The sequence below is a fragment of the Kitasatospora sp. NPDC001175 genome, assembly GCF_053598215.1.
Genome location: NZ_JBSFJU010000001.1, coordinates 1 through 56273 on the forward strand (window position 1 = coordinate 1; position 56273 = coordinate 56273).

47 protein-coding genes, 1 rRNA gene and 1 pseudogene (1 of these 49 running past the window's edge) are annotated in these 56273 nt (G+C 71.6%); 17 read left to right on the forward strand and 32 right to left on the reverse strand.

The genetic code is table 11. The annotated features are described in order from the left end of the window. Both ACWDAK_RS00005 and ACWDAK_RS00010 read right to left on the reverse strand, forming a co-directional pair. Positions 1-427 (reverse strand): 16S ribosomal RNA (locus tag ACWDAK_RS00005); the annotation flags it as partial. Between the two features lie 592 nt (positions 428-1019). After that, a complete protein-coding gene (locus ACWDAK_RS00010; RefSeq protein WP_427392870.1) occupies positions 1020-2024 on the reverse strand; it encodes a stage II sporulation protein M in 1005 nt (334 codons plus the stop codon). Between the two features lie 331 nt (positions 2025-2355). On the opposite strand from ACWDAK_RS00010, the gene ACWDAK_RS00015 reads away from it, so the two are divergent. Next, entirely contained in the window at positions 2356-3309 is a 954-nt protein-coding gene (locus ACWDAK_RS00015; RefSeq protein ID WP_427392869.1) for an RDD family protein, read from the forward strand. A 45-nt stretch (positions 3310-3354) separates the two neighbouring features. Here the strand turns inward: ACWDAK_RS00015 and ACWDAK_RS00020 are convergent, their stop codons facing one another. The 7 genes from ACWDAK_RS00020 to ACWDAK_RS00050 form a co-directional block, all read right to left on the reverse strand. Then, positions 3355-3993, reverse strand: a complete 639-nt coding sequence (locus ACWDAK_RS00020; protein WP_427392868.1) for a hypothetical protein — start codon at positions 3991-3993, stop codon at positions 3355-3357. Positions 3994-4089: 96 nt separating this feature from the next. Continuing rightward, positions 4090-5538 carry an adenosylhomocysteinase gene (ahcY, locus tag ACWDAK_RS00025; RefSeq protein WP_344638002.1) on the reverse strand — a complete coding sequence of 483 codons (1449 nt, stop codon included), beginning with the start codon at positions 5536-5538 and terminating at the stop codon, positions 4090-4092. 258 nt (positions 5539-5796) lie between these two features. Further along, a complete protein-coding gene (locus tag ACWDAK_RS00030) occupies positions 5797-6780 on the reverse strand; it encodes a cation diffusion facilitator family transporter (RefSeq protein ID WP_344638003.1) in 984 nt (327 codons plus the stop codon). A gap of 102 nt (positions 6781-6882) precedes the next feature. Further along, positions 6883-8103: an SIS domain-containing protein gene (locus tag ACWDAK_RS00035; RefSeq protein ID WP_344638004.1), complete on the reverse strand. Its 1221-nt coding sequence runs from the start codon at positions 8101-8103 to the stop codon at positions 6883-6885. Between the two features lie 90 nt (positions 8104-8193). Further along, a complete protein-coding gene (locus ACWDAK_RS00040; RefSeq protein WP_427392867.1) occupies positions 8194-8376 on the reverse strand; it encodes a Trm112 family protein in 183 nt (60 codons plus the stop codon). Between the two features lie 118 nt (positions 8377-8494). Next, a complete protein-coding gene (locus tag ACWDAK_RS00045; RefSeq protein WP_344638006.1) occupies positions 8495-9880 on the reverse strand; it encodes a phosphomannomutase/phosphoglucomutase in 1386 nt (461 codons plus the stop codon). A 100-nt stretch (positions 9881-9980) separates the two neighbouring features. Beyond that, on the reverse strand, positions 9981-10448 hold the full coding sequence (locus tag ACWDAK_RS00050) for a DUF3499 domain-containing protein (protein ID WP_427392866.1): 468 nt from the start codon (positions 10446-10448) through the stop codon (positions 9981-9983). Between the two features lie 145 nt (positions 10449-10593). Between ACWDAK_RS00050 and ACWDAK_RS00055 the strand changes: the two genes are divergently transcribed. After that, positions 10594-10941: a metallopeptidase family protein gene (locus ACWDAK_RS00055; protein ID WP_425557699.1), complete on the forward strand. Its 348-nt coding sequence runs from the start codon at positions 10594-10596 to the stop codon at positions 10939-10941. Positions 10942-10988: 47 nt separating this feature from the next. Here ACWDAK_RS00055 and ACWDAK_RS00060 read toward each other — a convergent pair whose 3' ends face one another. From ACWDAK_RS00060 to ACWDAK_RS00070, 3 genes are all read right to left on the reverse strand, one after another. Further along, positions 10989-12701, reverse strand: coding sequence for a DUF5719 family protein (locus ACWDAK_RS00060; RefSeq protein WP_344638009.1), 1713 nt, complete (start codon positions 12699-12701; stop codon positions 10989-10991). Between the two features lie 9 nt (positions 12702-12710). Continuing rightward, positions 12711-16559, reverse strand: a complete 3849-nt coding sequence (locus ACWDAK_RS00065) for a glycosyltransferase (RefSeq protein WP_425557710.1) — start codon at positions 16557-16559, stop codon at positions 12711-12713. Between the two features lie 336 nt (positions 16560-16895). Further along, the gene (locus tag ACWDAK_RS00070; RefSeq protein ID WP_280696109.1) at positions 16896-17168 is read right to left on the reverse strand and encodes a WhiB family transcriptional regulator; all 273 of its coding nucleotides are present in this window, start codon (positions 17166-17168) and stop codon (positions 16896-16898) included. A gap of 681 nt (positions 17169-17849) precedes the next feature. Between ACWDAK_RS00070 and ACWDAK_RS00075 the strand changes: the two genes are divergently transcribed. The 3 genes from ACWDAK_RS00075 (at position 17850) to ACWDAK_RS00085 (ending at position 20869) form a co-directional block, all read left to right on the forward strand. Continuing rightward, positions 17850-18482, forward strand: coding sequence for a cysteine dioxygenase (locus ACWDAK_RS00075; protein WP_344638011.1), 633 nt, complete (start codon positions 17850-17852; stop codon positions 18480-18482). 108 nt (positions 18483-18590) lie between these two features. After that, the gene (gene cofD / locus ACWDAK_RS00080) at positions 18591-19583 is read left to right on the forward strand and encodes a 2-phospho-L-lactate transferase (RefSeq protein WP_344638012.1); all 993 of its coding nucleotides are present in this window, start codon (positions 18591-18593) and stop codon (positions 19581-19583) included. Next, the gene (locus tag ACWDAK_RS00085) at positions 19580-20869 is read left to right on the forward strand and encodes a coenzyme F420-0:L-glutamate ligase (RefSeq protein WP_344638013.1); all 1290 of its coding nucleotides are present in this window, start codon (positions 19580-19582) and stop codon (positions 20867-20869) included. The genes cofD and ACWDAK_RS00085 overlap by 4 nt, the downstream gene beginning before the upstream one ends. Before the next feature lie 32 nt (positions 20870-20901). Here ACWDAK_RS00085 and ACWDAK_RS00090 read toward each other — a convergent pair whose 3' ends face one another. Continuing rightward, complete coding sequence (locus tag ACWDAK_RS00090) at positions 20902-21810, reverse strand: DNA-3-methyladenine glycosylase family protein (protein WP_427392865.1); 909 nt, start codon at positions 21808-21810, stop codon at positions 20902-20904. A 98-nt stretch (positions 21811-21908) separates the two neighbouring features. Beyond that, the gene (locus ACWDAK_RS00095; RefSeq protein ID WP_344638015.1) at positions 21909-23078 is read right to left on the reverse strand and encodes a peptidoglycan recognition protein family protein; all 1170 of its coding nucleotides are present in this window, start codon (positions 23076-23078) and stop codon (positions 21909-21911) included. Positions 23079-23180: 102 nt separating this feature from the next. Here ACWDAK_RS00095 and ACWDAK_RS00100 point away from each other — a divergent pair, with 102 nt between their 5' ends. The 3 genes from ACWDAK_RS00100 to ACWDAK_RS00110 all read left to right on the forward strand — a co-directional run bounded on the left by ACWDAK_RS00100 (position 23181) and on the right by ACWDAK_RS00110 (position 27300). Further along, positions 23181-23972, forward strand: coding sequence for a TIGR03089 family protein (locus ACWDAK_RS00100; protein WP_427392864.1), 792 nt, complete (start codon positions 23181-23183; stop codon positions 23970-23972). Positions 23973-24009: 37 nt separating this feature from the next. Next, on the forward strand, positions 24010-25449 hold the full coding sequence (locus tag ACWDAK_RS00105; RefSeq protein WP_427392863.1) for an LCP family protein: 1440 nt from the start codon (positions 24010-24012) through the stop codon (positions 25447-25449). A 198-nt stretch (positions 25450-25647) separates the two neighbouring features. After that, positions 25648-27300, forward strand: a complete 1653-nt coding sequence (locus ACWDAK_RS00110) for an LCP family protein (protein WP_344638018.1) — start codon at positions 25648-25650, stop codon at positions 27298-27300. A gap of 21 nt (positions 27301-27321) precedes the next feature. Here ACWDAK_RS00110 and ACWDAK_RS00115 read toward each other — a convergent pair whose 3' ends face one another. Together ACWDAK_RS00115 and ACWDAK_RS00120 are read right to left on the reverse strand one after the other, a co-directional pair. Then, positions 27322-27933 carry an acyltransferase gene (locus tag ACWDAK_RS00115; RefSeq protein ID WP_344638019.1) on the reverse strand — a complete coding sequence of 204 codons (612 nt, stop codon included), beginning with the start codon at positions 27931-27933 and terminating at the stop codon, positions 27322-27324. Positions 27934-28065: 132 nt separating this feature from the next. Continuing rightward, a complete protein-coding gene (locus tag ACWDAK_RS00120) occupies positions 28066-29109 on the reverse strand; it encodes a glycosyltransferase family 2 protein (RefSeq protein ID WP_427392862.1) in 1044 nt (347 codons plus the stop codon). 175 nt (positions 29110-29284) lie between these two features. On the opposite strand from ACWDAK_RS00120, the gene ACWDAK_RS00125 reads away from it, so the two are divergent. Then, positions 29285-30910 (forward strand): LCP family protein, encoded by a 1626-nt coding sequence (locus ACWDAK_RS00125; RefSeq protein WP_427392861.1) that lies wholly within the window; start codon positions 29285-29287, stop codon positions 30908-30910. A gap of 204 nt (positions 30911-31114) precedes the next feature. Here ACWDAK_RS00125 and ACWDAK_RS00130 read toward each other — a convergent pair whose 3' ends face one another. From ACWDAK_RS00130 to ACWDAK_RS00145, 4 genes and pseudogenes are all read right to left on the reverse strand, one after another. Next, entirely contained in the window at positions 31115-33679 is a 2565-nt protein-coding gene (locus ACWDAK_RS00130; RefSeq protein ID WP_427392860.1) for an ABC transporter permease, read from the reverse strand. Positions 33680-33692: 13 nt separating this feature from the next. Continuing rightward, positions 33693-34481 (reverse strand): ABC transporter ATP-binding protein, encoded by a 789-nt coding sequence (locus ACWDAK_RS00135; protein ID WP_427392859.1) that lies wholly within the window; start codon positions 34479-34481, stop codon positions 33693-33695. 296 nt (positions 34482-34777) lie between these two features. Continuing rightward, a pseudogene (locus tag ACWDAK_RS00140) lies at positions 34778-35116 on the reverse strand (NAD(P)H-dependent oxidoreductase); the annotation flags it as partial. A gap of 78 nt (positions 35117-35194) precedes the next feature. Further along, entirely contained in the window at positions 35195-35281 is an 87-nt protein-coding gene (locus tag ACWDAK_RS00145; RefSeq protein WP_425557711.1) for a putative leader peptide, read from the reverse strand. Between the two features lie 163 nt (positions 35282-35444). Between ACWDAK_RS00145 and ACWDAK_RS00150 the strand changes: the two genes are divergently transcribed. Next, positions 35445-36776 (forward strand): LCP family protein, encoded by a 1332-nt coding sequence (locus ACWDAK_RS00150; RefSeq protein WP_344638024.1) that lies wholly within the window; start codon positions 35445-35447, stop codon positions 36774-36776. Between the two features lie 690 nt (positions 36777-37466). Beyond that, positions 37467-38843, forward strand: coding sequence for an MFS transporter (locus ACWDAK_RS00155; protein WP_427392858.1), 1377 nt, complete (start codon positions 37467-37469; stop codon positions 38841-38843). 487 nt (positions 38844-39330) lie between these two features. Here the strand turns inward: ACWDAK_RS00155 and ACWDAK_RS00160 are convergent, their stop codons facing one another. From ACWDAK_RS00160 to ACWDAK_RS00170, 3 genes are all read right to left on the reverse strand, one after another. Then, positions 39331-39558 carry a hypothetical protein gene (locus tag ACWDAK_RS00160; RefSeq protein WP_344638026.1) on the reverse strand — a complete coding sequence of 76 codons (228 nt, stop codon included), beginning with the start codon at positions 39556-39558 and terminating at the stop codon, positions 39331-39333. A 34-nt stretch (positions 39559-39592) separates the two neighbouring features. Further along, the gene (locus ACWDAK_RS00165; protein ID WP_344638027.1) at positions 39593-40093 is read right to left on the reverse strand and encodes a glycine-rich domain-containing protein; all 501 of its coding nucleotides are present in this window, start codon (positions 40091-40093) and stop codon (positions 39593-39595) included. A gap of 772 nt (positions 40094-40865) precedes the next feature. Beyond that, positions 40866-41108, reverse strand: coding sequence for a hypothetical protein (locus ACWDAK_RS00170; protein WP_427392857.1), 243 nt, complete (start codon positions 41106-41108; stop codon positions 40866-40868). A gap of 156 nt (positions 41109-41264) precedes the next feature. Between ACWDAK_RS00170 and ACWDAK_RS00175 the strand changes: the two genes are divergently transcribed. Beyond that, entirely contained in the window at positions 41265-42020 is a 756-nt protein-coding gene (locus tag ACWDAK_RS00175) for a helix-turn-helix domain-containing protein (RefSeq protein ID WP_344638029.1), read from the forward strand. Between the two features lie 207 nt (positions 42021-42227). Here ACWDAK_RS00175 and ACWDAK_RS00180 read toward each other — a convergent pair whose 3' ends face one another. Next, positions 42228-43571 (reverse strand): DUF3987 domain-containing protein, encoded by a 1344-nt coding sequence (locus tag ACWDAK_RS00180; protein ID WP_344638030.1) that lies wholly within the window; start codon positions 43569-43571, stop codon positions 42228-42230. 126 nt (positions 43572-43697) lie between these two features. After that, positions 43698-43895: a hypothetical protein gene (locus ACWDAK_RS00185; RefSeq protein WP_425557701.1), complete on the reverse strand. Its 198-nt coding sequence runs from the start codon at positions 43893-43895 to the stop codon at positions 43698-43700. A 133-nt stretch (positions 43896-44028) separates the two neighbouring features. Between ACWDAK_RS00185 and ACWDAK_RS00190 the strand changes: the two genes are divergently transcribed. After that, on the forward strand, positions 44029-44250 hold the full coding sequence (locus ACWDAK_RS00190; RefSeq protein WP_425557702.1) for a site-specific integrase: 222 nt from the start codon (positions 44029-44031) through the stop codon (positions 44248-44250). A 201-nt stretch (positions 44251-44451) separates the two neighbouring features. On the opposite strand, the gene ACWDAK_RS00195 is transcribed toward ACWDAK_RS00190, so the two are convergent. Together ACWDAK_RS00195 and ACWDAK_RS00200 are read right to left on the reverse strand one after the other, a co-directional pair. Further along, positions 44452-45615 (reverse strand): acyl-CoA dehydrogenase family protein, encoded by a 1164-nt coding sequence (locus tag ACWDAK_RS00195; protein WP_344638031.1) that lies wholly within the window; start codon positions 45613-45615, stop codon positions 44452-44454. A gap of 113 nt (positions 45616-45728) precedes the next feature. Beyond that, entirely contained in the window at positions 45729-46880 is a 1152-nt protein-coding gene (locus ACWDAK_RS00200; RefSeq protein WP_344638032.1) for an LCP family protein, read from the reverse strand. Between the two features lie 224 nt (positions 46881-47104). On the opposite strand from ACWDAK_RS00200, the gene ACWDAK_RS00205 reads away from it, so the two are divergent. Further along, entirely contained in the window at positions 47105-48448 is a 1344-nt protein-coding gene (locus tag ACWDAK_RS00205) for a UDP-glucose dehydrogenase family protein (protein ID WP_344638033.1), read from the forward strand. A gap of 56 nt (positions 48449-48504) precedes the next feature. Next, a complete protein-coding gene (locus ACWDAK_RS00210; protein WP_344638126.1) occupies positions 48505-48912 on the forward strand; it encodes a CoA-binding protein in 408 nt (135 codons plus the stop codon). Between the two features lie 39 nt (positions 48913-48951). Here the strand turns inward: ACWDAK_RS00210 and ACWDAK_RS00215 are convergent, their stop codons facing one another. Both ACWDAK_RS00215 and ACWDAK_RS00220 read right to left on the reverse strand, forming a co-directional pair. Continuing rightward, positions 48952-49773 (reverse strand): MerR family transcriptional regulator, encoded by an 822-nt coding sequence (locus tag ACWDAK_RS00215; RefSeq protein WP_427392856.1) that lies wholly within the window; start codon positions 49771-49773, stop codon positions 48952-48954. 78 nt (positions 49774-49851) lie between these two features. Beyond that, positions 49852-51042: a dipeptidase gene (locus tag ACWDAK_RS00220; protein WP_344638035.1), complete on the reverse strand. Its 1191-nt coding sequence runs from the start codon at positions 51040-51042 to the stop codon at positions 49852-49854. A 299-nt stretch (positions 51043-51341) separates the two neighbouring features. Between ACWDAK_RS00220 and ACWDAK_RS00225 the strand changes: the two genes are divergently transcribed. Beyond that, positions 51342-52859: a gluzincin family metallopeptidase gene (locus tag ACWDAK_RS00225; RefSeq protein ID WP_344638036.1), complete on the forward strand. Its 1518-nt coding sequence runs from the start codon at positions 51342-51344 to the stop codon at positions 52857-52859. Positions 52860-52951: 92 nt separating this feature from the next. Here ACWDAK_RS00225 and purE read toward each other — a convergent pair whose 3' ends face one another. Both purE and ACWDAK_RS00235 read right to left on the reverse strand, forming a co-directional pair. Beyond that, positions 52952-53485, reverse strand: a complete 534-nt coding sequence (gene purE / locus ACWDAK_RS00230; RefSeq protein ID WP_344638037.1) for a 5-(carboxyamino)imidazole ribonucleotide mutase — start codon at positions 53483-53485, stop codon at positions 52952-52954. Beyond that, a complete protein-coding gene (locus ACWDAK_RS00235) occupies positions 53482-54621 on the reverse strand; it encodes a 5-(carboxyamino)imidazole ribonucleotide synthase (protein ID WP_427392876.1) in 1140 nt (379 codons plus the stop codon). Before ACWDAK_RS00235 ends, purE begins: the two co-directional genes overlap by 4 nt. Positions 54622-54872: 251 nt before the next feature. Between ACWDAK_RS00235 and ACWDAK_RS00240 the strand changes: the two genes are divergently transcribed. Next, entirely contained in the window at positions 54873-55394 is a 522-nt protein-coding gene (locus ACWDAK_RS00240) for a GtrA family protein (RefSeq protein WP_344638038.1), read from the forward strand. Positions 55395-55463: 69 nt separating this feature from the next. On the opposite strand, the gene ACWDAK_RS00245 is transcribed toward ACWDAK_RS00240, so the two are convergent. Continuing rightward, on the reverse strand, positions 55464-56273 hold the 3' portion of the coding sequence (locus ACWDAK_RS00245; RefSeq protein ID WP_344638039.1) for an ATP-binding protein. Its footprint extends 432 nt past the window's final position; 810 of the gene's 1242 nt are visible here — the last part of the coding sequence; the start codon falls outside the window, past its right edge — the gene reads right to left on this strand; it ends in the stop codon at positions 55464-55466.

Genomic DNA, 56273 nt, shown 5'->3' on the forward strand with positions numbered 1-56273 from the left:
AGGTTTACAACCCGAAGGCCGTCATCCCTCACGCGGCGTCGCTGCATCAGGCTTTCGCCCATTGTGCAATATTCCCCACTGCTGCCTCCCGTAGGAGTCTGGGCCGTGTCTCAGTCCCAGTGTGGCCGGTCGCCCTCTCAGGCCGGCTACCCGTCGTCGCCTTGGTAGGCCATTACCCCACCAACAAGCTGATAGGCCGCGGGATCATCCTGCACCGCCGGAGCTTTCCACCAACCCCCATGCAGAGGAAGGTCATATCCGGTATTAGACCTCGTTTCCAAGGCTTGTCCCAGAGTGCAGGGCAGATTTCCCACGTGTTACTCACCCGTTCGCCACTGATCCACCCCGAAGGGCTTCACCGTTCGACTTGCATGTGTTAAGCACGCCGCCAGCGTTCGTCCTGAGCCAGGATCAAACTCTCCGTGAATGATTACTCGGCCATGCTTAATTAAAAGCGGCCGGTTCACACTCGCGTTGAGCGGCACGGCAACCACCGGAATAAGGCGGCCCCGCGCACTGCGTCCTCGCTGTGTATTTCAAAAGGAATCTCCAACCACGAACCACAAGGATCCGAGGCCGGGGATGTCAACATATCTGGCGTTGACTTTTGGCACGCTGTTGAGTTCTCAAGGAACGGACGCTTCCTTCGGACCGCCTTCCAGCGGACCCTCCGGGCGCTTCGTTCTTTCGTGTTTCCAGTTTATCAGATGTTTTCCGCTCCGTTTACCGGAGTTTCGCTTCTCTGAATTCCCACTGGGGGGAGTTCCTTTGACTTCGCAGTGAAGCCTATCAAAAGCTTCGGACTGCTCAGTCTCGAGTGTTTTCGCCTGGCCGGGCACTCCGTACGTGGACGGTGCACTGCCTCGACTTGGCTGTGTCGTAGACACTAGCGCTTGAGACTCGTCTTGTCCAGCCCGTGTCTCAACCGTTCAAACCTACTAGCCCGTCAACACCACGTCAATGGCTTGCCGGGGTGATCATGAGACTACCAGGTCAGAGGGGTGACCGGCACATCGCGCTCAGGCGGCCACCGGGTGAAGGTCCGCCCGGTCCGCCTCCTCGACGTCGCCGAGCTCGCCGCGGACCGCGCCGCGCTTGCCCAGGACGAGCGCGTAGATCAGGAATAGCACCTCGGCCAGTACCCCGATGCCGATCCGGGCCCAGGTCGGCAGGCCGGACGGCGTGACGAAGGCTTCCAGGATGCCGCTGGTGAACAACACCGCCGCCAGGCCGAGGGCCATGCCGACGGTGGCACGGCCCTCTTCGGCGAGAGCGGTGGACCTGGGACGGGTACCGGGGTCGATCACGGTCCAGCCGAGGCGCATGCCCATTCCGGCCGCGATGAAGACGGCGGTCAGTTCGAGCAGGCCGTGCGGGAGCAGCAGGCCGAGGAAGAAGTCGAGCCGGCCGGCGGAGGCCATCAGTCCGAGGGCCACGCCGAGGTTGAGGACGTTCTGGAAGAGCACCCACAGCACGGGGATGCCCAGGACGACTCCGAACACCAGGCAGGTGGCGGCGATCCACGCGTTGTTGGTCCACACCTGCAGGGCGAACGAGCTGGCGGGGCGGTCGGAGTAGTAGGTCTCGTACTGGCCACCGGGCCTGGTCATGTCGTGGATCTGCTCGGGGGCGGCGAGACTGTCCCGGACCTCCGGGTGGGCGGCGATCCACCAGCCGATGAGGGCTGAGGCCAGCAGGGAGATCACTGCGATCGGGAGCCACCAGCGGCGTGACCGGTAGAGGGCAGCCGGGAAGCTCACGGCGAAGTAGCGGCTGGCGTCCCGCCAGGACGAGTACCGGCTGCCGGTCACCGCGTTGCGGCCCCGGGCGACCAAGGTGGTGAGCCGGCCCTCCAGGGTCGGGTCGGGTGCGGCGGCCTGAACCTGGGCGAGGTGGCTGGTGGCCCGCTGGTAGAGGATGACGAGTTCGTCGGCCTCCTCGCCGCTGAGTCTGCGCTGCTTGCTGAGGACCTCGAGACGGTGCCACTCCGCCTGGTGGGAAGCGACGAAGACGTCCAGGTCCATGCGGCTCACTCCGGGGCAGAGGCGGTGTCGGGAAACAGCGGGCGGCGGGAGACAGCGGGACGGGCGCGTGCCCGCCGGGGCCGGGCCCTGTCCGGCTTAGCTTGCCAGAGGGCGTACGCCCGTACGTATCGGATACCGGCCGGGTACGGGTCCGGTCTACCGGGGCGCAGCGGGTCACCGTATGTTTGCCGCTGGAGATCGCGGGGGCACCGGACGGCGGGGTGCGCGCGGTGTACGGGTACCCGGCGCTCGGGTGCCCGGTGCGCGGGGCACCCGGAGGTACCCGCGGGCCGGAGCGGGTAGGCGTCGAGGAAGAAACGGGCGGGGTGTAGTGAGCAACCTTGTGACGGGCGAGGCGGTCGTCCTCGGGCTGCGGGCGGCGAAGCTGCCGAGCCGGGCGCTGGCGATCGCGCTGGATCTGCTCGTGGAGGTGGTCGCGCTCGTCGTCGCCGTGATCGCGGTGGCCGCCCTGACGCCTGATCTCGACGTGGCGGCGGGGGCCGCGATCTCGCTCGGGTTGACGGTGTTCTTCCTGGTCGGGCTACCCGTCCTGGTCGAGACGCTGTCGCGCGGGCGGTCGCTGGGCAAGCTCGTCATGGGTCTTCGGGTGGTGCGCAGCGACGGGGGGCCGGTGCGGTTCCGGCACTCGCTGGTGCGCGGGCTGGTGGGGTTCGCCGAGATCGTGATCTTCACCGGTGTCCCGGCGGTGATCACCTCGCTCGTCGACTCCCAGGGCCGGCGGCTCGGCGACATCTTCTCGGGCAGCCTGGTGGTCCGCGAGCGGGTTCCCGGCGCGGGCCGGGGGCGCGGGATGCTGCCCGCGCTGCCGCCGGAGCTGATGCAATCGCTGGGTGGCGAGCTCGTCGCGCTGGACCTCTCGGCGGTGCCGGACGCGCTGTGGCTGGCCATCCGGCAGTACCTCGCACGGCTGGGCGAACTCGATCCTGCGGTGGCACTGGGCATGGCCCAGCGGCTGGCCGGGGACCTGGTCTCCTACACCGGGCACCCGGCGCCGTCCGGGGTTCACCCGGCGGGGTACCTGGGGGCTGTACTGACGGAGCGGCAGCGGCGCGAGTGGGCCCGGGTGACCGGCGCGTACGGGGCAGGCGCACCGCCGCAGGCGCCGTACCAGGCCCCGCAGCCGCCGGCCCAGCCGGAGTTCGCGCAGCCCGCCGGGCCCGTACAACCGCAGCAGGCCCCGCGGCCCGCGGCGCCCGAGCCCGCCCGGCCACCGCAGCAGTCCCAGCCCCCGCACTCGGCCGGCGGCTTCGCACCACCCTCCTGAGCGGGCTGCCTTCCCGAGTGGGGAGCCCGGCTCGGGCCGGACGGCTCAGCTCGAGTAGCCGGCGGCGGGCCAGGGGTTCGGCGGGGACTCCAGTTCCTCCAGCTCGATGCCGGCCGCCGAGAGCACCACGTCCCCGGCGAGGTGCACGATCTGCTGTTCGCCGGTCTCCAGGTCGGCGACCTGGTACTGCTCCACCTGCAGTGGCCCGCTGTCGGTCGGGTGGGTCTCGACGGACTCCAACAGCCAGCCCTGGTCCAGGGTGCGCGGGGCGAGCACGGGTTCGGTGAAGGCCACCAGCCGTACCCGCGCGCTCGCGCCCGGGTCGAGTCGGAGCAGCCGGGCCGTGGCGACCAGGAACGCCGGGGAGCTGCCGGTGAAGGCGTGCGCCCGGTCGTGGCCCTCCACCGCCTGCTCGCCCGCGGGGTCGGCGGCGTCCGCCCTCACCCAGGTGACGCCGTTCACCGCTCCCCCGCGCACCTGCCAGCCGCCGGCCCTCAGTTCGAGGCGGAGCGGACGGCTGCGGGAGTCCAGGGTGAGGTCGGTGGTGCCGATGACCGCCCCGTCGGGGCCGTACGTCTTGGACACGTAGCGCCATCCGGCCGGGCCGGGGGCGCAGCTGAAGCGCTCCTCGCCCAGCAGGAGGTGGTCGTGTGTGTCGTGCAGCGAGTACCGGCCGTTGGGCATGGTCCGAAGCCTACGTCGGCGGGGCGCCGCTCCGGCAAGCGGTACGGCCGGTGCACCACGAGGGTGCACCGGCCGTACGGTCGGGATCGGGTCGGCTCAGTAGCGGTACTGCTCGGCCTTGTACGGGCCCTCGACCGCGACGCCGATGTAGTCGGCCTGCTCCTGGGTCAGCATGGTGAGCTTGACCCCCAGCGCGTCCAGGTGCAGCCGGGCGACCTTCTCGTCCAGGTGCTTGGGCAGCACGTACACGCCGATCGGGTACTGCGAGGTCTTGGTGAACAGCTCGATCTGCGCGATGGTCTGGTTCGCGAACGAGTTGGACATCACGAACGACGGGTGGCCGGTCGCGTTGCCCAGGTTCAGCAGGCGGCCCTCGGAGAGCACGATGATCGTCTTGCCGTCGGCCTTGCGCCACTCGTGGACCTGCGGCTTGACCTCGGTCTTCACCACACCCGGCAGCTTCGCCAGCCCGGCCATGTCGATCTCGTTGTCGAAGTGGCCGATGTTGCCGACGATGGCCTGGTGCTTCATCCGCTCCATGTGGGAGGCCAGGATGATGTCCTTGTTGCCGGTGGTGGTGATGAAGATGTCGGCGGTCTCGACCACCTCGTCCAGGGTGGTGACCTGGTAACCGTCCATCGCCGCCTGCAGCGCGCAGATCGGGTCGATCTCGGTGACGATGACGCGGGCGCCCTGGCCGCGCAGCGACTCCGCGCAGCCCTTGCCCACGTCGCCGTAGCCGCAGACGACCGCGACCTTGCCGCCGATCAGCACGTCGGTGGCCCGGTTGATGCCGTCGATCAGCGAGTGGCGGCAGCCGTACTTGTTGTCGAACTTCGACTTGGTGACCGAGTCGTTGACGTTGATCGCCGGGAACAGCAGCTTGCCGTCCCGGTGCATCTCGTACAGGCGGTGGACACCGGTGGTGGTCTCCTCGGTCACACCCTTGATCGTCGCGGCGATCTCGGTCCACTTGGACGGCGAGTCGGCCAGGGTGCGGTTCAGCAGCTCCAGGATGATCCGGAACTCGTCGTTGTCGGCGGTGGACGGGTCCGGAGCCTCGCCCGCCTTCTCGAACTCGACGCCCTTGTGGATCAGCAGGGTGGCGTCACCGCCGTCGTCCAGGATCATGTTCGGGGTCTGGCCGTCCGGCCAGGTCAGCGCCTGCTCAGTGCACCACCAGTACTCCTCCAGCGTCTCGCCCTTCCAGGCGAAGACCGGCACACCCTGCGGGTTCTCGGGGGTGCCCTCCGGGCCCACCGCGACGGCGGCGGCCGCGTGGTCCTGGGTGGAGAAGATGTTGCAGGAGCACCAGCGGACCTCGGCACCCAGCGCCGTCAGGGTCTCGATCAGCACCGCCGTCTGCACCGTCATGTGCAGCGAACCGGTGATCCGCGCGCCGGCCAGCGGCTGCGAGGCGGCGTACTCCTCGCGGATGGCCATCAGACCGGGCATCTCGTGCTCGGCCAGCTGGATCTCCTTGCGGCCGAACGGCGCCAGGGAGAGGTCGGCGACCTTGAAGTCACCGGTGATGTTCGACGACATGCGTCAGCTCCTCGCTGCGTGGGATTGCGCGTGGTCTGGTTTCGGGTGTGCTCGGCTGCAGAGTGCCCGACGGCTCGGCGCTCTGCTGCGGCACAATCCGTCGGAGGACCTCTCTCCCTCGACCGGTACGCACGGTACGACGACCGCGCCACCGAATCGACCGCCATCAGCAGCGACGTTTGGCTCTGGTGACGAATCTACACCGAGGGGCAGCGCGCACGGCCCGGTACGGCCGGTTTCGGCCGGTGGGCGCCCGGCTCACTCCTCGGGCCGGTGCTGCGGGCCCGGGCCACCGGGAGTGGCCTCCGGATCGGGGCCGGCCGCGGCCTTCTCGGCGCTGAAGACGTCCGGTTCCAGGTAGATCGCACGGGCGATCGGCACGGCCCGGCGGACCCTGGCCTCGGCGGCGTCGATGGCCTCGGCGACGCGGGCGGCGCTGTCCCCGGCGTTGACCCCGATCTTCGCGGCGACCAGCAGTTCCTCCGGCCCCAGGTGCAGGGTGCGCATGTGGATCACGCTGGTCACCGAGTCGTGGTCGACCAGTGCGTCGCGGATCCGCCCGACCACCGCGCTGTCGGCGGACTCGCCGATCAGCAGCGACTTGGTCTCCAGTGCCAGCACCGCGGCGATCCCCACCAGCAGCACACCGATGGCCAGGGTGCCGACGCCGTCCCAGATCCCGTTCCCGGTGAGGACGGTGAGGCCGACGCCGAACAGGGCGAGCACCAGGCCGACCAGCGCGCCGGTGTCCTCCAGCAGCACGACGGGCAGCTCGGGGGCCTTGGCCCGGCGGATGTACTCGGGCCAGCTCTGCGCCCCCTTGGCCGTGCCGGCCTCCCGGTAGGCGGTGCGGAAGGACCAGCCCTCCATCAGAATGGCGAACACCAGTACCCCGACGGCCCAGGGCCAGCTCTCCAGCTCGTGCGGCTCCCTGATCTTCCGGTAGCCCTCGTAGCAGGCGAACAGACCGCCGGCGCTGAACAGCACGATCGCGACCAGGAAGCCGTAGACGTACCGCTCGCGCCCGTAGCCGAAGGGGTGCTCCTGGTCCGCCGCCCGGGCAGCCCGTCTGCCGCCGACCAGCAGCAGTACCTGGTTGCCCGAGTCGGCCACCGAGTGGACGCCCTCGGCGAGCATGGACGAGGACCCGGTGAAGGCGAAGGCGGTGAACTTGCCCGCCGCGATCGCCAGGTTGGCGGACAGCGCCGCGACCAGTGCCTTGGTACCGCCTTCGGTGCTCATGCCCGGTTCCGGTCTCCCCACGGCCGGGCGTCCCGGCCCTCGCTCGGTCTGGTGAGCGCACACAGTATCCCGAAGCCCGTCAGGAACCGGCCGGAAAACGCCTCAGCCCGAGGTGGCCAGTCCCAGGTAGACGGCGGCGAAGTCGGTCAGCGCGACCAGCTCGGCCAGTGCCTGCAGCGGATCGGGGCGGTCGCTGGTGTACTCGGTGAGCCGCACCTCGTGCGCCTCGGCGAGCCGGTGCGCACGCTGCACGCTGTGCACGGCCGGCCGTGCCTCCTCGGCCCGCTCGCCGTTCTCCTCCGGGGTCCGGCGCAGCAGCAGCACCTGGAGTTGGAGCGGGTCGGGTTCCTCCACCCGGTCGCGGAAGAAGTCGTCCGGGTCGGCGGAGGCGGAGGCCAACTGGCCGACGAACATGCCCCGGTGGGCCGTGATCGCCCCGGGCAGCAGTCCGGTGAGCGCCGGCCGGCCGGCCCGTTCGGCCAGCATCGCGGCGAAGCGCTCGGCGACCGCGCCGGCCACCGGGCCCTCGGCCCAGACCAGCGGGACGGTGTCACTGAGCTGGGCGGCCAGCTCCTTGGCCGGGTTGAGGTAGAGGGCGGCGTCCGGGCGGCAGCGCACCGCGGTCTCGTCCAGCCGGTCGGCCGTGGCCTCCAGCGAACCGGGGGGCAGCTGGGTGACCCCGATCTTCTCGGTCAGGGCGAGCAGCGGCGCGAGCAGTGCCCAGAGCGCGCCCGGCTCCTCGGCGGGGAGGTCCGGCTCGTTCCCGCCCGGGCGCACCTCGTCCTGCGCCACCCCGATCAGGTTGAGCGGGACGTAGGGCAGCGGCAGGCCGCGCACCTGGAGGGCGGCCCCGGCCAGCGGGCTGCCCTCGGGGGCGATCACCACGATGGCGCAGCCGCGCGCGTACGCCTGCTCGGCGAGGCCGATCAGGCCCTGCTCGTTCCCCTGCGCGGAGGCCAGCACCACCAGGTCGAAGTGGCCCGTCCAGCCCGGCAGTTGCCAGACCAGGCCGGCGGTGAAGGCGGCGGGGCCGAACTCGCCGCGCTCGGCCGGCGCGGCGTCCGAGGGGGCCAGCGGGAGGATCTGGCAGCCGGTGACGGCCAGCGCGTCCAGTGCTCTGCCCGCCGCCAGGGCGCTGCCGTGGCCGGCCACCACGACGGTGCGCGGGCGGCCGTCCGGCCGCAAGCCGGTGAGACCGGCCGCGTCGGCCTGCCGCAGCGCGGTACGGACCCGAGCGCCGGCCTGGGCCAGAGCGAGGAGGGCGTGGTCGCGGTCGGCGCGCTGGAGGGCGGCCGGGTCGTCGAGCAGGCTGTCGTCGAACATGCGGCTGGCCTCCCAGTGGGCCTCAGGACCGGCCGGCAGTACGCGGCGCCGCGGACCCCGTCGCCGGTCGGTCGTGCATCGGACGGAGTGTCAGGAGGGGCGCCGGGCCTCGTCCACCAGCAGCACCGGGATGCCCTCGCGGACCGGGTAGACCAGACCGCAGGTCTCGCCGGTGCAGCGCAGCTCGTGCTCCTCGCCCTCGCCGGACTCGGTGAGCGCCGAGTGGCACTCGGGGCAGACCAGGATCTCCAGCAGGAAGGACGGCAGGCTCATGGGCGTTCGGCTCCTCGGGAAACTCGGTCGTGCGGGGGGCGGACGGCAGAGCGCCCCGGCCGGTAGCAACCCTACCGGCCGGGGCGCCCGCGGGGTCACAGCCCCGCTCGATCGGCTGTCAGCCGCGGACGACGGCGAGCACCGCGTCCCGGACCTCGGCCATCTTCGCCGGGTCCTTGGCCTCCACGTTGAGGCGCAGCAGCGGCTCGGTGTTGGACGGGCGGAGGTTGAACCACCAGTCGGCCCCGGCGACGGTCAGCCCGTCGAGCTCGTCCAGGGTGACGCCCTCCTGGTCCGCGTAGGCCGCCCGGACGGCCGCGGTCGCGGCGGCCTGGTCCTCGACGGTGGAGTTGATCTCGCCGGAGGCCGCGTACCGGTCGTACTCGGCGGTCAGCTCGGAGAGGGTGCCCGGCTGCCCGCCGAGGGCGGCCAGCACGTGCAGCGCGGCGAGCATGCCGGTGTCCGCCCGCCAGAAGTCGCGGAAGTAGTAATGCGCCGAGTGCTCACCGCCGAAGACCGCGTCGGTGGCCGCCATCTCCTGCTTGATGAAGGAGTGGCCGACCCGGGTGCGGACCGGCTCGGCGCCGAGCTCGCGGACCACCTCGGGCACGGTCCACGAGGTGATCAGGTTGTGGATGATCACCGGCTGCTGCTCGCCCGCCGCCCGGGCGCGGGCGATCTCGCGGGCGGCGACCAGCGCGGTGATCGCGGACGGGGAGACCGGCTCGCCACGCTCGTCGATCACGAAGCAGCGGTCGGCGTCGCCGTCGAAGGCCAGGCCCAGGTCGGCGCCGACCTCGACCACCTTGGCCTGCAGGTCGACCAGGTTCTTCGGGTCGAGCGGGTTGGCCTCGTGGTTGGGGAAGGTGCCGTCCAGCTCGAAGTAGAGCGGGACCAGGTCGAGCGGCAGCCCGTCGAACACGGTCGGCACGGTGTGTCCGCCCATGCCGTTGCCGGCGTCCACGACCACCTTGAGCGGCCGGATCCCGGCCAGGTCGACCAGCGACAGCAGGTGGTCGGCGTAGCCGCGCAGGGTGTCCCGGGTAGTCAGGGTGCCCTCGGCCGCCTCGGCCGGCGGGATCTCCACGGTGCCGTCGGCGGCGGTCCAGGACTCCACCAGCTCGCGGATCTCGGCCAGTCCGGTGTCCTGACCCACCGGGGCGGCACCCGCCCGGCACATCTTGATCCCGTTGTACTGGGCCGGGTTGTGCGAGGCCGTGAACATCGCGCCGGGCAGGTCCATCGCGCCGGACGCGTAGTACAGCTGGTCCGTCGAGCACAGGCCGATCTCGACCACGTCCGCCCCGTAGGAGGCCGCGCCCTCGGCGAAGGCCCGGGACAGCGCCGGCGAGGAGGGCCGCATGTCGTGGCCGACCACCACGGCCGAGGCGCCCGTCACCCGTACGAAGGCCGCGCCGAACGCGCGCGACAGCGACTCGTCCCACTGATCCGGCACCACACCCCGGACGTCGTACGCCTTCACCAACTGCGTCAGGTCACGCACAACCGCTCCACCAGAATGTCGGGGGTACTAGAACGTACCGCAGCGTACCGGGCCCAGATGGGGGCCAGGTGAACACGGCGGGGACTGGGGCTGGATCCCGTCAGTTGTCCGGGGAACGAAGCACCCTCAGGTGTCCGCGGCGGCCGACCTCGGTCGAGTCGGCCTCGGGGCCGCGGCCCTGCCGGGGGGTGCGCTCCTGCGGCCTGGCGGCCTCGCGGACGGCGTTGGCCAGCGCCTCCAGGTCGTCGCTGGTACGGCGCAGCCGCCCGGCGTCGGCGGCGAGGCGGACCACCTCCCAGCCGCGCGGGGCGGTGAGGCGCTCGGCGTGCTCGGCGCACAGGTCGTAGCAGTGCGGCTCGGCGTAGGTGGCGAGCGGGCCGAGGACGGCGGTGGAGTCCGCGTAGACGTACGTCAGCGTCGCGACGGCCGGTCGGCCGCACGCGGTCCGCGAACAACGACGTACAGAGCTCACGAGGGTGGACGGTACAGCACTCCCGACCGGGCCGCGAAGACCCTCCCCCTGCCGAGTCTCGTGTGTCGCCGACGCGAGCCTGCCGGTGTGGTCCATTTCCGGGCGTGAGAGGACTACGCTCGGTACTGATATGGACAGCTCCGCACCCCGTTCACCGGTAGAGCCGACCGGCCCGTCACGGCGCTCAGGGCACCGCGACCGGCACGGCCGTGGCCTGCGCGGGCCGCTGGCACCGCCTCAGGTGCCCATCTCGCTGACCCGATCCGAGCTGTTCGACGACTACGTGCGCGAGTCGGTGGAACGGCTGGAACGGCGCTGGCCGCAGCTGGTGGACGTGGAGTTCGCCGTCCAGGAGGTGCCGCTGCCCGAGCCGGGCGCACCGGAGCCGGACGGTGTGCCGCTCGGCCGGCTGATCCCGGCCAAGCAGGGGCGCAAGAGCCGGATCGTGGTGTACCGGCGGCCGGTGGAGATCCGGGCCAAGGGGCGGGACGAACGGGCGGCCCTGGTGCACGAGATCCTCATCGAGCAGGTCGCCGACCTGCTCGGGCTCTCCCCGGACGCCATCGACCCGCGCTACGACGAGGACTGAGCCCGAAAGGCCCTCCCGGGGTGGGGAGGGCCTTTCGGTGGAGCCGCTCAGGGGCGGTTGAGGACTCCCGGGTCCTGGGCCGCGTGCGGGACCTGGACGATGCTGTGGTCGTCGGTGAGCGACTGGACGGTGAACATCGGGACGTCCTTGGTGTTCACCGCGAGCATGCGGGCGGCCACCACCGGGCCTCCGGAGACGGTCTCCACGGTGAGGCCGAAGACGCCGTTCAGGCCACCGGGCTCGGGCGCCGGCAGGGAGACCGTCGCGCCGGCCGCGATCTGGACCTCCTTGCTCGCCGGGGTGCCCCCGCCGCTGCCCGCCGAGGCGGTCACCCGCACGGTGGCCGCGTCACCGGTCGAGGTGAGGTAGAGCGTGGACGCACCGGCCCGGTTGTCCGCGATGCTCGCCCGCTTGCCGACCGGGGCGCTGTTGGCGATCCAGGCGGCGTCGGACTTGCCGTTCTGGGTGCGGTCGATCCGCAGTCCGGCCACCACCGGCGTCGGGTGGGCGGGGTCGCTCGGGCTCAGCCGCAGTGCCCCGACCTCGTTCCGGGTGACGTTGCCCAGGTCGACGGCGGCGATCATGCCCGCCTTGACGTGGATGGTCTCGTGCCCGGCCGGCGTGAACCAGCCGTTCTTGCCGGAGACCTGGATCTTCAGGTCGGCGTCGTCCGCCCCGGGCGCGGCGACCACCAGCCGGGTCGAGGCGGCGTCGGCGGGCAGGCCGGGCAGCACCTGGGTGGGCGCGGGAGCGCCGGCCGTGGGTACGTAGTCGGCGCCCTTGCCCTCGTCGATGGCGTGCAGCGCGGCGCCCACCCGGCCGCTGCGGGCGACCACCTCGACCGCGAGATCGGTCACCTGGTCCTTGACCAGCGAGGAGAGCCGCAGCGACTGGGTGCTGCCGGGGGCGACGGTGAGCCCGGTCGCGGCGTCCACGTCGATCTGGCCCTTGTCGCCGAAGAACTTGACGTCCACCACGGCGGGGGCGGTGTCGGCGTTGACCAGGTTGACGTAGTCGGTCCGGGAGCTCGCGGTGCTCGCACCGGCGAACCAGAAGTCGGTGCCCGACGGGCCGCAGCGCAGGCCGGAGAGGCCCGCCGTACGGGCGTCGGTGACAGTGGTGGTCTGGCTGACGGTGAAACCCGGTGCGTAGGCGCCGGTCGCCACGGCGGCGGTGCCGGGCGGGGTGTCCCCGGAGGCCGCGGCACCGGTCGCCGGGACACCCGCCTTGCTCAGCGAGAGCCGGGCCCCGCCGGGCGCGGCGGAGGCGGCGGAGGCGGCGGCAGCCGAGGAGGACGGGCTCGCCGAGGGGGAGCCGGACGGCGCGGCCGGGGCGGAGGCCGAGTCCGACGGCGCGCCGGACTGGCCGGCGACGTCGGTCAGCGTGGCGCTGCCACCGCTCGCCGCGGCGCCCGCCGGGGTGAACATGGTCAGATCGGTGTTGCCGGTGACGCCCTGGAGCGGGGCCGGGCAGACCACCGCGGTCCGCTCCACCTGCGCCGAGGTCGTGCGGCCGGCGTTCCCGAGGCTGCCCGGGGCGGCCGGCGAGCGCAGCTCGGCGATCCCGAACACCGCGGCGAGCACGGCGGCCGCCGCGAGCAGCGAGACGCCGGTGCGCGGGCCGCCGGCGGCGGACGGCCGGGGCCCGGCGGGCTTGGCCGCCACCGGCTCGGCAGCGTCCCCGAGGTCGTCGAAGGACTTGCCGCGCTTGTCGAAGGACGGCTTCTTCAGGCTGGGGGCCTTGAGGCTGGGCTTCTTCATGAGCTCGGGTCAGCTCCCCGTTCCGTTGTGGTGCGGGTGACCGCCGGTGCCGTAGGGGCTGTTGGGGTCGTAGTAGGTCTCGGCCTGCTGCTGCCCGGGCGCCCATGCCTGCTGCTGCGGCTCGGCCTCCGGGTAGCCCTGGTAGGGCTGCTCGTAGCCGTACTGGCCGCCGTACGGGTCCTGGTAGGGCTGTTGCCCGTACTGCGGCTGCGCGGCGGGCTGGTCGGGGTACGGCTGCCCGTACTGGGTGTCCGCCGGCTGGGCGTACTGGTCCCAGGGGTAGGGATCGGCCTGGCTGTACGGGTCGGCCTGCTGGTACTGGTCCTGGAACTGGTCCGGCTGGAACTGCTCCTGGGCGTACTGGTCCGGGTCGGCCAAGGCGGCGGGCGCCGGCTCGCCGGTCGGCTGGGCCGGAACGGCCGTGGTGTACACGCCCGCCTCCGGCTCCCCGCCCTCGCCCTCGCCGCGCTCGGCGAGGCGGCGGGCCCGGCGGCTGCCGGGGGCCGGGGGCGCCGCCTGCGCGGCGGCCAGCGCCTGGGCGGCGACCACCTCGTCGGGCAGGTCGTCGTCGTTGTGGTTGCGGCGGCCGGGCAGGGCCAGCACCAGGACGGTGACGCCGAGCAGCAGCTGAACGGCGATCCAGCCGCTGTGCATCGGGCTGCCGCCGCGGGTGACCTCCAGCCGGCCCCCGTTGGCGGGGAGCTGGAAGCCCTGGGCCCAGCCGTCCACGGTGACGCTCTTGAGCGCGGTGCCGTCGAGGGTGGCCTGCCAGTCGGGGTCGGCGTTCTCGGCGAGACGCAGCACCCGGCCGGCCGGGCCGGCCGGGATCGTGGTGGAGATGTCGTGCTCACCGGACGGGACGGAGACCGTCGCGCCCTTGGCGCTGGTGATGACCGCCCGGGTGGCCACCGCACCGCTGACCTGCCAAAGGGCGGTGCCGTTCTCCTCGCTGAGCTTGGTCAGGCCCGGGGTGGTGCCGAGGACGTCCCTGGCCTTGCCGGTCAGCGGGGCCTTGGTCTCGACGTACCCGATGCCGTACCCGGCCAGGGCCTTGGCCTGCTCGCCGCCGGAGCCCGCGAGCAGGCTGCCGACCAGCTTGGTCAGGCTGTCCTGCACGGCGTCGTCGCTGTTCACGGTGGACTCGACCTGGCCGAGGGTCAGCCCGGCGCCCCGGATCAGGTTGTAGCGGATGTCGGTGCCGTTCTGGTCGCCGTTCAGCAGCAGGGTGCGGGGGCGGTCGCTGGTGGCGGCCTCCTCCGCGACGAAGGCGGGGACCTGGGTGGCGTCGCCGCGACGCAGCGGCCAGTCGGCGCCGACCACGGTCCACCAGACGGCGGTGCCGAGCGGGGCGAGCGCGGCGGCGGCCAGCACCAGTGCGGCGACCGGCTGGCGCCAGCCGAAGGCGATGCCGGAGACGCGGGCGTTGGCACCGTCCGCGCCGATCGCGGCGGCGGCCAGCAGGGCGACGCCGGCGAGCAGGGTGGCCGGTCCGGCCCAGGCGGCGGTGGGGGCCCCGCCGGAGGCGGGGGTGACGGTGGTGCCGGCCACGACGACGGCGAACAACAGCCCGGCGGCGGCCGCGGCCCAGGCGGCGAGCACCGCGCGGCGCCGGTCGGCGCGCAGCAGGGCGGCCAGGGCGGCGAGCACGATACCGGCGGAGAGCCAGGCCGGCGGGACGCCGTTGCCGCCGGGGTTGACCATGATCAGCCCGAACGGAGTGGCGGCGTGCCCGCTGAAACCGGGCAGGCCGGCCTCCAGCAGCAGCCGGGAGGGGTGGCCGAGCACCTGGAGCGACCAGGGGGCGAGCACCAGGACGGGCACACCGAGGATCACCAGGACGCGCAGGCCGAGCAGCCGCAGCGCGGTGAGGCCGGAGCCGAAGGCGCCGCCGCGCACCACCGCGTACAGCAGCGCGGCGAGGCTCAGCGGCACCGCTATCGCCCAGATGAGCGGGACGAAGGCGGTGCCGATGGTGAGCATCAGCACGGTGGTCCAGGCGCTGCGCCAACCGGGGCGGCCGCCGCGCGCCGCAGTCTCGGCGCGGATGCCGAGCCCGGCGGTGACGGCGGCGGCGCGGGCGAGCGGCGGGAGCACCACGGCGAGGACGGCGGTGCCGATCCGGCCCTGGGCGAGCGCGCCGGTGGCGGCGGGCAGCAGCGCGTAGCTGGCGCTGGCCCAGGCGCGGACCAGCCTGGAGCCGATCAGCGGCCGGGAGACCAGGTAGGCGCTGACGGCGGCGAGCGGGACGGCGAGCACCACCAGCAGGGTGATCGCCAGGTTCGCGTGGTCGAACAGCAGCCAGGAGAGCACCGAGAGCACGGCCAGGTACGGCGGTGCGGTGGCGGTGGAGCCGGTCCCGATCGGGTGCCAGGAGTCGGCGTACATGTTCCACAGGCCCGAGGCGCCGTCGGCCACGGGCAGCAGGGCGCCGCCGAGCAGGCTGCCGCTGCCGAGCAGGGACCGGCAGGCGGTCAGGGAGAACACCAGCAGGGCGGTGAACAGCAGCGGCGCCGGACGCCGGGCCAGCTTCTTGAGCAGCGCGAACTGCTCGACCACCAGGTCGTCACTCTCGTCGTCGCCGGGCCCGGACTCGACCGAGCCGTGACGGCCCGCGCCGGCGCCGTCAGTGCTGCCGATGCCGAGCGAGCTGATGGCCTGTTCGACGGCGAGGCGGGCGGTGGCGCCGGGAGCCGGGAAGAGGCTGCGGTCGTCCAGGGCGTCGGCGCTCCTGGTCCGTTTGCGGCGCTTGCGGGCGACCATCACCCGGGGCAGCCGGACCAGTTCGTGGCCGAGGCCGGCGAGTTCGTCGAAGGCCTGACGCGGGTCCTTGCCGACCAGGTTGGCGAGCACCCGCAGCAGGGTGCCGATCACCAGCCGGAGCAGGACGTACGGCAGCAGCGCACCCTTGCAGTTGGCGAGCAGGGTGTAGATGGCGCCGGCCTTGTCGACCCGGTGCGGGTGGGCCGGTCCGCAGTCGATCGCGCGGCGCTCCCGGCTGGCCGCCTCGGCGTGCCGCAGCACCGCGTCGGGGGCGACGACCACCCGGTGCCCCGCGGCGTTGACCCGCCAGCAGAAGTCGGTGTCGTCACGCATCAGCGGCAGGGCCTTGTCGAAGCCGCCGAGCTCCTCGAAGACGTCCCGGCGCACCAGCATGCCCGCGGTGGAGACGGCGAGCACCGGGCGGACCTGGTCGTGCTGGCCCTGGTCCTGCTCACGGCGGTCCAGGCCGGTCCAGCGCCGCCCGGAGCGGGCGATCGAGACGCCGACCTCGAGCAGCTGCCTGCGGTCGTACCAGCTGCGCAGCTTGGGACCGACGACGCCGGCGCTGGGGGTGGCTTCGGCGACCTGGAGCAGCCGGCGCAGTGCGTCGGTCTCCGGTTCGCAGTCGTCGTGCAGCAGCCAGAGCCACTCGATCGGGCGGGTCTCCCGCGGACCGCCCCGGTCGAGGTCGTCCTGGTTGCCGAGCGGGTGGCCGAACTCGTCCCAGCCGCCGGTGACCGGGTCGTAGCCGGACGGGTCGAGGCTGTAGGACAGGTCCTCGGGGCGCAGCGGAGGGGCACTCGCCACCGCCTGGCCGACGGCCGTGCCGAAGCCGGCGCGGCGGCCGAGGATCAGCGGGCCGCCCGGCGGCAGCCAGTCACCGAGGGTGTCCTGGAGCAGCTGCGGCGAGGTGTCGGTCGAGCCGGTGTCGACGGCGAGGATGCGCTGCACCTGCCGGTCCTGGCCGAGCAGTCCCGCCATCGCCTGCGGGAGCCAGCGGGCTCCGTCGTGCGAGACGATCACGGCGGTGACCAGATGGCGCGGATACGCGGGCGGCCTGGCGGTGGAGAAGCCGCTCTGTTGGCTGTAGACGGTCATCGAGTGCGCGGGCCCCAAGTTCTCAGTGGACGCAGCCAGTGGACGCAGCCGGTGGACAGCGGACGGTGTGCGATGCCGTCCTGATGGGCCGTGGAGCACGGTCCTGGCGGCGGCGCGCGGCCCGGATGCGGGCATCCGGATGGCCCACCACACTAACGGCTCTCGATGGCGGAGTTGCCCCCGGAGTGGGTGGAGACGGTGGCCGGGGAATGCGAAAGCGCCCCACCGTCCGGGTGAGGCGCTGGCAGAGCTGCGGTGCGGACCCGGCCCGATGGGGCGGGTCGCCTGGTGGGGCCGCGGGTGTGACGGGCGGCCGGATTGCTTCGGTGGCTGCGGTCAGACCGCGCTCTTCTTCAGTCGACGGCGTTCGCGCTCGGAGAGTCCGCCCCAGATTCCAAAACGCTCGTCATTTGCGAGCGCGTATTCGAGGCATTCCGAACGAACTTCACAGGCAAGGCAGACCTTCTTCGCCTCGCGGGTGGAGCCGCCCTTCTCCGGAAAGAAGGATTCCGGATCGGTCTGGGCACACAACGCCCGCTCCTGCCAACCGAGTTCCTCTTCGTCCTCTTCGATACCCGCACCGATCAACAGCTCAAAGAGCTCGCTCATTTGGCGCGCCTCCTCTGCCCCTTTTGGCGTCCCCGTGGTGTTGCCGTTGCCTGGAGCGGCGGAACGACACGAGTGAAATTACATGTGCGTCACTCTGGCCCAGTCAAGCCGAGCTCTGGTATTGGGCCGAGGATTCACTCCCCGGAACCAAGGCACTACGACAAGTGTACATATCCGGACATTCGGGACTTGTGGCATCAATCGCCGTCAATCGCCCGGAATCACCCATCCGCTGACTTGCAGTCAACACGGCGCACCATGAACCTGACCACCCCCCGAACGGGGGGACGCCGGGGAGTAGTCGCCCGGTTGCCAGATCATCCGGCTGCCTTCCCAGCGATCTACGCATTGAAACCTAGAGGGTGATTTATCACTCCTTCCGGTGATTCATAGCGGATCTGTCCGATATGCCGGACGGCTCGGGTTGACACTGTCACCCCTCCTGCGGTGTCCTTGCACCTATGTCACAGTCCGCCACCCTCCGGAGCGCCCGCCGGGCACAGCTCCGCCGTGCCGCGGACTCGCTCTGTTGTCGCCTCTGTTCCTGCTGTATCTAGGCGCTCGCGTCCCACCGCGCGCCGCCCAGCAGAAGCATCGAGGCCGCCCGCGACGACAGTCCCCCTGCCCTCTCAGCGGATCCGGCTGATCCCCAGACCACGACCAGCCGCCCGAGGACTCCCCATGCGAATGCCGCGCATCCGCAAGCGCAACCGCGACCGCAGCAAGACCGCCCGCCGCCACGCCCTCACCATCGCCCCGCCGCGCCGCCCGGACACCGCGCACCGGGCCGTAGCCGGCTGGGCGGACGGCCTGAGCGACGTCTCCATCGCCGGCGACCCGCTCGCCTTCCCCCACCTCGCCCGCACCGACCTGCCCCGGCACCCCACCACCGTGGCCGGGTACGCGCAGCTCGTCCGCGAGATCGCCGCCGACCGGGACCGCTGGGCGCCACTGGTCCGGTACGACGCGCTCACCCGCTGGTACGCCCGACTGGAGACCGGGCCCGGGTACGAGGTCTGGCTGCTCAGCTGGCTGCCGGGCCAGGGCAGCGGCTTCCACGACCACGGCCGGTCCTCCGGTGTGATGGCGGTCGTCGAGGGCGAGCTGGTCGAGCGCTCGCTGACGCACGCGGGCGAGGGGGCGCGCGCCCTCCGCCCCGGCGGGCAGCGCGTCTTCTCCTCCGGCTACCTGCACGAGGTCGTCAACGCCTCGCTCGAACCGGCCGTCAGCATCCACCTCTACTCGCCCGGCCTGGTCGAGATGAACCGGTACGAGGACTCCCCCGCCGTGGAGAAGCAGCCCGAGTCCCGCTGACCCGCGGCCGGAACGCCATTCCCCGGGACCCGCGGCCCGGGGAACCGCGGCCCGGGGAACCGCGCGCGGAATGCGGTGGTGCGTCAGGGCGCCTGGCAGGATGAGTCCATGCGCATCGTGGCACTGGCAGGCGGGATCGGCGGGGCGCGCTTTCTGCGCGGGCTGAAGGCGGCCGTCGCCCCCGGGGACGAGATCACCGTCATCGGCAACACCGGCGACGACATCCACCTCTACGGTCTGAAGGTCTGCCCCGACCTCGACACCGTGATGTACACCCTCGGCGGTGGCATCCACGAGGAACAGGGGTGGGGCCGGGCCGATGAGACCTGGTCGATCAAGGCGGAGATGAAGGAGTACGGCATCGGGCCCGAGTGGTTCGGCCTCGGCGACCGGGACTTCGCGACCCACCTGGTGCGCAGTCAGATGCTCACCGCCGACTACTCCCTGAGCCAGGTCACCGAGGCGCTGTGCGTGCGCTGGAAGCCGGGCGTCCGGCTGCTGCCGATGAGCGACGACCGGGTCGAGACCCATGTGAAGATCACCGACGAGGCCGGCACCCGAGCGGTCCACTTCCAGGAGTACTGGGTCAAGCTGCACGCCGCCCTGGACGCCGAGGCGATCATCCCGGTCGGTGCCGACACCGCCAAGCCCGCCCCCGGGGTGCTGGACGCGATCGCCTCGGCGGACGTGATCCTCTTCCCGCCGTCCAACCCGGTGGTCAGCATCGGCACCATCCTGGCCGTCCCCGGTATCCGGGAGGCCGTCGCCGCGGCGGACGCACCCGTCATCGGCCTCTCCCCGATCATCGGCGGCGCGCCGGTGCGCGGGATGGCCGACAAGGTGCTGGCGGCCGTCGGCGTGGAGACCACGGCTGCGGCGGTGGCCCGCCACTACGGCAGGAAGGGCGCCCCGGGCGATGGCGGGCGAGGGGTGGGCCTGCTCGACGGGTGGCTGGTGGACACCGCCGACGCGGACGCGGTCGCGGACGTGGAGGCGGACGGGATCACCTGCCGGGCGATCCCGCTGCTGATGACCGACGTCGAGGCGACGGCCGCGATGGCCCGCGCCGCCCTGGAGCTGGCCGAGCAGGTGCGCCGGTGATCCGGCTGCTGCCCGTCACCGGTCTGCCCGAGATCGGACCCGGTTCCGATCTGGCCGAGCTGATCGCCAAGGCCGGCGAGTTCGAGGACGGCGACATCCTGGTGGTCACCTCCAAGGTGGTCAGCAAGGCCGAGGACCGGATCCTGCACGCCGCCGACCGGGAGGCGGCGATCGACGCCGAGACCGTCCGGGTGGTCGCCCGGCGCGGTCCGGTCCGGATCGTGGAGAACCGCAACGGCCTGGTGATGGCCGCCGCCGGGGTGGACGCCTCCAACACCGCGCCCGGCACCGTGCTGCTGCTGCCCGAGGACCCGGACGCCTCGGCCCGTCGGCTGCGCGCCGGGCTCCAGCGGCTGACCGGCCGCAAGCTCGCCGTGCTGATCACCGACACCTTCGGCCGCCCCTGGCGCAACGGGCTCACCGATGTCGCCATCGGAGCCGCCGGGCTGCCCGTCCTGGAGGACCACCGGGGCCGCACCGACAGCCACGGCAACGAGCTGGCGATGACGGTCGTCGCGACCGCCGACGAACTCGCCGCCGCCGCCGACCTGGTGAAGGGCAAGGCCACCGGCACCCCGGTGGCGGTCATCCGGGGCCTCGGCCACCTGGTCACCACCGAGGACGGCGACGGCACCCGGCCGCTGATCCGGTCGGCCGCCGACGACATGTTCCGGCTCGGCACCTCCGAGGCCGTCCGGGAGGCCGTGACGCTGCGCCGGACCATCCGCTCGTTCACCCCCGAACCGGTCGATCCGGGAGCCGTACGCCGCGCGGTGGCCGCCGCAGTCACGGCGCCCGCGCCGCACCACACCACGCCCTGGCGCTTCGTCCTGCTGGAGACGCCCGAGGCGCGGACCCGGTTGCTGGACGCCATGCTCGCCGCCTGGCGGCGCGACCTGCGCGAGCTCGACGGCTGGGACGAGGAGCGGATCGCCCGCCGCACCGCACGGGGCGACGTGCTGCGCGACGCGCCGTACCTGGTGGTGCCCTGCCTGGTGATGGACGGCTCGCACGCCTACCCGGACGAGCGCAGGTCCGCCGCCGAACGGGAGATGTTCACCGTCGCGGTCGGGGCCGCCGTGCAGAACCTGCTGGTCACCCTGGCCGGCGAGGGCTACGGCTCGGCCTGGGTCTCCTCCACCATGTTCTGCCGGGACACCGTCCGCACCGCCCTCGGCCTGCCCGGCGAGTGGGATCCGATGGGTGCCGTCGCGGTCGGCCGGCCCGCCCAGGCGCCCCGGCCCCGGCCAGCGCGCACGGCGGAGGCCTTCATCACCGTCCGCTGAGCGCCCGCCGCCGGGCGACCACCCGCGCGCGCTCAGCGGCGGCGGTGGTCGTTCGGGGCGAGGCGGGGGCCGTGGCGGGGAGCGTGCGGGCAGGTCAGGGCGATCAGGCGGCAGACGCGGTGGCGGTGGCCCGCGTAGGGGGCGAGCAGGTCGAGCATCTGCTCGTCGGTGCTGCGCGGCCGTCCCGCCAGCGCCCAGCCGACCAGGTTGGGGAGGTGGTAGTCGCCGACCGAGACCGCGTCGGGGTCGCCGTTGCTGCGCTGTAGGGTCTCCGCCGCCGTCCACAGGCCGATGCCGGGGACGGCGGTGAGCCGTGCCAGGGCGTCCGCATGGCCGAGGGCGGACGCCTCCTCCAGCCGGGGCGCCAGCCGCACCGCCCGCATGACGGTCGCCGAACGCTTGGGGTCCACCCCGGCCCGGTGCCACTCCCAGCCAGGGATCCGCGCCCACTCGCGGGCCGACGGCGCCACCCGCATGCCCTCGGCGGGCCCGGGCGCAGGCGTGCCGAAGTCACGCAGCAGCGTGCGCCAGGCCCGGTACGCCTCGTCGGTGGTGACTTTCTGCTCCAGGATCGCGGGCACCAGGGACTCCAGCACCAGACCGGTCCGCCCCAGCCGCACCCCGGCGTGGACGCGCTGCGCCTCGCGCAGCGGTCCCTGGGGCAGCACCAGCCCGGAGGGGTCGTCCTCGGCGCCGAGCAGGGCGGGCACCCGGTCGAGCAGCCAGTCGGCGCCCGGCCCCCAGGCCTTCGCCGCCACCTCGCCCGCGCGGGCCGTGAGGCGCAGGGTGCCGGGACCGTCGGGCGTACGGGAGGCCCGCCAGATCGAACCGTCGCCGCCGGTGCGGTACGCCGGATCGGCCGGGCCCCGGCGCAGCGGGATCAGGGTACGGGCCAGGTCGAGCGGGTAGCCGGGGCGCCAGTGCCGTTCCGTTCCCGGCATGCCCGCTCACCACCTCGTCTCGTCCCGGCCCCGGCGCACCGTCCGGGCACCCTGAACCATACGCTCGCGGCCGGGGAGGATTGACGGCTGCGGGCCGGTCACCTGCCCTGGAGGCGGGCGGCGGCGGACCGGATGTCGGGCAGGCGGGTGTAGAGCTCGTCGCCCGGGCAGTCGGTGACGAAGGCGTCGCGGTGGCCGGAGACGGTGTTGAAGCGGACGGTCCGGCCCTTGGGGTAGCGGCTGTTGTCGGAGGCGGAGACCAGGTTGGTGGTGCCCTGGGCGTCGACGCCGCTCAGGCCGAGCTTCCAGGCGGCGATCCTGGCGATGCCGTCCAGCTGCTCCTGCGGGACGGCATCGTCGTTGTACCTGCCGATCGCGGCGACCCCGGAGCTGTCCGAGTTGAAGCCGAGCGTGTGCGCGCCGAGGACCGGCCGGTCGACCCCGCCCGCGCGGCCCTCGTAGACGGTGCCGCACCTGTCGACCAGGAAGTTGTAGCCGATGTCGCGCCAACCGTTGGTCTTCACGTGGTACTGGTACATCGCCCGGATCAGCTTCGGCGAGTCCGCGCAGGTGTACTTGTTGGCGGTGTCGGTGTGGTGGACGAAGACCGCCCGGACGTTGCCCGTGTAGACGAAGCCTTCCTCGCGCAGCGACTCGTCCGCGCCCCAGCCGGCGCGGGTGACGATCCCGGGGCGGGGCGCCCCGTGGGCCTCCCGGTGGGCCCGGCCGGGCGGCAGGGCGGCCGGCGCGCCCACGGGGTCGGCTCCGGGGTCGACGAGCTCGACCCGCAGTCCGGCCGGCAGCGGGCCCGCAGCGGCGACGGCCCGGACTGCGATGCCGTCGCTGGCCCCGACCCAGAGCGGCGCGGTGGCACCCCGGCCGGAGCGCTCGTCGGGGTCGGGGCCGTCCTCGAACTCGGCGGTGAGCCGGTGCCAGTCGCTCCACCTACCGGTCTCCGTGCTCCGGCTGCGCACCTCGACGCTACCCGCAAGGGTGACCTTCGGGTCGTCCCAGCTGACGCCGACCAGAGCGAAGGAGCCGGTGGTGCGGTCCTGGATCTCGCGGATCTCGCCTGCTCCGGACGGGTGCACCGGCCGGGCTCCGCCTGCCGGCCCGCGCCGGAGCTCCGCCCCGGGCCCGGGCGGTACCAGTGGCAAGGTGGTGACGCTCCCCGGGCCCGGCCTGACCGCGACCGGGCCCGCGACGGCGTGCGGGGCGAACAGGGCGGCGGCGGTCGCACCGAGGGCAGCGAGCAGAGGAATACGCATAAAGGGGATATTGGGGGCAAATCACTTCTGCCGCCATGCCACCGGGCGAGCCGCAGCCTCCCTCCCGGAGGCTTCTCGGGAGGCCGTAGGCTGGGCGGCACCATGACTGCGCCTTTCGCTGCCGACGCCCGCACCCCCGCCGAGCTGCTGCACGCTTACCTGCGCGCGGGGGCCCCCGATGCGGATCCCTCCCGTCCCCTGGTCACCTTCTACGACGACGCCACCGGCGAGAGAGTCGAACTCTCCGCCAAGACCTTCGACAACTGGGTCGCCAAGACCGCCAACCTGCTCCAGGACGAACTCAACGCCCAGCCCGGCGACCGGGCCGCCCTGCTGCTGCCCGCGCACTGGCAGAGCGCCGTCTGGCTGCTGGCCTGCTGGTCGGTCGGCGTCACGGCGGTACCCGGCGGCGACCCGGCCACCGCCGACCTGGTCATCAGCGGTCCGGACGGCCTGGAGGCCGCCCAGACCTGCGAGGGCGAACGGGTCGCCCTCGCCCTGCGCCCGCTGGGCGGCCGCTTCCCTCAGCGCCCGGACGGTTTCCTCGACTACGCCGCCGAGGTGCCCGGCCAGGGCGACCGCTTCGCCCCGTACTCCCCCGTCGACCCGGAGAGCCCGGCGCTGGAGACCACCGTGGACGGACTACCGCTCAGGCTGACCGGCGAGCAGACCGTCCAGCTCGCCCGCGAGGGCGCGCTGCGGCTCGGCCTCGGCACCGGCAGTCGGGTACTCAGCACCCTCTCCTACCAGGACTGGGCCGGCCTGGAGGCCGGGCTGCTGGCTCCGCTGGCGGCCGGCGCCTCGGTGGTGCTCTGCCGCAACTCCGACGGTCTGACCGCCGAGCAGTGGGACAAGCGGATCGAATCCGAACGGGTGACTCTGCGACTGGGCTGACCCGGCCCGACCGACCTCGGGGGTAGGCATCCCCGACATGGCAGCGGATCACCCGGGGGACGACTCCGGCACGGACGACCCCGGCAAGCGCCCCCCGACCTCCGTAGGCGGGGGGCGCCGCCGATTTCTGCAGGTGCTGGCCGGTGCGCTGGCCCTTCTGCTGCTCGCCGCGGGCGCCCTGGCCTGGCTGGCCTACCGCAAGCTGGACGGGAACATCGGGACCGACGACGTCACCGGCCGGCGGCTGCGGAACGACGAACGCGACCGGCCCGACCGGGACGCCCGGGCCGGACAGGCCCTGAACATCCTGCTGATCGGAAGCGACTCCCGGAGCGGGGCCAACGCCGCGTACGGGTCCGACGGCACTCCGGGCTCGGACGGCGGGCAGCACTCGGACACCACGATCCTGCTGCACCTCTCGGGCGACCGGCGGCACGCCACGGCGGTGAGCATCCCGCGCGACCTGATGGTGATCGTGCCACCCTGCCAGCTGCCGGGCGGCACCCGCTCGACCAGCCGGCTCATGCAGTTCAACTGGGCCTTCGAGCTGGGCGGACCGGCTTGCACCATCCGGGCCGTGGAGAAGTTCAGCGGGATCCGGATCGACCACCACCTGATCCTGGACTTCACCGGCTTCAAGAAGATGGTGGACGCGGTGGACGGCGTGGACGTCTGCGTCTCGAAGCCCATCCACGACCGCGACGCCAAGCTGGACCTGCCCGCCGGGCGGCAGACCCTGAACGGCGAACAGGCGTTGGGCTACGTCCGGGTCCGGGAGAGCCTGGGCAACGGCAGCGACACCGAGCGGATGGGGCGTCAGCAGCAGTTCCTGGCCTCGCTGGCACGCAAGGTGCAGTCCCAGGGAGTGCTGCTCAACCCGGCCCGGCTCTGGCCGCTGCTGGACGCCGCGACCTCCGCGATCACCGCGGACGCCGGGCTGAGCAAGCTGAGCTCGCTCTACGACCTGGCGGAGGAGCTGCGCAGCACTCCGCCGGAGAACCTCGCGCTGCTGACCACCCCGCGCCGTCCGTACCCCGGGAACGCGGACCGGGACCAGCTCGTCCAGCCGCAGGCCGACCAGCTGTTCTCGGCGCTGCGGACGGACCGGCTGGTGACGGTCAGCCCGTACGCGCCCGCGCCCACGGCCGCACCGACCGCGCACGGTGGCTCTCCGGCCGGCGGCGGGAACGGTGGCGCGAGCCCGTCCACCGGCCTCGGTGCGGGCCCCGGGCTCGGTCCCGGTTCGAGTTCCGGGCCGAACCCCGACGGCCGGATGACCCCCGGCGCGAACCTCGTCACGGGCAGCGGCGACGGCTCGGACGCCCTCGCGAGTGCCAGCCCGACCGCGGGCAACTCGCTGTTCGCGCTTCCCGGTTCCTCCTCCGGTGCGCCGTCGGCCGCGGGCAGCGCCTCCCCCGGGACGGGTCCGACCTTGCAGGGCAACACCGCCGCGCTGGACCTGTGCAGCATGCACTGATGCCCCAGCAGGTTTCGTGGCTCCAGCCGGATCCGGCCGGAGGTGTGCGCCGAGTAACCGGTTGCCCTACCCAGCGTCAAGCTTGAATAAGAGTGAAGTTCTGATTATGTAACAAAATTCAGTCCAGCTCGTGATGTCAGGTAGGTTCCCGTGTGGCCGACGGGGGCCCGATTTTCACGAGAGGCGGCTGACCAGCCGATGACCAACGTCCAGCCGATGTCCGGCGAGCCTTCGGACGACTCCGGCATATCCGAGCTGGGCGGGGCCACCGCCCGACGGGGAACCAAGAGCGGCCGCAAGCGCGGGCGCCGCTGGATACGCATCACCGCGGCCACCCTCGGGCTGACCCTGGTGGCGGGCTGCGGTGCCGCGTATCTCTACTACCAGCACCTCAACGACAACATCCAGTCCGGCAGCAAGAACCTCAGCGACGCCAAGGGCGCCAAGACCGCGCCCAACGCCGCAGGCCAGACCCCGCTGAACATCCTGATGATAGGCACCGACAGCCGCGGCTCGGCCGCCGACGTCGCGCTCGGCGGTGCCGCCGACGACGCGGGACGCCCTGGCCTGGCGGACGTCCAGATGCTGCTGCACATCTCCGCCGACCGCACCAACGCCTCGATGATCAGCATCCCCCGCGACACCCTGGTGGACATCCCGACCTGCCACAGCGAGGACGGCAAGACCACCTACCCCGCCGCCAAGCACACGATGATCAACGAGGCACTGCCGCGCGGCGGCCCGGGCTGCGTGGTCGGCACCTGGATCAAGCTGACCGGCCTGGAGATCGACCACTACATGATGGTCGACTTCGCCGGAGTGGTGAACATGGCCGACGCAGTCGGCGGGGTCCCGGTCTGCGTCAACATGAACCTCTACGACCGCTACCAGCCGGGCATCGGCGGCACCGGCCTCAAGCTGCCCAAGGGCACCACGTACATCAAGGGCGAGCAGGCCCTCCAGTGGCTGCGGCTGCGCGACGCCTGGGGCGACGACATCGGCCGCACCAAGGCGCAGCACATGTACCTCAGCGCGCTGATGCGGCAGTTGAAGAAGAACGGCACGCTCGCCGACCCGGGCAGGCTGATGACGCTGGCCGAGGCCGCCACCAAGTCGATCCAGGTCGACAAGCCGATCGCCGACATCAAGAAGCTCTACGACCTGGGCAACGACATCAAGGCCGTGCCCGCCGAGCGGACCACCACCCTGACCGTGCCGGTGGACACCGCACCGACCGATCCGGACCGGCTGGTGCTCAACCCGGACACCGCTCAGATCTGGAAGATGCTGCTGGCCGACACGCCGATCGACGGCAAGTCGCTGAAGGCGGCCGAGGGTTCGTCGGGCGGTGCGTCCAGTGGCGCTTCGGCGGGTGCTTCCGCCAGCCCATCGCCCAGCGGCACCACGGCCGCCGCTCCGGCCCGGGAGATCAGCAAGGGCGCGGTCCAGGTCACCGTCCAGAACGCCTCCGGCGCCACCGGACGGGCGTCCGAGGTCAAGAGCGCCCTGGTCGAGGCGGGCTTCAGCAAGGCCAGCACGACCGCCAACGGCGACGTGCAGGAGAGCACGGTGCTCACGTACGGCAGCGGCCAGAGTGCCCAGGCCCAGGCGATCGCCGCGGCGCTGGACCTGCCCAGCAGCGCGCTGCAGGAGTCCGGCAGCGGCAGGACGCTCAGCCTGGTGATCGGCTCCGACTGGACCAGCGGCAGCAGCTACCCGGCCTCGGCCGGCGGCTCCGGCGGCAAGAAGTCGGCGCCGACCAAGCTGCCCAAGTCGGTGGAGACCGTCACTGCGGACGACGAGAAGAGCTGCATGACCGTCAACCCGCAGGGCCACATCTACACCTACTGAGCGGGCCGCCGGACCGGGGCGCTACGGCGCCTCGGCCAGCACCCCGCCGGTCTCGACGTACTCCTCGCCGGTGCGCGGGCAGCGCCAGCGCCCGCCACCGGCATCGGTGAGCGGTTCGCCGGCGCGGCCGACCCACTTGATCCGACGCGCCGGGACGCCGGCCACCAGGGCGAAGTCCGGGACGTCCCGGTGCACCACGGCACCCGCGGCCACCAGCGCCCAACGGCCCACCGTGACCCCCGCGACCAGCACCGCCCGGCCGCCGACCGAGCAGCCCTGGCGGAGGGTCACCCCCTGGGCGTGCCACTCCTCGCCGCGCTTCAACTTGCCGTCCGGGTCGACCGATCGCGGGTACATGTCGTTGGTCAGCACCGCGGCGGGCCCGATGAAGACCCCGTCCTCGACCACGGCCGGCTCGTAGACCAGGGCGTGGTTCTGCAGCTTGACCCGGTCGCCGATCCGTACGCCGGGGCCGACGTAGGCACCGCGCCCGATGATGCAGTCGGCGCCGATCTCGGCTCCCTCGCGGACCTGTGCCAGATGCCACACCGTACTGCCGGGGCCGACCACGGCCCGCTCGTCCACATCGGCGCTGGGCTCGATGCGGGCTGATGGTCCATCGGTAATCGCCATGCCGCCGAACATAGCGGCCCGCGGCCGGGCGGCGAGGCGATACCGGGTACTTCGGGAAAGCGAAGGGGCGCGGGGCCCGGCCTTGTTCGGGCCGGGCCCCGCGCCCCTGAGAGCGTCCTCGGTGCGGACGGGCTACCTCGGGTCGGCGACGCTGGAGTTCATCGGAACCGGGCGCTTGCTGCCGATGACCCGGCGGGCCAGCGAACGCGGGGAGGTGAGGAAGCCGAAGCCCCAGCTCATGTGCATGGTGGCGAGTGCCACCGGCAGCTGGAGGCGGGCCCGGGCGGAGAGTCCGCGTCCCTCGACCACCGAGCCGCCGAGTATGCCGAGCAGGTAGCCACCGGGCAGGACCAGGAAGGCCGGGTGCACGGCGGCTCCCAGCACCGTGCCCGCGACCACGCCGAGCAGCGCGGCCGGCGGCGCCAGGTAGCGGAGGTTGACCGAGCCCTTGTGGTAACGGGTGACCACCCGGCGCCAACGGCCGTAGTCCTTGTACTGCTTGGCGAGCGCCTTCACGCTGGGCCGGGGGCGGTAGGTCACCCGCAGCTGCGGGGTGAACCAGATCAGCCCGCCGTCCTGGCGGATGCGGTAGTTGAGCTCCCAGTCCTGGGCGCGGATGAACTCCTCGTTGTAGCCGCCCTGCTTCTCCAGCACCTCGCGGCGGAAGACGCCGAGGTAGACGGTGTCGGCCGGGCCGGCCAGGCCGCCGGTGTGGAAGGCCGCGTTGCCGACCCCGATCTTGGAGGTCATGGCGGCGGCGACCGCGTTCTCCCACTCGGTCTCGCCCTCGGCGTGCATGATGCCGCCGACGTTGGCCGCCTCCATCTCGCCGAGCAGGCGGACGGCGGTGGCGATGTACCCCGGGGTGAGCAGGCCGTGGCCGTCCACGCGCACCACTATCGGGTGGCGGGAGCCGCGGATCGCCGCGTTCAGCCCGGCGGGGGTGCGGCCGGTGGGGTTGGGCACGGTACGGACCCGGGGGTCCTCGGCGACCAGTTCGGCGGCGATCTCGTCGGTACGGTCGGAGGACGGACCGAGCGCGATCACCACCTCCAGATCGCCGGCGTACTCCTGCCCCAGGATGTGCCGGACGGCGGTGCGCAGGTGACGTTCCTCATCGAGCACCGGCATGATCACGGAGACCGCCGGCAGCTCCTCAGCAGCCTTGGTGTTCATCGTGGCCAACCGTACCGGCGGCCGACCTGCGTTGTCAGGTTCGGGTTGGCCTCGGCGATCATCCTGGCGGGCCTGTCCTGGCCAATGCTGCCGGGAGGGAACGTTTCGGCGTTCGGTGCGGGTGTCCCGGCGAGCCACCGGCCGGGGGCTCGATGGCCCGCCTACCATCCGAGAGATGCCCTTCTCAGCCCCCCGACCTCACGCTTCGTCCGGTGCGGCCGCCGACCGGTCCGGGGCCACCGCCTCGCCCGGGCCCGCCCGGCACCGGACCGGGCTCTGGCTGGCCGGCACGGTCGCACTGGCGGTACTGGCCGCCTCGGGCGCCGGCTGGGCGGTGCTCAACGGGGTCGGCCGCTCGATCGACCGGGTGGACGCCTTCGCCGGGGCCGACGACCGCCCCGAGGACGACGGGGGCACCACCATCCTGGTGGTCGGCACCGACGACCGGGACGGCATCCCGGAGGCCACCCTCAAGAACCTGCTGCACGCGGGCGGCGAAGGCTGCCACTGCACCGACGTCATGATGCTCGTCCAGCTCGCCAGGGACGGCGGCCGGGCCAGTGTGGTCAGCATCCCACGCGACTCCTACGTGACGATCCCGGCCCACCGGGACCCGGCGACCCGCCGGCAGGTGCCGGCCTCGATGGGCAAGATCAACGCGGCGTACGGAATGGGCGGCGCACCGCTCGCCGTCCGTACCGTGGAGCAGGCCACCGGTCTGCGGATCGACCACTACCTGCAGGCGAACTTCCTCGGCTTCGTGGCCACCGTGGACGCGCTGGGCGGGGTCGACGTGTGCACCGCGAAGCCGCTGAAGGACGAGTTCGCGGGCCTGGAGCTGCCGGCCGGGCGGACCAGGCTGGACGGTGCCGGCGCGCTCAGGTACGTCCGCGCCCGGCATGTGGACGGCAGCTCGGACCTCGGCCGGATGCACCGCCAACAGCGGCTGCTGGCCCAGCTGTTGAGGCGGGCCACGGACACCGGCACGCTGCTCAGCCCGGGCCGGCTCAGCCGGATGGTGGACATCCTGCTCAGCTCGGTGAAGGTCGACAAGGGGCTCTCCGCCGAGGAACTGCTGGCCCTGGCCACCCGGTTGAAGGACCTCTCGGCGGCCAACACGGACTTCGCGACCGTCCCGCTCGCCGTGGTGGACCACCAGGTCAGCGGCTGGGGTTCGACCGTCCTGTGGGACCAGCGGGCGGCCAAGGCGCTGTTCGACGCCGTACGGGAGGGGCGGCCGCTGACCGGGCACTCGGAGACCGCCGCGGGGCCCTCGCCCGCACCGCCGTCCTCGCCCGGTGCGGCCGCGTCCGCGTCCGTCCCCTCCGTCTCCGCCGTCCCCACCGCTTCCGCTTCCGCCTCCGCTGCTTCCGCCCCCGCCGCGCTGAGCGTGCCGCCGGGGCACATCCGGATCCAGGTGCTCAACGGTGCCGGGGTGCTCGGACTCGGGGCCCGGGTGGACGGGGATCTGCGCAAGCTCGGCTTCGCCACCACCGGGACGCCGGCCAACACCGAGGGGGGCGGCAGCGTGGCGAGGACGGTGGTCAAGTACGACCCGCGCTGGGACGAGTCGGTACGGACGGTCGCGGCCGCGCTGCCCACCGCACGGTTGGTACGGGTGCCGGGGCTGGGGGCGACGCTGCAGGTGATCGCGGGCAACGACTACCTGGGAGTCACCGCGCTGCCGAGTCCCACGGAGGTCACGACGCCGGAACCGTCGCCCTCCCCGGCCGCCTCGCACGCCGGCGGCCCCGTCCCGGAGGTCTCGGCGACCACGGGGAGCGAGATCGGCTGCCGGTGAGGCGCTCGGACGGGCCGTGGGCGAGGGCCGTATGAGCGTGGGCCGTGGCCGGGGAGCCGGGGCTGCGGGAGCTGGCCGTCGAGGTGCGCGGGTGGTCACTCGCACGGTCTTCGACCGAACGGCGGATGGCCGGGTGCACAGGCACCCGGCCATCCGCCGCCCCCGATCCGTCCGGCCCCGGCGGACCGGACGGTCGCCGTTCGGTCAGTCCGTGGCGATCGCCGCCAGGACGTTCATCCGTCCTGCCCGGAAGGCCGGGAGCAGGGCGGCCAGCAGGCCGATCACGGCCGAGGACAGCAGGACCTCGACGATCGTGCCGGTCGGGATCGCCAGCGTGCTCAGGCCCTTGCCGGAGAGCACCCGCTGGGCAGTGATGCCCCAGGCGAGGCCGAGACCGGTGCCGAGCACGGCGCCGAAGATCGCGATGACCACCGACTCCAGCCGGATCATCCGGCGCAGCTGACTCCGGGACAGGCCGATCGCCCGGAGCAGGCCGATCTCGCGGGTCCGCTCGACCACCGAGAGGGCGAGGGTGTTCACCACCCCGAGGACGGCCACCACGATGGCGAGGAAGAGCAGTCCGATGACCATGTAGAGCAAGGTGTTGACCTGGTCCTGGACGATCTTCTTGTAGCCGGCCTGGTCCTTGACCACCAGCTGCGGGTACGCCTTGAGCGAGTTCTGCAGCGAGTCGAGCACCTTGGCCTTGTCGGCGCCGGCCTCCGCCTTGCCGAACAGCGCGGCGTCCTGCGGGAGTTCGGCGGCCGGGACGACCTTGGCGACGCTGTCGACGCCGGTGAAGAGGTTGCCGTCGAAGAGCGAGTTGCCCTTGGCGGTGATCAGGCCGAGTTCGAGGCTCTGGGTGTGGCCGCGGCCGTAGTCGACGGTGATCCTGTCGCCGACCGAGAGGTGGTGCTTGGCGGCGAAGTCCTCGTCCACCGAGATGCCACCACCGGTGATCGCGGCGGACGAACCGGCCTTGACGGGGAGGCGGAAGTCGTTGACGAAGGTCGGTGAGACGGCCGACAGCTCCGTCTCGCTCTTGCTGCCGTCCGGCAGCGCGAGGGTGGCGGGGATCTCCTTCTGCTCGGTGAGGTGGTCGAGGCCCTTGACCGACTTGGCGGCGCTCAGCATGGCCGGGGTGAGCCCGGTGCGGCCGCCGTCCACGATGTAGTCGGCGCCGACGCTCCGGTCGATCTGCTCGTTGGTCGAGCTGACCATCGAGGTGGTGAAGACCGAGGCTCCGACGACCAGGGCCAGGCCGATCATCAGCGCCGCGCCGGTGGCCCCGGTACGGCGGGGGTTGCGTATCGCGTTCCGCTGGGCCAAGCGGCCGGCCGGGCCGAAGAGGGCGGGCAGGGCGGCACCGAGCACCCGGACCAGGCCGGCGGCGAGCAGCGGGCCGGTCACCACGAAGCCGATCAGTGTCAGCACCACCCCGAGGCCGAGGAGCGAGCCGCCGGTGGCGGCCTGGTGCGCCCGGGCCGCCGCGACCAGCAGCGCGGCGCCGCCGGCCGTCAGCACCAGGCCGATCGCGGCCCGGATCCGGTTGGCCTTGGCCTCGGTGGGAGTGCCGTGGTCGCGCAGCGCGGACATCGGGGAGATCCGCGCGGCCCGGCGGGCCGGTATGAAGGCCGCCAGGACGGTGATCAGGACGCCGACCGTGTAGGAGGCGACCGGGACGGAGGCGCCGATCTCCAGGCTGGCCGAGGTCAGGTTCATCCCGGCCGCGCCCATCAGCCGGATCAGCAGCATGGCCAGGCCGATACCGCCGAACAGGCCGAGGGTGGAGCCGAGCACCGCGAGGATCAGTGCCTCGATCAGCACCGAGGCGTTGACCTGGGTCCGGCTGCCGCCGATGGCACGCATCAGGCCGATCTCGCGGGTGCGCTGGGCGACCAGCATCGAGAAGGTGTTGATGATCAGGAAGCCGCCGACCAGCAGGGAGATCCCGGCGAAGCCGAGCATGGCGTACTTCATGAAACTCAGGAAGGAGCCGACGCCCTTGACGTTCTCGGCCTTCTGCTCGGCCGCGGTCTTCAGGTCGAAGCCGGCGCCGACGGCGGTGGCGGCCTCGGCCTTGAGCTGGTCGTTGCCGCGGCTGCCGTCGCCGAAGAGCTCGACCGAGGTGTAGGCGGTGGAGCCGAGCAGCAGTTTCTGCGCGGTCGGGGTGTCCAGGAAGGCGAGTGCCGCGCCCGGGTTGGTGGTCCTGAAGGTGGCGATGCCGGAGATCTTGAGGTCGTAGCTGCCGGACCCGGTGATCAGGCGGAGCGGGCTGCCGAGGCCCAGGCCGGCCTTCTTGGCGGTGTCCGCGTCCAGCAGGACCTGGTCCGGGCCCTGGGGAGCGTGGCCGGAGGTGACCTCCAGGGAGGGGCGCGGGGTCTCGATCCAGTTGCCGGTGAGGGTCGGGGCGCCGGTGGTGGGGCCGACCGTCTTGTTGCTGGCCGGGTCGACCAGGACGGCGTTCGACACGAAGACGTTGCCGAGGGCGGTCCTGACCCCGGGCAGCCCGGCGACCTTCCGCACCGTGTCGACCGGGACCGTCCTGGTCTTGCCGCCGACCTGCTGGTCGGCGCTCCGGTCGCTGTGCGGGCGGAGTGAGACGTCGGACGCGGTGGAGGCGAAGAGCTTGTCGAAGGTCGAGGTGGCGGTGTTGGAGAAGACCAGGGTGCCGGAGACGAAGGCGACCGAGAGCACCACGGCGATCAGGGAGAGCGCCATCCGCCCCTTGTGGGCGAGGAAGCTCCGCAGTGAGGTCTTGAGCAGCATCGGACCGGGCCCCTCAGCTGGTGCGCTTGGCGTCGAAGCGACGCATGCGGGCCAGGACGGACTCGGCGGTGGGGGCGTGCATCTCGTCGACGATCACGCCGTCGGCGAGGAAGAGCACCCGGTCCGCGTAGGAGGCGGCGACCGGGTCATGGGTGACCATGACGATGGTCTGGCCCAGCTCGTCCACCGAGCGGCGCAGGAAGGTCAGCACCTCGGCGCCGGAGCGGGAGTCGAGGTTTCCGGTCGGCTCGTCACCGAAGATGATCTCGGGACGGGCGGCCAGCGCCCTGGCCACCGCGACGCGCTGCTGCTGGCCGCCGGAGAGCTGGGCCGGACGGTGCTTCAGCCGTCCGGCCAGGCCGACGGTGTCGATCACCTGCTCAAGCCAGGCCTGGTCGGGTCTGCGGCCGGCGATGTCCATCGGAAGGGTGATGTTCTCCAGCGCGTTGAGCGTGGGGAGCAGGTTGAAGGCCTGGAAGATGAAGCCGATCTTGTCCCGGCGCAGCCGGGTGAGCTGCTTGTCCTTCAGACCGGTGATCTCGGTGTCGCCGACCCAGATCCGGCCGCAGGAGACGGTGTCCAGACCGGCCAGGCAGTGCAACAGGGTCGACTTGCCCGAACCGGACGGGCCCATGATGGCGGTGAACCGGCCGCGCTGGATGTCCACGTCCACCGAGTCGAGCGCCGTGACCCTGGTCTCCCCCGCGCCGTACGCCTTGGTCAGCTGTCGTGCGGAGGCCGCCGGGGCGTTCTCGCCGCCGTGAAGCCGCGGGTCCTGCACGGCTGTCGCTGCCGTCGTCACTGGAGTCTCCCTAGATCTTTCGTCCGCCGGTAGACCCGAGCCTGACGCAGACCACCCGCCCGCCGACATGGTGCGGACTTCCGTCTTCGTCCTCGGGTTGGCCCCACCCTCCGAGGTGCAGCCAGCTTCACCGCTGACCGGTGGAGTGGGGGATGTCCACCACGTTAGGAGACCGCGGCGAGGGGATCGTCCTACGCCGGGAGGAAGCCGGATGACTCCCGGCGTACGGGACGCGGGGCCCTCCCCCTTAGGGGGACCTCGTCGTCCACCTCGGGGTCGCCCGGGCCCAGCCGAGCTCAACTCGCCAGTGCGGCACCGTGGTTCAGCACCTCGGGGATGCCGGTGTGCCGGGTCAGGGCGGCGGCGAAGGCGTCCACCACCGGGGTGAGCAGGACGTCCGTCTCGCGCTCGATCGCGGTGCCGCCGTCCTCCCGGACCGCGATGTGCCGGTCCAGCCGAACCAGCCCCGGGTGATGTGCTCGGCCCCCCATCGAGGCGAGCACCGGGCGCAGCGCGTAGTCCACGGCCAGCACGTGGGCCGTGGACCCGCCGGTGGCCAGCGGCAGCACGGTCTTGCCCGCCAGGGCGTACTGGGGCAGGACGTCCAGCAGGGTCTTCAGCAGCCCCGAGTACGCGGGAACGCGGGAGCGGCCGGGCACCCGTGGCTCCGGGTGCGGCCGCGACGGGCGCGAGGGTCTAACGGTGGCGAGCGGTCAGCCACGACACAGCGAACCGGACACCCTCAGCAGGTCGACGTGCCGCCGACGGGTGAGCCTCCAGCGCTGTTCCATGCCCGCCATGCGAACACGCGCCGTCAGAGCCGGTCAAGGTTGATCTCATCGGGTGAACACGCCGGTGACCATGCGGCGAAAGCATCCGACAACTGCATCAAATCTGCTACAAGCGGGCCGCGGGCCACCCCGGCGGCACTGGCGGCCACTGGTTTCGGGCATCCTTCACCCCATGAACACGTGGCAGGAAGACCGCCCGAGCGGCGGCGGCAGCTCGTACGGTCGGGGCGACGGCGCCGGATCCTACGGTCCGGGCGGCGGCGCGGCCGCCGAGCCGCCGCTGCCGCCATCGCTCAACCCGCGCGGACCGGGCGCGCAGCGCCGTCCGCAGGGCGGCTACGGCGCGCAGCCCGGGTATCCGCCACGGCCCGGCGCCGCGCCGCAGGGCATGGGCATCCCCGCGCAGCCGGCCCCGGGCGCCGTGCCGCCGGGGCCGGTACCCCCCGGTGCGGTACCGCCGGGTGCCGTCCCGCCGCCGGCGAGACCGGCGGCCGGGGGTACGGCGAACCCGCGCTGGCCGCGCCGCCGGAAGATCAAGGTGGCCGCGCTGGCGGTGGCCGGCGCGCTGCTGGTGACCGGTGTCGGCACCTACTTCTGGGCCGACGCCAAGCTCAACCACGAGAACACCCTGGCCTCGTACCCGGGCCGCCCGCCCGCCGGGAAGGGCACCAACTGGCTGATCGTCGGTTCCGACAGCCGCGACGGGCTCACCGACGCGCAGAAGGACGCGATGCACACCGGTACCGACACCGGCAAGCGCAGCGACTCGATGATGATCCTGCACATCGGGGACCACGGGAACACCCTGATGAGCGTTCCGCGCGACTCCTGGGTGCCGATCCCGCAGCACCTGAACACCAACGGGAACGGCAAGACCATCCCCGCCACCACCTCGAAGATCAACTCGGCCTTCAACAACGGTGGCGGCCCGCTGCTGGTGCAGACGATCGAGTCCAACACCGGCATCCACATCGACCACTACGCCGAGATCGGCTTCGCCGGCTTCGTCGGCATCGTGGACTCGGTCGGCGGTGTGAACATGTGCGTCGACAAGGACATCTCCGACCAGGACTCCGGCCTCAACCTCAAGGCCGGCTGCCACACCCTGAACGGCACCCAGTCGCTGGCCTTCGTCCGGCAGCGGCACCAGATGGCCGACCAGGACCTGGGCCGGATGCGCAACCAGCAGAAGTTCCTCTCCGCACTGGCCAAGCAGGCCGCTTCCCCGGCCACCCTGCTCAACCCGTTCACGTTCTACCCGCTGGTCAGCTCGGGCCTGGGCACCCTGATCGTGGACAACGACACCGGTCTGACCGACCTGGGCTCGTTCTTCCTGGCCATGAAGGGCATCTCGGGCGGCAGCGGCAAGACCGTCACCGTGCCGATCGGCAACCCCAACTTCCGCGCGCCGGACGGGGAGTCGGCGCTGAAGTGGGATCCGGTGAAGTCCAAGGAGGTCTTCGACGCCTTCAAGAACGACACCCCGGTCCCGGACGTGAAGTAGCAACTCGGGGGCGCGAAGCAGCGACTCCGGGCGTGAAGCAGCGCGAAGGGCCCCGCCGGTGACCGGCGGGGCCCTTCGACCTCCCTGCCGTTACGGCAGGTTGCGCACCACGATGCGCCGGAGTCAGCGCCCCCACAGAGCCACAGGGCTGAGGGCCGGGACACGGCTTCCCCTTCGGCGCCGGAGCCCGCTCCTTGCACCTGAAGCAGAATCCCCGGTCACTCTCGGGGTGTTCGCACAGCGGGCAGTCCACCGGGCTCCTGGACATCCCGTCCGGCGGGCACGGCAGCGGCTTGCCCGGCGGGCGCGGGGCAGCCCGCGGCGTGGCGCGGGTCACGTGCGCACGGCCTGCCCGACGTGGCCCGGGTCACGTGCGCGGGGCCGCCGACCCCGGCGGGTGAGAAGGGTCACCCCCGCCGGGCTGCCCGGACGGGCAGGGGCGGGCCGGCCCGGTATGACTGGGCAAACGCCGTGTCGACACGGTCCGAGGGCCCGTCCGCTTCGGGACCTTGGTCATGAATTCGGCTGACCTTTGGCCTCGTGGCGACCCGTCCGTACCCGGGCAACCGTGGACGGTCGCCCGGCGTGCCCGGGCGACGGCGCCGCCCGACCAGCGGTGCCGTGCCCTGTCGTCTACCCGGCGCACGACGTGCGAAGGCACCGCCGTACGCTCCGGAGGACCCGAATCACATGTCCAAGACCATCGACAACGCCCCGTATACCGCCTTCCACCGCAGGTTGGCCCTCGCCTGTTCCGGCGGGCCGCTGCTCGACGGCTACATCCTGAGCATCGTCGGCGTCGCCCTGACCGGGATGCGCCCCGACCTCGGCCTGTCAACCGCGGACGTCAGCCTGATCGGCGCCGCCGCACTGGTCGGAATGTTCGTCGGCGGCGCGCTCTTCGGCGTGCTGACCGACCGGATCGGGCGGGAGGTGATGTACACCGCCGACCTGCTCGTCATGGTGGTCTGCTCGGTGCTCTCCTTCTGGGTGGACGCGGTGTGGGCGATTGCCCTGCTGCGCTTCGTGCTGGGCATGGCCGTGGCCGCCGACTACCCCATCGCGACCTCCCTGCTCGCCGAGTGGCTGCCGGTGCGGCACCGCGGCCGGCTGCTCGGCCAGCAGATCGTCGCCTGGTACGCAGGCTCCGTCCTCGCCTACGTGACGGGCTACGCGTTCCTGCGGCTGGCCGGGCCCGGCAGCTGGCGGTGGATGCTGGCCAGTTCCGCGGTGCTCTGCCTCGTCTTCCTGGTGATCCGCCGCGGCTCGCCGGAGTCGCCGCGCTGGCTCGCCGCCCACGGGCGGGTCGGTGACGCCGTGCGCGTGGTCGAACAGCACCTCGGGGTCCGGGTGAACGGCCGGGAGCTGATGCCCGATCCCGCCGAGGCCGGCCGACCCGGCGGGCTGCGCCTGCTGATGACCCCGCCCTACCGACGCCGCACCCTCTTCTGCGGGCTGTTCTTCCTCTGCCAGGTCGGCCCGCTCTTCGCGATGCTCACCTTCGGGCCGCAGATCCTCTCCTCGTTCGGCATGCCCGGCGGCACGGTGGCGGAGACCCTCGGCACCGGGCTGATCAGCCTCGTCTTCCTGCTCGGCTGCTACCCGGCGCTGCGCCTGATCGACACCTGGGGCCGGCGCCCCGTGATCATCTGGTCGTTCGCCCTGATGACCGTCCCGCTCGCCCTGCTGGGGATCTGGCCCGCCGCTCCCGCCGCCGTCGCCCTCCTCGCCCTGTGCGCGTACGCCTTCCTGTGCGGCGGCCCGAACGTGCTCGACTGGACCTACCCCAACGAGCTCTTCCCCACCGAGATCCGGGCGACCGCCGTCGGCGTGGCCACCTCGGTCAGCCGGATCGGCGCGGCCGTCGGCACCTTCCTGCTGCCGCTCTCGCTGACCGGGCTCGGCACCGGCCCGACCATGCTCATCGCCGCCGGGACCACCGCCCTCGGCCTGCTGGTCTGTGTGCTGTGGGCCGAGGAGACCCGCGGCACCGCACTGGGCGCCTCGCCGGCCGTCACCGCGGAGCCGACCGCTGTGACGCAGCGCGTCCCGCAGCCGACGCGCTGACGCCCGGCGCGGACGACCCCGCCGAGAGGGTCGAGGTCGCCTGAGTGACGCCATGCGAACGGCCCCCGGCAGCATGCCGGGGGCCGTGCTGTTTGTGCAGGTCAGTGGCCGTTTTCAGACCGGTTCCAGCCCAGGATTTCCCCGGCATGACGCCCGGGAACGGCCCCGGAACGGGCCCGGGCGGACCGAACCCGAAGGCGGCCTCCACCGCCCCTCAGATGGCTTCTGACCCGTGAAGACCGCCTTACGGCAGGTTGCGCGCCATGACGATGCGCTGCACCTGGTTGGTGCCCTCGTAGATCTGGGTGCTCTACGACAAACAGGGCTCTGACCTGGGAAGATGCCCCCTCTGAAGGGGCGCCCCCAGGATTTCCCCATGATCATCTTCTCTGTCGATGTGAGGCCAAGCCTTCCCCCTGGCAACAGAGACGCCCCGCCCATGCGCCACGGGGGACGACGCACGGACGGGGCGGTTTCGGGGCGTTGTTCAGCGGGGGATGGGGACGACGAATCCTCGCGCCGGACCGGTTTTACGGGACATACCCGCGACGATCGCCAGCACCTCGTCGGTGATGTCCCGCCGGGCGGCGGGGTCAGTGCTGTCGTACACCCGCCATTGCCCGCTCGGGTTGTCCAGGTCTTCGGGGGAGACGATTCCTCGGATGCCTAGGCGCCGGAGTGTGCTGGCTACCCGCTGGGCTTCGTCCTCGTCCATGTATCCCGCCCTTCCGTGTTCGGTGGGGCTCAGGCTAGCTGGCTTCGCCGCCCCCGCCCCCGCCGTTGCAGTGGGAGGCGCAGTTTCCGGGGTTGATGGGTCCGCATCCGCCGGGGACGGGGGTGTGGGAGCACTGGGCGGCCACGGCCACCAGGGCGCGGGTAGGGCCGGTCCACAGTTCGCGGTCGGGGGTGTACCCGGCCTCTTCGATGAGGGCGGCGGTTCGGGCGAGCGCGTCGGAGTCGTGGCGCGCCGGGTCCGGGCGTTCGGGGTAGTGGTGGACGAACCCTCCAAGCTGGCTGCACAGTTCAGCGTACGGGCGGGTGTGGAGGATGAGCGCGTGCCACCCCTCGTCGACGACGTTGGACGGCGTGACGCGCACGGTGGGGAACGTGCTGGCGGTGACGACGAACTTCAACGCCTCGATCACGATGCGCTCGGCGATGTCGTCGGGCATGCCGGGGTTGTTGTCCGTCACCGTGGCGGTGACGCCCTCGAACGCTTCGGGGGTGAGTAGGGCGCGTACGTCGTGCATTCGTGCTCCCTAGTTCTGTTGGCTGGTCCCGCCAGCCCGTGTGGGACGGCGGATCTCGATGGTGGTGCTGACCCGTTCCGGTCGGACTTGCATGTACGCAACGCACGCCCGGGGCGGGGGTTTTGTGCCCGGCCCAACTCAGCGAGCAGGGCTCCAAATTGGGCCGGGATGCTCAATCGAGGTGAATCCAGTCACCCTGTTGAGCGCCCGCCGTCGGGGGTTCGGCGGGAGTCTGCGGATTGGGGTGCCCCACCACCCCGTTACGCGAACGGTTCATCCGGTGGTGGGGCGGGAGCCCGCTGTGCCGGGCGTGGCACGTCGATACAGCGGGAGTCAGTAGGCGGCACCTTCAGTGCCAGCAGAGGCACGCGCGGGTTGCTGATTAGCACTTCAGTTCAAGTCGCAGAGCCCAAGAGAATGACCACCAGAAGCACGATCACGCCCGCGACGGACACTGCGTAGGCCGATTGGCGGTTGAAGGACTCACGGCCCCCTTGCGGGCGCTGGGCCTTCTCGCGGTACTCCTCTTGGCCGGTCTCGAATTTCAGTTGGGCTCCTCGACCGCTTCGGGCCTCACAGGCGTGGCGTTCACCCCTCGCCACCCCCACGGGGGTTCTCGCATTCGGGGGCGTGCCGCTCCCGCAGGACGCGCACGTCAGCTAGGGCCGACTCGTCCACGCCTTCCGGGTCGCTGTACGCCCGGGCCGCCACGGCATCCAGCCGCTGACACGTTGGACACTCCGGCCGGGTTTCAGTCGGTCTCTCGGGAGCCTCAGGCTGCGTCACTGCTACCCCCAGGGAAGGAACGGCCCAGGATGGGAGCCAACGCACTGCCGTCAGCCTTGCCCTTGTCCGGACACCCCTCGCTGCCGCACTCGCAGAACGACCAGTCCTTGGGCGTGCCACGCCTAGTCAGCAACCGAGCGGCCTCCACCGGGTCGTAGTCGTCCAGCGGGTTACCGACTGACACTCGCTTGCGGCGCTCCGCCTTGTACTCGTCGAACGTCTTGGCCACAGCCCGGTACCTCCCTAGTTCAGCCCTCGCTTCCGGACGACTCGATGGTGTCTTGGCCGGTCGGACCGCCGCGACGTCGACAGGGCGTCAGTTAGGGGTCCTGACAAGGCGTCATTTAGGTGTCATTTGAGTTCGCTCAGCTCTATGTTGGGTCGCATGACGACGCCCAACGAGACCCTTCGGGCCGTACGGATCGGCCTGCGTCTCAGCCAAGACGAGTTCGCGAAGCGCCTGCGGGCGGCCGGGACCGAGCAAGGCGAGCCGAACGACGCCAGCAAGCGCCTTGTGCAGCGCTGGGAGTCCGGAGAGGTGGGATTCCCTCGCCCGGTGTACGTTCGCGCTCTCGAAGCCGTCACGAAGCTCTCTGTTGACCGCCTCGGATTTACGTCACCACAGCTCCCCCGCCGGGTGAGCATGGACGCTACGGGAGGGCACGACATGACCAGCGATGAACCCGGCGTGCCGGTAGAGGTAGCACCGGCACCGACAGGTGAGGACTTCTCCGGGGTGTGGCTCAGCCGATACGAGTTCTACAGCAGCAGCAGGGAGAACACGTACACCGGCCTGCACCACGTCGTACTGTCACACCGTGGAAACCGGATCACCGGCCAATCGCTCACTGGCGCCTCGTCCAACCCCGACTCTCCGCTGTCCTTCGATCTCACCGTTGATCGAAACATCGTCACTGGCTCCTGGGTGGAACAGACCGCGCAGGACGGCTACTACCAAGGGGCCCGATACCACGGAGCAATTCAGCTGCTGGTCGATCCCACGGGGCGTCGCATGGCGGGTAAGTGGGTTGGGTTCGGGAAAGAGTTCGACGTGAACACCGGGCCGTGGGAACTGCGGCTGTTGGACAAGTCCACTGCTGACGACGTGCTGAGCCGATACAGCGTGCCCCCTGAGGAGTGATCCGGCCACCCGGCCAGCAATGGGCCGGGCTCGCCGCGTCCGGCCTGCGCTGGCTCCGGTACCGCCTGGACTAGCCGCGTCCCGCAGGACGCGCCTTGTTAGCCTCAGGAAGAGGAGCGGGCATCATCATCTCAAACGATCATTGCCTAACCCGCCCCAACGGAGAAAGCCCCCGGCAGTAGCCGGGGGCTTTCTTTGATTCGTCGGTCAGAGCAGCGCGAGGAACGGGTTCCCAGTTGCGGCCGACTCGCGGCGGGGACGGGTGGGAGCGGGAACCAGGGGTGCCGGGGGAACGGGCTTGGCCGGGCGGTAGGTGTCCATGCGGACGACCGTGGCCGGAGTCTTCCGGGCAGGCTTGGGCTCAGGCCGGCCGCTGGGGGAAGCCTCGGTGTTCTCCGACTCGGTCAGGGTGTAGATGGTGGCGGGACGCCCAAGGCCGGAACGGTCGAGAGTGGCCTTCACCCCGGGCAGAGCCTTGACCTGATCCGCCGTCGCGCCCACGAATGGCAACAGCTCGGACGACCTGGCCTTTCCGCCCATCATGGCGATCCGGGCCTGGACCTTCTCCGCGAGACTGAGTGACTGGCGCTTACCGGACACCGCCCCCATTCGAGACGTGATGCTCTCCACGGTCTCCATGGCGTAGGTGACCAGCCGGGCCGCTGCTTCCAGATCCTCGCGGGTGATCTCGTGCCGCAGGTCGAACAGGGCGAACAGGGCCGCGATCCTACGTACTTGCTCGTTGCAGCGGGAGGCGAACGGCTTCAACTCGTCCGACTCGCGGGCCTTGATCAACAGGTCGTGCCGGAGGCTGTCGGCAACGTCGTAGGCGTCTTCCGAGAGGGTGACCGTTCCGGACCTCTGACCGTGACGCACGGCCCGGGCGAACGCCTCTCCGGCCTCGGAGATCAGGTACTCGGGCATCCGGTCACGCTCACTCAGCCACCGCACTTGAGTAACCGGAAGGATCAGCAGTCGGTTGTACGAGCCGCCATCACGCTCAGTAGCGGACATGCTGGCCCGGAACTCCTCCGGGGTGATGTGCCCCATGATCGACACTCGCGGGTCGTCCACCTGAACGGGTTCCTTGGCGCGAGACGTGGCAACCGTGGCACCGTCCCACAGATCCCGGAGCACCTGGGACAGGTTCGCCTGTCGCCTGCCCGCCCGCAGCACACGGGCGTACTCGGTGTCCACGATGAGCGCGTGCCCGTCGCGGTCGGCCACGGCCTGGATGAGCCCGGCCCCACCGGTCACACCGTTGATGACGTGACCGGCCATGAATGAACTGTTGGCGTCCTTCGCTACGTCGGACGCGAGTCCCCATGACTGCCCCTTGCCCTCTCCGGTACCACCACAGAGCAGGACGTGAAGCATGAGCGGCATGGAACCGGAGCCTCGCTGCACGCGGGTCTCAGGGAGCATGGCGGAGAACGCGCACAACAGGCCGCCCAGCAGCCCGACCGGGGACCATTCGACGTGGGGTTCCATGCCCGCTACGAGGGACCGGAGCCGGCCCGTGACCATGCTGCGGAAGTCGGGGGTGTCCATGCTGCCTGTCTCCTGAGGATGGCCCGTGAGGTCCTGGCGGTGCTCGACAAGGCTCCGCCCCGGTACCGGGCCCTGCTGTGGCTGATGGCCGGTTGCGGCCTCCGGATCGGCGAGGCCATGGCCGTCTCACGGGACCAGATCGACTTCAAGGCGGAGATGCTCCGGGTCGACTTCCAGATCGCCGAGGACGGCGAGACCGAGTCCGGCAAGAACAGCGCCATCCAGCGGCGGCACATCAAGGCGCGCGATGCCGAGGAACCCGGGCGGCTGGTCCCTCTGCCGCCGAACGTGGCCTTCGAGCTCCGGCGGCACATCAAGAACCACGGCATGTGGGGCCCTGAGCGGCTGCTGTTCCCGAACGTCTCCCGGACCGGATACCTGTACGCCTCGTACTTCTACCGGCAGATCTGGATGGCGGCTGCCCGCAGGCGGGGTGGAGTACTGCAAGCCCCATGCCATGCGGCACTACTACGGGTCGAGGCTGCTGTACGCCGGAGTCCCGGAGAACGATGTGGCGGACTGGATGGGCCACAGCAGCACAGATGTGCTGCGCGAGCACTACCACTACATCTTCGAGGGGGCCGAGCAGCGCGGGCGCGCGGCCATCGCGACGATGCTGACACCCGGCGCGGATGACCCCACCGGCGACTCCCCCACCGACAAGACCGAAGTCGCCTGACAGAAGCCCATGCGAACGGCCCCCGGCACGCTGCCGGGGGCCGTTCTGTTTGTGCAGGTCAGTAGCCGTTTTCAGCTCAGTGTCAGCCCAGGATTTCCCCAGCATGACGCCCAGGAACAGGCCGAAACGGGCCTGAGCGGACCGAAACCCAAAGGTGGCTCTCAGTACCCCTCAGATGGCCTATGACCTGCGGAAACCGCCTTACGGCAGGTTCCTCGCCATGACGATCCGCTGGACCTGGTTCGTTCCTTCATAAATCTGGGTGATCTTGGCGTCGCGCATCATCCGCTCGACCGGGTAGTCGCGGGTGTAGCCGTAGCCGCCGAGCAGCTGGACTGCGTCGGTGGTGATCTCCATGGCGACGTCCGAGGCGAAGCACTTGGCGGCGGCGCCGAAGAAGGTCAGGTCGGCGTCGAGCCGCTGGGACTTGGCGGCGGCGGCGTAGGTGAGCTGGCGGGCGGCCTCCAGCTTCATGGCCATGTCGGCCAGCATGAACTGGATGCCCTGGAACTCGGCGATGGCCTTGCCGAACTGCTTGCGCTCCTTGACGTAGCCCTTGGCGTAGTCGAGGGCGCCCTGGGCGATGCCGAGGGCCTGGGCCGCGATGGTGATGCGGGTGTGGTCCAGCGTCTTCATCGCGGTGGCGAAGCCGGTGCCCTCGGCGCCGATGATGCGGTCGGCGGGGATCCGGACGTTGTCCAGGTAGACCTCGCGGGTCGGCGAGCCCTTGATGCCGAGCTTCTTCTCCGGCGCGCCGAAGGAGACGCCCTCGTCGCCCTTCTCGACCACGAAGGCGGAGATGCCCTTGGAGCGCTTCTCGGGGTCGGTCACCGCCATGACGGTGTAGAACTCGGAGACGCCCGCGTTGGTGATCCAGCGCTTCACGCCGTTGAGCACCCAGAAGTCGCCGTCGCGCTCGGCGCGGGTCTTCATGCCGGCGGCGTCCGAACCGGCGTCCGGCTCGGAGAGGCAGTAGGAGAACATGCCCTCGCCGCGGGCCAGGGCACCCAGGTACTTCTGCTTGAGCTCCTCGGAGCCGGAGAGCTGGACCGGCAGCGAGCCCAGCTTGTTGACGGCCGGGATCAGCGAGGAGGAGGCGCAGACCCGGGCGACCTCCTCGATCACCAGCACGGTCGCCAGCGCGTCCGCGCCCTCGCCGCCGTACTCCGCGGGAACGTGGACCGCGTGCAGGTCGTTGGCCTGCAGCGCGTCCAGCGCCTCCTGCGGGAAACGGCCCTGCTCGTCCACCTCGGCCGCGTACGGGGCGATCTTCGCCTCGGCGAGCGAACGCACCGCTTCGCGGAGCATCTCATGCTCGTCGCTGAGCCGGAAGAGATCGAAGTCCGCCCCAGAGTTGCCCGCCATCTGCCTCGCCCCTTGACCGTGTTAGTTACCGTTAAGTAGCAGTATTGATCCTAATTCTAGGTTCGCTCCGTGCCTACCCCGTACGTGACGTCCGCGACACCCGCCGAGCGAGGTCAGCGGACGCTGTCCCCCAGCACGTCACTGGTGGTGCGGTGCTCGGCCAGGTACTGCACCATCCGGTCGTTGCGCATGGCCTCCCAGAGCGGGGCCGCCGCGTTCCGGTCCAGCTTCACGGCGGCCTGGCCGTCGATGGTCTCGAAGCCGCCGAACGGCGCGTTCATGAAGGTCACGTCGCCCACCCGGAGGTTGCGCATGCTCCAGGCGAGGTCGTAGAGGTCGCTGTTGCTCAGCTTGTCGTCCACGCTGACCACGTCGCCGACCGACTTCAGCAGGCCGCCGAGCCTGGTCGGGCTGGAGAGCGTGCCCGAGCTGAGGGTCTGCTTCATCAGGGCGCGCAGGAAGTTCTGCTGGCGCTTGGTGCGGTCCAGGTCGCCGCCCGGCAGTCCGTGGCGCTCGCGGACGTACTGGAGGGCGGTGTCGCCGTCCATGTGCTGGGTGCCGGCGTCCCAGTGGCGGGCGCCGCCGACCGCCTCGATGGTCTTGGGGATGGTGATGTCCACCCCGCCGACCGCGTCGGTCAGCGAGCGGAAGCCGTCCCAGTCGATCACCGCCAGGTGGTCGATCCGGATCCCGGTGAGGTCCTGCACGGTCTGGATCATCAGCGCCGGGCCGCCCCAGGAGTAGGCGGCGTTGATCTTCGCCTGGCCATGGCCCGGGATGTCCACCCAGGTGTCCCGGGCGATCGAGACCACCGAGACGCTCCGCCGGTCAGCCGCTATGTGCATCAGCATCATGGTGTCGCTGCGGGCCGCGCCCACCTTCCAGGCCGGGCCCTCGGCCTCGGCGCCGGTGGTCGGCACGTCGGAGCGGGCGTCCAGGCCGACCAGCAGGAAGGTCATCCCACTGTTGGGGACGGGCTTCGGCTGTGCGGACTCCGGGACGGTCGGGAAGGCGTCCGGGATTCGCTGCACCGAGGACGCGTAGTGGTTCGCCGTCCAGTAGAGCGCGCCGACCCCGCCGCCGAGCACCACCAGCAGCGCCACCAACGCCCAGATGAGCACCCGCCGGGTACGGCGCCCGCGCCCACCGTCGGCCCTCCCGGGCTCCGGCCCGTCGGACTCCGCGGCCGGCCGCTCGTCGAACAGGCTGAGGTGGGCGGGCTGGTCCGCAGCCGGGTCGTGCCGCGCGTCGTCCTTCGAATCCATGCCGGGCATTCTGCCTCCAGTCAGATGAGTTCCCGTCATCGGAACGGCAGTTCCAGCGGTCCGCAACCGCCCGGGAACAACATCGTTACCGAGCGGCAGCCACCGCCCCCGACCGCCGGGCACGGACCGCCGCCGAGTCCCTCCGGCCGCCGGATACCATCAACCCCTGCGGCCGGACGCAGACCCGCACGGTTCCGGCACAACCGACCCAAAAGGGGAAGCACGTGACCCTCCGCATCACGGTGATCGGCACCGGCTACCTCGGCGCGACGCACGCCGCCTGCATGGCGGAGCTCGGCTTCGAGGTGCTCGGCCTGGACATCGACCCGGAGAAGGTCGCCGCCCTGTCCGCCGGCCAGGTGCCGATGTACGAACCGGGGCTCGGCGAGCTGCTGCTCAAGCATGTTGCGGGGCAGGCGGGTTCGACCGGCAGGCTGCGCTTCACCACCTCGCCCGAGGAGGTCGCCGACTTCGGTGACGTGCACTTCATCTGCGTCAACACCCCTCAGAAGAAGGGCGAGTTCGCGGCCGACATGTCCTATGTGGACGCCGCCGTAGACTCCATCGCGCCGCACCTGACCCGGCCCACCCTGGTGGTCGGAAAGTCCACCGTCCCGGTCGGCAGCGCCGCCCGGCTGGCCGACCGGCTGGCCGAACTCGCCCCGGCCGGAGCCGATGCCGAACTCGCCTGGAACCCCGAGTTCCTGCGCGAGGGCTACGCCGTCGGCGACACCCTGCACCCCAACCGGCTGGTGGCGGGCGTGCGCAGCGAGCGGGCCGAGCGGCTGCTGCGCGAGGTGTACGCGACGCCGATCGCCGAGGGCGTGCCGTTCGTGGTCACCGACTTCCCGACCGCCGAGCTGGTCAAGGTCGCCGCCAACTCCTTCCTGGCCACCAAGATCTCCTTCATCAACGCGATGGCCGAGGTCTGCGAGAGCGCGGGCGCGGACGTGGTCCAGCTCAGCCAGGCGCTCGCCTACGACGACCGGATCGGCGCCAAGTTCCTCGGTGCCGGGCTCGGCTTCGGCGGCGGCTGCCTGCCCAAGGACATCCGCGCCTTCATGGCCCGCGCCGGGGAGCTGGGCGCCGACCAGGCGCTGACCTTCCTGCGGGAGGTGGACTCGATCAACATGCGCCGCCGCTCCCGGATGGTCGAGCTGGCCCGCGAGCAGTGCGGCGGCGGGTTCCTCGGCCGCCGGGTCGCCGTCCTCGGCGCCGCCTTCAAGCCCAACTCCGACGACATCCGGGACTCCCCCGCGCTCAACGTGGCCGGCCAGATCCAGCTCCAGGGCGCCCAGGTCACCGTCTACGACCCCAAGGCCATGGACAACGCCCGGAAGATGTTCCCCGGCCTGTCCTACGCGGCCTCCGCGCTGGAGGCCGTCGAGGGCGCGCACGTCGTGCTGCACCTCACCGAGTGGCAGGAGTTCCGCGAGCTGGACCCGGCAGGGGTGGGCGCCCTGGTCGCCGAACGGCGGCTGATCGACGGGCGGAACGTGCTGGACGCCGCGAAGTGGCGGGAGGCCGGGTGGACGTACCGGGCGATGGGGCGGCCGGGCGTCGAGTAGGAGACCGGGTGGACGGCGGCGGAATGCGTCGGGCCGTGCCGCCGTTGCTGCAGGGCATGACGTACGGAGACGAGGCGGTGGTCCGCCGGATCCTGCGGGAGGCCGGCGACACCTGGGCGGTGGTCGGGCTGTCCACCAACACCGCGCGGGCGGCCTACGGCGTGGCCCGGGTGCTGCAGAAGGCGGGCAAGCGGGTGGTGCCGGTGCACCCCGGGGCGGAGACGGTGCTCGGCGAGCAGGGCTACGCCTCGCTCGCCGAGGTCCCGTTCGGCATCGACGTGGTCGACGTGTTCGTGAACTCCGGCCTGGCCGGGGAGATCGCCGACCAGGCCGTCGCGGTGGGCGCCCGGGCCGTCTGGTTCCAGCTGGGCGTGGTCGACGAGGCGGCCTACGCGCGCACCACCTCAGCCGGGCTGGACATGGTGATGAACCGCTGCCCGGCGATCGAACTGCCGCTGCTGTAACGCCGGCTCGGGCGGTGCCGCCGGCGGCTCACGGCACCATCAGCCGGTCGGGAAGGCGATGTCGCAGACCGGGTCGGCCTCCTTGGCGCTGCCCCAGTCGGCGAAGTAGACCTCCCGGCCCGGCCCGGTGAGCGACACCTGTTCCCGCTCCGCCCAGGCGCAGATCGCGTCGTAGGCGGAGAGGATCTGCGGGTACTCGACCTGGGCCTTGGTGATCCGGGTGTAGACCTCGCGGTGGGCCGGTTCGATCCGGCCGGGCACGGTGAGGGCGCCCGTGTGGGAGGGATCGATCGGTACGCAGACCTCGACCGGACCGTCGTTGTCCTCGTTGACCTCGCCGTGGTACACCACGAACGGTGCCGCGACCACGCCGCCGTAGGCCTCGGCCGCCTCGGTCAGGCGGTCGGTGGCGGCCGGGATCCACTCCGGTAGGTCCTGGGGAGCGGCGTTGCGCCGCTCGGTGAGCACCAGCTGTTCGGGCACCTCGCGGTGCTGGATCTCGTACATGTCCAGAATCCCTTCGCATCCTGAGAGTTGGATGCGGAGGTGCACGGCGAGCTCCCGTTGGGCCGCGAGGCGGCGCTCGATGCCGTCCCAGTAGCGTGCCACCAGCGCGGCCCGCTCCCGGCCGGGGACGGCCAGCAGCTCGGCGACCTGTGCCAGGGGCATGTCCAGGCCGCGCAGCAGCACGATCAGCCTGGCGTCCGCCAGCCGGCTCTCACGGTAGTAGCGGTAGCCGGTGACCGGGTCGACCCGGTCGGGCGGCAGCACGCCCTGGCGGTCGTACAGCCGCAGGGCCTTCTGGGACAGGCGGGCCCGGCGTGCGAACACGCCGATGCTCAGCAGTGCGTCTTCCTCCACGCCGGACACGCTCCCGTCTGTCCCAGGGGCAGGGTCAAGCCGCCGGGCGAGGGCCCGGTCCCCCGCCCGCCGTCCCGCTCAGCCGTCGAGCTGGGCGATCGTGGCGATCGACGGCCCCCGGGTGGCCTGGAGGGTGGAGGCGACCGACTCCGCGTCGCGCAGGACGCGGACGGCGTTGTGCCAGGTCAGCTTGGAGATGTCGACCTGGGACCAGCCGCGGTGCAGGAGTTCGGCGATCAGGTTGGGGTAGCCGGAGACGTCGTCCAGGCCGGCAGGGAGGAAGGCGGTGCCGTCGAAGTCTCCGCCGATGCCGATGTGGTCGATGCCCGCGACCTCCCGCATGTGGTCGAGGTGGTCGGCGACGGTGGCCGGGGTGGCGACGGGGCGCGGGCGGGTGGCCTCGTACGCGTGCTGGACCTCCATGGCGGCGGGCGTGGTCTCCAGCGGGTGGAAGCCGTGGGCGCGCATGTTCTCGTCGGCGGCCCGGGTCCACGCGATGGCTTCGGGCAGGATGAACTTCGGTACGAAGGTGGCCATCGCCACGCCGCCGTTGGCGGGCAGCTGGGCGAGCACGTCGTCCGGGATGTTGCGCGGGTGGTCGCAGACCGCGCGGGCGGAGGAGTGCGAGAAGATCACCGGCGCCTCGCTGACCCGCAGGGCGTCCCGCATGGTGTCCGCGGAGACGTGCGAGAGGTCGACCAGCATGCCGAGCCGGTTCATCTCCCGGACCACCTCCTCACCGAACGCGGTCAGCCCGCCGGCCGCCGGCTCGTCGGTGGCGGAGTCCGCCCAGGGCACGTTGTCGTTGTGGGTGAGCGTCAGGTAGCGGACGCCCAGCCGGTGCAGGGCTCGCAGGGTGGCCAGTGAGCAGTTGATCGAGTGGCCGCCCTCGGCGCCCATCAGCGAGGCGATCCGGCCCTCGGTCCGGGCGGTCTCCAGGTCCTGCGCGGTGAGGGCGAGCCGCAGCCGGTCCGGGTAGCGCTCGGTCAGCGCGCGGACGAAGTCGATCTGCTCCAGGGTGGCGCTCACCGCCTGGTCGCCCGTGTAGCTGCTGGGCACGTACACCGACCAGAACTGCCCGCCGACCCCGCCCTCGGCCAGCCGGCCCAGGTCCGTGTGCAGCCGGGGGCTCTGGTCGCCGGCGAGGTCCAGCGCATCGAGGTCGTACCCGACCTGGGCGCGCATCGCCCAGGGCAGATCGTTGTGGCCGTCCACCACCGGGGTGTCGCGGAGGACGGCGCGGGCTCGGTCGAGCAGCTCAGGAGTCATGACATCTGTTCTATACCGGCCGGCGGCCCGAGAGGCAGTGGCACGGGCGCCGGGCGCCGTGGCGGGCCGTCAGCCGTCGCGATGACCGGACGTCGGGTGTCGGCCGGACCGGTGGATGATCGTTCGTGGCCCCGGGGAAGGGGCGGCAGGCACCCCTCTCACCTGCCGGGACGGTGGGTGCCCGGGGCTAGAGTTCTCTGGTGATCGCCCCGCCTGCCGGGCCGGAGTGGCGGTCAGTCACGCCTTTTCGAGGCCATGTGAGTCATCGCGCAACCCGATGACGAGTACCGGGGGAATCCATGTCGTATCCGCCACAGCCGCCCATACCCAACGCTCCGTACGGCCAGCAGCCTCCGCCGCAGTACGGCGCGCCGCAGCAGCCGCAGCAGTTCGGCGCACCCCCGCCGCCCCCACCCTACTTCCAGGGCGCTCCGGGCCAGGTGCCCATGGCGCCCCAGCCGCACTTCCAGGCCGCTGTGACCCCGCCGCGCAGAGGGGGCCGGAAGGTGCTCCTCACCGTTCTCGGCACCTTCTTCGGCCTGCTGGGGCTGTGTGTCGCCTTCGCGGTCTACCACGTCGCCACCCGCCCCGGCGTGACGCCGCTCACCCCGGGGCCCAACCCCTGGCAGAAGCTCGCCGACGGCATGACCACGGCGCTGGCCGCCAAGGACGAGGATGCCTTCCTCAAGCCCTTCAAGGGTGACGACGTGAAGGAGAAGGAGCGAAAGGTCTTCCGCAACCTCGTCAAGATCCCTTGGGAGAAGGCGAGTTGGGAGACCGAATTCGCCGCTCCGCTGAACGGCGACATGATGGTCACCTTCGTGCACCAGGTGAAGGGCGTCGACGCCAAGCCGGTGCCCGAGGTCTACAACTGGCGGGTCGAGCCGGGCCAGGGCGCGCCGGTGATCACCGCTGTCGGCGGTGAGAAGGACATCCACGGCAACACCTCCAACACCAGCTACTACCCGGCCCCCTGGGACTTCTACGACGAACTGGACGTCCAGAACCGCGACAACCTCGTCGCGGTCGCGGACAAGGGCCAGGCCGGCGAGTTGGACCGGGACGTCGACGTCCTGGCCCAGGCCGCCAAGGACGACCTGGACGCCTGGCGCAAGTCCGCGCCCACCCTCCCGACCGGCCGTCAGACCGCCCCCGGTTTCTTCGTCGTGCTGGAGAAGAACCGCGACGTCTACAACAAGCTCTACGCGGGCGACGGCCGGAAGAACGACAGCCTGGAGGCCGGCGTCAACATGTCCATCCCCGCCTACGACTCCAAGGACTCCAAGGAGAGGGACTCGGGCGGCTCCCGGATCGTCATGGACACCTCGGAGAGCCGGTTCACCTCCTCCGCGTGGAAGGAGGGCGTCAGCGAGATCGGCCGGCACGAGATGGGCCACGCCATCGTCGCACCGCTCAGCACCGAGCAGGTCCTCGTCCAGGGGCTCCAGGACACCCAGATGTGGGTCATCGAGGGCTTCGCCGAGTACATGGCCTTCCGCGGCAAGGACGACCGCGCCCGCGCCGACCTCAGGGCCTCACTCCAGGGCTACAACTTCGACGGCAAGCTCCCGGAGAGCCTCGACTTCTACTCCAGCCAGGCCCGGGCGCGTTCCGCGCACTACGCTCTCGGCGCCTCGGCCCTCCAGTACATGGGCCAGAAGTACGGCGAGGCCAAGGTGTTCGCCTTCGTCGCGGCCCACTACGCCAACCCGAAGCAGTACCAGCAGCAGATCACCGATGCCACCGGGCTCCCGCTGCAGCAGTTCGAGAGCGACTGGGCGGCCCACGTGCGCGACGCCGTACCGGGCGCCAGGTAGGACCGGGGGACGCGGGGAACCGGGCACCGCACGGTTCCCCGCCCCGCCCCCGGGGACTTGACCGGGGGCGGGGCGGCAGCGGGCCGGAGGTGTCAGCCGGTGAAGCCGAAGGAGGTGGAGCCGGCCACCTTGGCGCGCAGCTTCTTGCCCTTCTCGGTGGCCTGGTTGTTCAGCTCGGCCTGGAACTCGACCATCTTCTCGGCCAGTTCACGGTCGAAGGCGGCGAGCATCCGGACCGCCAGCAGCCCGGCGTTGCGGGCTCCCGCGACCGAGACGGTGGCCACCGGCACCCCGGCCGGCATCTGGACGATCGACAGCAGGCTGTCCATGCCGTCCAGGTAGCGCAGCGGCACCGGGACGCCGATCACCGGCAGCGGCGTCACCGAGGCCAGCATGCCCGGCAGATGGGCCGCGCCGCCGGCACCGGCGATGATCGCCTTGAGCCCGCGCCGGTGGGCGTTCTCACCGTACGCGACCATCTCGCGCGGCATCCGGTGGGCCGAGACGACGTCCACCTCGTAGGGGATCTCGAACTCGTCGAGGGCCTGGGCGGCGGCCTCCATCACGGGCCAGTCGGAGTCCGAGCCCATGACGATGCCGACAACCGGGTTGCTGCTGTTGCTCATTCGGTGATGGTCCCTCGCAGGTAGGCGGCCGCGTGGCGGGCGCGCTCGCGAACGTCGTCGAGGTCGTCCCCGAAGACGTTGACGTGTCCGACCTTGCGGCCGGGCTTGACGTCCTTGCCGTACATGTGGATCCGCAGGCCCGGGTCGCGGGCCATGCAGTGCAGGAAGGCGTGGTACATGTCCGGGTAGTCGCCACCGAGGACGTTCACCATGACGGTCCACCTGGCGCGCGGGCGCGGGTCGCCCAGCGGCAGGTCGAGGACGGCGCGCAGGTGGTTCTCGAACTGCGAGGTGACGGCACCGTCCATGGACCAGTGGCCGGAGTTGTGCGGGCGCATGGCCAGCTCGTTGACCAGGATGCGGCCGTCGCCGGCCTGGAACAGCTCGACCGCGAGGTGGCCGGTGATGTCCAGCTCGCCCGCGATCCGCAGGGCCAACGCCTGGGCCTCGGCGGCGAGTTCGGGGTCGAGACCGGGTGCCGGTGCGATCACCTCGGCGCAGACGCCGTTCTCCTGGATGCTCTCCACCACCGGATAGGCGACCGCCTGGCCGCTGGGCGAGCGGACGACGTTCGCGGCCAGCTCGCGGACGAAGTCGACCTTCTCCTCGGCCAGTACGGGCACCCCGGCCAGGAACGGCGCGGCCGCCTCCTGCTCGTCGTCGACCACCCAGACGCCCTTGCCGTCGTAGCCGCCGCGCACGGTCTTCAGCACGACCGGGTAGCCGGAGCCCTCGTTTGCGAAGGCGGTGACGTCGGCCGGGTCGGCGACCAGCCGGTGCCGGGGACAGGGAACGCCGATCGAGTCCAGCCTGGCCCGCATCACGCCCTTGTCCTGGGCGTTGACCAGCGCGTCCGGGCCAGGCCGTACCGCGATGCCGTCGGCTTCCAGGGCCCGCAGGTGCTCGGTGGGCACGTGCTCGTGGTCGAAGGTGATCACGTCGCAGCCGGCCGCGAAGCGGCGCAGCGTGTCCAGGTCGCGGTAGTCGCCGAGCACGACGTCCGAGACGACCTGGGCGGCGGAGTCCTGCGGGGTGTCGGCGAGGAGCCGGAATCGGATCCCCAGTGGGATGCCCGCCTCATGTGCCATGCGGGCCAGCTGCCCGCCACCGATCATGCCGACCACTGGAAAATTCACCTTGCCCGCGAAAGTCACGCTGCCCAGGATATCCGGGCCGGTCAAGGACGGTGCATCCGCTTGAACGACGCGTGAACGCGGTGGCCGGAACCGGCCGGGGAGTGGCTCTCGGCGCCGGTGGGCCTGGTGGGAACGAGTAGCCTGGGGGGCCGGGCCCCGAGAACTATCCGATCTTGTACACGGGGGTCCGGTCGCGCTGCGCCCTGGCGAGCGCTCACCACCCCGTACGCGCGCACAGGAGACTGCCGGGTATGACCGCGACCACCAGCACCGGGCCTTCGCTGATCCAGCGGCTGCGCGGACTCTCGGGCGAAGTGATCAAGTTCGGGATCGTCGGCGCGGCCGGCGTGGTGGTCAACGCCGTGGTCTTCTGGGTCTGCCTCCAGGGCGAGGGCCTGATCCACTCGTTCGCGGGTTTCATCGCCACCGCCGTCGCGATCGGGACCAACTACCTCGGCTACCGGTACTGGCTGTACCGCGACCGCGACGCGGCCTCCCGCAAGCGGGAGATCACGCTCTTCCTGATCTTCAGCGGGATCGGGATGCTGATCGAGAACGGCATCCTGGCCTTCTCGGTGCACGTGCTGCACTACACCTCGTCCGGCAGCCAGCTGATCGCCAAGAACGTGGTCGGCCTGGCGGCGGGCACGGTGTTCCGCTTCTTCTCCTACCGCACCTGGGTGTTCAAGGCGATGCCCGAGCTGGCGGAGCCGCAGGTGGTGGACGAAGCCGAGCGGTTGCTGGCGGCCGAGCAGCCGCAGTACGCGAAGTAGCGGCAGCGGGACGGTCGCTGGGCTCCGCCCGGGGCCGCCGCCCCCGGGGGAAGCTTCGCCGGACAGGCCCTAGCGGACGCCGGCGCGGCTCAGGAAGAGGGCGAACACCGGAGGTTTGAGCGAGAGCAGCTCCAGCCGGCCGCCGTCGGCCTCGGCCAGGTCACGGGCCACGGCAAGACCGATACCGGTGGAGTTGCGGCCGCTGACGGCACGTTCGAAGACCCGGTTGCCGAGCTCCGGCGGCACTCCCGGGCCCTCGTCCTGGACCTCGGCCACGATCGAGTTCCCGGACGGACGCACCCTGAGCGTGATGGCCCCGGCGCCGTGCATCAGGGAGTTCTCGATCAATGTGGCCAGGATCTGGGCGACCGTGCCCGGGGTTCCGATCACCGAGACGCTCCTGAGGCCCTCGATCCGCAGGCTGCGCCCGGTCTCGCGGAGCGAGGGGCCCCACTCCTCGATCTGCTGCTTGATGACGTCGTCCAGGTCGAAGACCACGGCGGTCGGGCTGTGCGGGTCGCGCTGGTTGGTGAGCAGCCGCTGCACCACGTCGGTGAGCCGCTCGACCTGCTGGAGCGCGATCGTCGCCTCCTCCCGGACGGTGTTCGGCTCCTCGGCCAGGGCGGTGATCTCCTCGAGGCGCATGGAGAGCGCGGTGAGCGGGGTGCGCAGCTGGTGCGAGGCGTCGGCGGCCAGACGCCGTTCCGCCGTGAGCATCCGGGCGATCCGCTCCGCGCTGGTGTCCAGCACCTCGGCGACCCGGTCGAGTTCGGGCACCCCGTAGCGACGGTCGCGCGGGCGGGGGTCGCCGGAGCCGAGGCGTTCGGCGGTCTCCGCGAGGTCGGTGAGCGGCCTGGCGAGCCGCTTGGCCTGCCACAC

What these genes read in the sequence shown, in the direction of transcription:
- ACWDAK_RS00010 (WP_427392870.1), bottom strand. Translation starts at nt 2,024, where the DNA reads ATGGACCTGGACGTCTTCGTCGCTTCCCACCAGGCGGAGTGGCACCGT.
- ACWDAK_RS00020 (WP_427392868.1), bottom strand. Translation starts at nt 3,993, where the DNA reads ATGCCCAACGGCCGGTACTCGCTGCACGACACACACGACCACCTCCTG.
- ahcY (WP_344638002.1), bottom strand. Translation starts at nt 5,538, where the DNA reads ATGTCGTCGAACATCACCGGTGACTTCAAGGTCGCCGACCTCTCCCTG.
- ACWDAK_RS00030 (WP_344638003.1), bottom strand. Translation starts at nt 6,780, where the DNA reads ATGAGCACCGAAGGCGGTACCAAGGCACTGGTCGCGGCGCTGTCCGCC.
- ACWDAK_RS00035 (WP_344638004.1), bottom strand. Translation starts at nt 8,103, where the DNA reads ATGTTCGACGACAGCCTGCTCGACGACCCGGCCGCCCTCCAGCGCGCC.
- ACWDAK_RS00040 (WP_427392867.1), bottom strand. Translation starts at nt 8,376, where the DNA reads ATGAGCCTGCCGTCCTTCCTGCTGGAGATCCTGGTCTGCCCCGAGTGC.
- ACWDAK_RS00050 (WP_427392866.1), bottom strand. Translation starts at nt 10,448, where the DNA reads ATGGACCACACCGGCAGGCTCGCGTCGGCGACACACGAGACTCGGCAG.
- ACWDAK_RS00060 (WP_344638009.1), bottom strand. Translation starts at nt 12,701, where the DNA reads ATGAAGAAGCCCAGCCTCAAGGCCCCCAGCCTGAAGAAGCCGTCCTTC.
- ACWDAK_RS00065 (WP_425557710.1), bottom strand. Translation starts at nt 16,559, where the DNA reads ATGACCGTCTACAGCCAACAGAGCGGCTTCTCCACCGCCAGGCCGCCC.
- ACWDAK_RS00070 (WP_280696109.1), bottom strand. Translation starts at nt 17,168, where the DNA reads ATGAGCGAGCTCTTTGAGCTGTTGATCGGTGCGGGTATCGAAGAGGAC.
- ACWDAK_RS00075 (WP_344638011.1), top strand. Translation starts at nt 17,850, where the DNA reads ATGCGAATGCCGCGCATCCGCAAGCGCAACCGCGACCGCAGCAAGACC.
- cofD (WP_344638012.1), top strand. Translation starts at nt 18,591, where the DNA reads ATGCGCATCGTGGCACTGGCAGGCGGGATCGGCGGGGCGCGCTTTCTG.
- ACWDAK_RS00090 (WP_427392865.1), bottom strand. Translation starts at nt 21,810, where the DNA reads ATGCCGGGAACGGAACGGCACTGGCGCCCCGGCTACCCGCTCGACCTG.
- ACWDAK_RS00095 (WP_344638015.1), bottom strand. Translation starts at nt 23,078, where the DNA reads ATGCGTATTCCTCTGCTCGCTGCCCTCGGTGCGACCGCCGCCGCCCTG.
- ACWDAK_RS00100 (WP_427392864.1), top strand. Translation starts at nt 23,181, where the DNA reads ATGACTGCGCCTTTCGCTGCCGACGCCCGCACCCCCGCCGAGCTGCTG.
- ACWDAK_RS00105 (WP_427392863.1), top strand. Translation starts at nt 24,010, where the DNA reads ATGGCAGCGGATCACCCGGGGGACGACTCCGGCACGGACGACCCCGGC.
- ACWDAK_RS00110 (WP_344638018.1), top strand. Translation starts at nt 25,648, where the DNA reads ATGACCAACGTCCAGCCGATGTCCGGCGAGCCTTCGGACGACTCCGGC.
- ACWDAK_RS00115 (WP_344638019.1), bottom strand. Translation starts at nt 27,933, where the DNA reads ATGGCGATTACCGATGGACCATCAGCCCGCATCGAGCCCAGCGCCGAT.
- ACWDAK_RS00120 (WP_427392862.1), bottom strand. Translation starts at nt 29,109, where the DNA reads ATGAACACCAAGGCTGCTGAGGAGCTGCCGGCGGTCTCCGTGATCATG.
- ACWDAK_RS00125 (WP_427392861.1), top strand. Translation starts at nt 29,285, where the DNA reads ATGCCCTTCTCAGCCCCCCGACCTCACGCTTCGTCCGGTGCGGCCGCC.
- ACWDAK_RS00130 (WP_427392860.1), bottom strand. Translation starts at nt 33,679, where the DNA reads ATGCTGCTCAAGACCTCACTGCGGAGCTTCCTCGCCCACAAGGGGCGG.
- ACWDAK_RS00145 (WP_425557711.1), bottom strand. Translation starts at nt 35,281, where the DNA reads ATGGCGGGCATGGAACAGCGCTGGAGGCTCACCCGTCGGCGGCACGTC.
- ACWDAK_RS00150 (WP_344638024.1), top strand. Translation starts at nt 35,445, where the DNA reads ATGAACACGTGGCAGGAAGACCGCCCGAGCGGCGGCGGCAGCTCGTAC.
- ACWDAK_RS00155 (WP_427392858.1), top strand. Translation starts at nt 37,467, where the DNA reads ATGTCCAAGACCATCGACAACGCCCCGTATACCGCCTTCCACCGCAGG.
- ACWDAK_RS00160 (WP_344638026.1), bottom strand. Translation starts at nt 39,558, where the DNA reads ATGGACGAGGACGAAGCCCAGCGGGTAGCCAGCACACTCCGGCGCCTA.
- ACWDAK_RS00165 (WP_344638027.1), bottom strand. Translation starts at nt 40,093, where the DNA reads ATGCACGACGTACGCGCCCTACTCACCCCCGAAGCGTTCGAGGGCGTC.
- ACWDAK_RS00175 (WP_344638029.1), top strand. Translation starts at nt 41,265, where the DNA reads ATGACGACGCCCAACGAGACCCTTCGGGCCGTACGGATCGGCCTGCGT.
- ACWDAK_RS00180 (WP_344638030.1), bottom strand. Translation starts at nt 43,571, where the DNA reads ATGGACACCCCCGACTTCCGCAGCATGGTCACGGGCCGGCTCCGGTCC.
- ACWDAK_RS00190 (WP_425557702.1), top strand. Translation starts at nt 44,029, where the DNA reads ATGCGGCACTACTACGGGTCGAGGCTGCTGTACGCCGGAGTCCCGGAG.
- ACWDAK_RS00195 (WP_344638031.1), bottom strand. Translation starts at nt 45,615, where the DNA reads ATGGCGGGCAACTCTGGGGCGGACTTCGATCTCTTCCGGCTCAGCGAC.
- ACWDAK_RS00200 (WP_344638032.1), bottom strand. Translation starts at nt 46,880, where the DNA reads ATGGATTCGAAGGACGACGCGCGGCACGACCCGGCTGCGGACCAGCCC.
- ACWDAK_RS00210 (WP_344638126.1), top strand. Translation starts at nt 48,505, where the DNA reads ATGACGTACGGAGACGAGGCGGTGGTCCGCCGGATCCTGCGGGAGGCC.
- ACWDAK_RS00220 (WP_344638035.1), bottom strand. Translation starts at nt 51,042, where the DNA reads ATGACTCCTGAGCTGCTCGACCGAGCCCGCGCCGTCCTCCGCGACACC.
- ACWDAK_RS00225 (WP_344638036.1), top strand. Translation starts at nt 51,342, where the DNA reads ATGTCGTATCCGCCACAGCCGCCCATACCCAACGCTCCGTACGGCCAG.
- purE (WP_344638037.1), bottom strand. Translation starts at nt 53,485, where the DNA reads ATGAGCAACAGCAGCAACCCGGTTGTCGGCATCGTCATGGGCTCGGAC.
- ACWDAK_RS00240 (WP_344638038.1), top strand. Translation starts at nt 54,873, where the DNA reads ATGACCGCGACCACCAGCACCGGGCCTTCGCTGATCCAGCGGCTGCGC.